Below are 57,671 nucleotides of genomic sequence, written 5' to 3' on the forward strand. Positions count from 1 at the left end.
CGTCATCACCCTCGACGCCCGACGACGCGACAGCGCCAAGAGCGCCCTCATCACCCTCGTCGAACACGCCCTCCTCGCCCGCCTGCGGTGAACGGGGCGCCCGCCGACACGACGCGGCCCACGGACCGAGGGGTCCGTGGGCCGCGGCGACACCGGGTCCGGCGCGGCGGGGCTCAGCCGGCGTAGGGCTCCAGACCGGCCCGCAGCAGGCCGTAGGTGTAGGCGTCGTCCAGGGCCAGCCAGGACGCGGCGATCACGTTGTCGGCCACGCCCACGGTGGACCAGCTGGACGTGCCGTCGGTGGACTCGATCAGCACCCGGGTCTTGGAGCCGGTGCCGTGCTGGCCCTCCAGGATGCGGACCTTGTAGTCGACCAGCTCCAGCGTGGCCAGCTGCGGGTAGATCCGCTCCAGCGCGGTGCGCAGCGCCTTGTCCAGCGCGTCGACCGGGCCGTTGCCCTCGCCGGTGGCGATCCGGCGCTCCCCCTTGGCCCAGAGCTTGACCGTCGCCTCGTTGCCCGGGCTCCCGGCCCCGGCCTCCGGTCGCGGCGACCCCCACGGCCCCTGCTCGCTGATGGTCCGCCAGGACTCCAGGGTGTAGAAGCGCTCGCGGCTGCCGCGCACCTCGTCGCGGAGCAGCAGCTCGAAGGAGGCGTCGGCGGACTCGTAGGTGTAGCCGAGGTTCTCCTGCTCCTTGACCTTGGCGACCACCCGGCCGGCGAGGTCGCGGTCGCTGGAGAGGTCGTAGCCGAGCTCCTTGCCCTTGAGCTCGACCGAGGCCCGGCCGGCCATGTCGGACACCAGCATCCGCATGGTGTTGCCGACCGTCTCCGGGTCGATGTGCTGGTACAGGTCCGGGTCGACCTTGATCGCGGAGGCGTGCAGACCGGCCTTGTGGGCGAAGGCGGAGTGGCCGACGTACGGCTGGTGGGTGGAGGGGGTCAGATTGACCACCTCGGCGACGGCGTGCGAGATCCGGGTCATCTCGGCCAGGCTGCCGGGCGGCAGCACCCGGCGGTCGTACTTGATCTCCAGTGCGCCGACCACCGGGAACAGGTTGGCGTTGCCGACCCGCTCGCCGTAGCCGTTGGCGGTGCACTGCACGTGGGTGGCGCCCGAGTCCACCGCGGCCAGGGTGTTGGCGACGGCGCAGCCGGTGTCGTCCTGGGCGTGGATGCCGATCCGGGCGTCCGGCTTGTAGGTCCGGCAGTCGGCGAGGACGTCGGCGACGATGTCGCGGACGCCGGCCGGCAGCATCCCGCCGTTGGTGTCGCAGAGCACCACCACGTCGGCGCCGGACTCGTGCGCGGCGCGGACCACCGCCAGGGCGTAGGCGCGGTTGGCCCGGTAGCCGTCGAAGAAGTGCTCGCAGTCGATGAACACCCGGCGGTCCTGGGCGCGCAGGTACGCCACGCTGTCCCGGATCATCTCCAGGTTCTCGTCCAGGGTGGTGCGCAGCGCCAGTTCGACGTGCCGGTCGTGGGCCTTGGCGACCAGGGTGACCACCGGGGCGCCGGAGGTCACCAGGGCGGCCAGCTGCGGGTCCTCGGACGCCTTTCCGCCGGCCCGCCGGGTCGCGCCGAAGGCGACCAGCTGGGCGTTGCGGAGGTCCAGTTCGGCGGCGGCCCGGGCGAAGAACTCGGTGTCCCGCGGGTTGGCCCCGGGCCAGCCGCCCTCGATGAAGCCGACCCCGAACTCGTCCAGATACCGGGCAATGGTCAGCTTGTCGGCCACCGTGAGGTTGATGCCCTCGCGCTGCGCGCCGTCGCGCAGGGTGGTGTCGAAGACGTGGAAGCTGTCGTCGGTGCGGTTACTGGCCTGGGTCATGGCCCTGGGTCTCCGTTCCGGGAGGTTTGGTACTGCTCTGCCGGTTCTGATCCGGCTCCACTGTCCAGCATCCCGCGCGCGCCCGGTGTCGCTCGGCCCCTTGTGGGGGCTCCGGCCGGTCCGGGGGTCTGCCGTTCGGGCTGGGCCCGAAAAGCAAAAGACCCCTCGCGGGTGCGAGAGGTCTGCGCGCGGGTCTGGACGCTGGTGGTCGCTCCGCGTCGGGTACTGCGGAAGCGGTCACTGCGGACCGGCGCGCCTGCTGCTAATAATCAGCGAAAGCGAGGACACGCTCGCAGTCTGGCACAGCCTCCGGAGTCCGGCCCGGCCGTCTCGCGATCCGAAACGGCGCGGGCCGGAGGCGGCTCCGAATCAGACGATCTTGTGCAGCCAGCCGTGGGTGTCGGGGCGCTGGCCGCCCTGGATGGCCAGCAGCGCCCGGCGCAGCTCCATCGTGGTCGGGCCCGGCTCGCCGGCGCCGACGGTCCAGTCCCCGCCGCGGGACTTGACCGAGCCGACCGGGGTGATGACGGCGGCGGTGCCGCACGCGAAGACCTCGGTGAGGGTGCCGTCCGCGTTGCCCTGCTTCCACTCCTCGGTGGAGATCTTCCGCTCCTCGACGGCGTAGCCGAGGTCGGCGGCGAGCTGGAGCAGCGAGTCGCGGGTGATGCCGGGAAGCAGCGCGCCGGAGAGCTCGGGGGTGACGATCTTCGCGTCCTTGCCCTCGCCGAAGACGAAGTACAGGTTCATGCCGCCCATCTCCTCGATCCACCGGTGCTCGGCGGCGTCGAGCCAGACGACCTGGTCGCAGCCCTTGGCGGCGGCCTCGGCCTGGGCGACCAGCGAGGCGGCGTAGTTGCCGGCGCACTTGGCGGCGCCGGTACCGCCCGGCGCGGCGCGGACGTAGTCCTCGGAGAGCCAGACCGAGACCGGCTTGACGCCACCGGAGAAGTAGGCGCCGGCCGGCGAGGCGATGATCATGAAGAGGTAGGAGTTCGCCGGGCGCACGCCCAGGCCGACCTCGGTGGCGAACATGAAGGGCCGCAGGTAGAGGCTCTGCTCCGGCTGGTTCGGGACCCAGCCCTGCTCCTGCTGGACCAGGTGCTCGACGGCCTCGACGAAGGTCTCGATCGGCAGCTCCGGCATCGCCAGGCGGCGGGCGGACGCCTGGAAGCGGGCGGCGTTGGCCTCCGGGCGGAAGGTCGCGATCGAGCCGTCGGCCTGGCGGTAGGCCTTGAGGCCCTCGAAGATCGACTGACCGTAGTGCAGCGTCATGTTCGCCGGGTCGATCTCCAGCGGCGCGTACGGCGCCAGCTGGGCGTCGTGCCAGCCCAGGCCCTCGGTCCACCGGATGGTGACCATGTGGTCGGTGAAGATCCGCCCGAAGCCGGGGTTGGCCAGCCGGGCCTCGCGCTCCGCGTCGGACAGCGGGTGCGCGGAGGGCTTGAGGTCGAACGTGATGGGCGCCTGGGTGGGCGTGCTCATGGCTGTGTGTCCTTCACCGTGGGGTTGGTCCGGGCCGCCACCGTCGGGTGAACGTTTCGGCGAACGAACGCACGACGGCACGGCCCACTGTCGATACTCGCATCCAGAGGGCCGTGCCGAACAGCCGCCAATCCCGTCGAGGAGTCGGCAGCCGCGGTTGTGCGCTTGTGCGCCCCGGCCCGTTCGGCCGGAACACCGCTGGTCGGATCCGGCCTCCCGGCCGGATTCCGCGTGTCGGTTCCGGCCCGTTACCCGGATACTCGGGCGGCGAGCGCGTCGCCGACCTGGGAGGTGGTCCGGGTGCCGGTGCGGCCGGTCAGGTCCGCGGCGACCGCGGCCTCGACCGCGGCGGCCTCGGCGGCGAAGCCGAGGTGGTCCAGCAGCATGGCGACCGACAGCACCGTGGCGGTCGGGTCGGCCTTGCCCTGGCCCGCGATGTCCGGAGCGGAGCCGTGCACCGGCTCGAACATCGAGGGGAAGTCGCCGCTCGGGTTGATGTTGCCGCTGGCGGCCAGGCCGATGCCACCGGTGACGGCGGCGGCCAGGTCGGTCAGGATGTCGCCGAACAGGTTGTCGGTGACGATCACGTCGAACCGCTCGGGCTGGGTGACGAAGAAGATGGTCGCCGCGTCGACGTGCAGGTAGTCGGTGGTGACCTCGGGGAACTCCCGGCCGACCTGCTCGAAGATCCGGGTCCACAGGTGACCGGCGTGCACCAGCACGTTGTTCTTGTGGACGAGGGTGAGCTTCTTGCGCGGCCGCGCCTGGGCCCGGCGGTAGGCGTCCCGGACGACCCGCTCGATGCCGTAGGCGGTGTTCAGGCTGACCTCGGTGGCCACCTCGTGCTCGGTGCCGGTGCGCAGCGAGCCGCCGTTGCCGACGTACGGGCCCTCGGTGCCCTCGCGGACGACCACGAAGTCGATCTCCGGGTCACCGGCCAGCGGCGACTTCACGCCCGGGAAGAGCCGGCCGGGGCGCAGGTTGATGTGGTGGTCGAAGGCGAACCGCAGCTTCAGCAGCAGCCCGCGCTCCAGCACGCCCGACGGGACGCTCGGGTCGCCGATGGCGCCGAGCAGGATCGCGTCGTGGGACTTCAGCTCCGCCAGCACGCTGTCCGGCAGCGTCTCGCCGGTGCGGTGGTAGCGCCGGGCGCCGAGGTCGTACTCGGTGGTCTCCAGCTTCACGTCGGCGGGCAGCGCCGCGCCAAGGACCTTGAGGCCTTCGGCCACCACTTCCTGGCCGATGCCGTCACCGGGAACTACTGCGAGACGAATGGTGCGAGACATGGTCGGACCCTACTCCGCCGTCCCAGGGAGTGACACCTCGCGTCCACTATCCGGACGGCCGATCAGGTGAGGTCGATGTCGACCGGGAATGGACGGTCGAGCTTCAGCTGCTTGTGGTGGATCCCGGTCAGGCCGTAGGACATGGTGGCCGGGTCGAGCTCGTAGGTGTGGACGATCGGACGCCCCTCGTCGTCGCCCTCCACCCGCCAGAAGTGCCGGATGCCGGCCGCGGCGTACTTGCGCGGCTTGACCTGGCGGTCGCGCTCCTGGGACTCCTCGGAGACGACCTCGATGGCGAGCAGGACGTCGCCGGCGACGGAGAAGGTCTGCCGCGGGCCGGTGTCGCCCCGCTCGTCGACCACCGCGAGGTCCGGCTCGGGGCGGTTGCGCCGGTCCAGCCTGACCGTCATCTCCCGGCAGACCTCCCAGCCCTCGGGCACGGCGGCCTCCAGCGCCCTCTCCAGCCTGCGGAGGGTGCGCATGTGGAATCGCGTCTGCGGACTCACGAAGATCAGGCTCCCGTCGAGCAGCTCGGTGTGCGGCGGGAGATCCGGCAGCCGGTCGAGGTCCTCGGCGGTGTACCCCTCCGCCGGAGGACGGAGCCAGTCCGGGTACGACTCGATGGTCATGATTCCTCCCATGCGGGCATCCTGACGGGCGCTCTCAGGCTACTCGCAGGGGTTCGCCCGCACGTCCCTCCCACGAGGGAGCGCGTGAGACACCGCTCGCGCCGGGGGCGCGCTTATGCTCACGGGCATCCGGAACGACATTCCTCGCGGAACGGGGCAGATCACCATGGGTGCGCGGTGGCGGGAGGCACGGGTCTGCGGGGCGGCCGGGGGCCTGGGCATGGCCGGGTACGCGCTCGCCGCCGGGCTGCGCGGGGCCTGGCCGCCCGGCTCCGCGCAGGCGGCGGTGCCGTTCCACGCCCAGCTGTGGGACCTCGCGCACGGGCAGGCCGCCGGGGACCTGCTGTTCAACTGGAACAGCGGGTACGGGGCGCCGTTCCTGGCCGACTTCTTCGCCTACCTGATGAACCCGTTCTCCTGGCCGACCGTGCTGCTGCCCCGTGACCAGGGGCAGCTCGCGGTCTTCCTGGTCGCGCTGTTCAGCATCGGCCTGGGCACCGGCCTGATGGCCCACGTGCTGGGCCGGCTGCACGCCGGCCCGCGGTGGCTGCGGGCGGTCGCCGCCGTCGGCTACGGGCTCTGCGCCTGGGTGGCGACCGTCGGCGGGGCGGCCCCGATGTGGCTCTGGGGGCTGGTCTCGCTGCCGCTGCTCGTCCTGGCCGGCGACTGGTGCCTGCACGAGCGCCGCTGGGTGGCCGCCACCGTCTGCGTCGCCCTCGCCTGGGCGGGCAACCTCTACACCGCCGCGATGGCCACCATCACGGCCGGCCTGGTGCTGGCGGTGCGGCTGGCGGCCGTCCGGCGACCGTTCAAGGCCGTGGTCCGGGTGACCGGGCGGGCGGTCACCGCGGCCGCCGTCGGGGTGCTGATCGCCGCGCCGGTGCTCTTCGTCGGCGTCCGGGCCGCCCAGGAGGCCCAGCCCGAGTCCCCCGTCCAGCCGATCGGGCCGTCCGGGCTGGGCGGGCACCTGGCCCAGTTGCTGCCCGGCACCCAGACCGGCCGGCCGCTGCCGGACGTCTCGATCGGCCTGCTGGGCCTGCTGCTGGTCGCCGGGCTGCCGTTCAACCGGCGGGTGCGGGCCCGGGAGCGGATCGTCTGGTGCGGGCTGCTGGCGCTGGTGGTGCTGAGCTTCGTCTGGACGCCCACCGTGCTGGTCTGGCACGGCCTGGCCATCCCGGCCGGCGGCCCGTACCGGGTGGCCTTCGTGCTCAGCGGGCTGCTGGTGCTGGCGGGCTGGGTCTCGCTGGCGCACCGGCCGGACGCGCCGACGCTGCTCGGCGGCGCCGCCGTGGTCGTCCTGGTGGCCGGGCTGGCGGCGGGGCAGCGCACGGTGCGGGTGTCCACCTGGCTGCTGCTCGCGGTGGGCGGCGCGGTGCTGATCGCCGCGCTGTGGACGCTGGAGCGGCGGCACACCGACCGGCGGGCGGGCGCCGCCGCCACCGCGGTGCTGGGCGGCGTGGTGTTCGGCGGCGCGGTCTGGTCGGTCTACGCCGCGCTGGGCACCCCGGTCGCCGGGACGGCCTCGGGCAGTGCCGTCCGGGCCGCCCACGCGGCGCTGCGGCAGGCCGCCGACTGGCCGCGCGGCCGCAGCGACCCCGGGCCGCACGCCTTCACCCCGAACGACCCGCTGCTGCTCGACGGCCAGGGCGGCGGCTACTCCACCGGCTACCTGCCGACCGTCACCGCGCTGCTGCTGCACGACCTGGGCGCCGGCTGGTCGGCCGGCGGGCGGCTGACGCGGAGCGTCACCGACCCGGTCGGCCGGGCCCTGTTCGCCGTCCGGACCCACCTCGCCGACGGGCCGCCGCCGGACGGCTTCACCGTCGCCCGCTCCGCCGCTCCCCCGCTGGTCACCGTGCTCCCGGCGGGCGCCGCCCCGGACACCTCCTCGGTCTGGTCCCGCCAGGAGTCGCTGCTCGGCAGCCGGGTGTACGACGTCCCGGAGCCCGTCCCGGCCGGCGGCCCGGCGCCGGCGGCGCACGGCAGCAGCGGCTGGTCCGTCCCCGCCACCCCGGCCGGTGCGGACGGCACCGCGTTCACGGCGGCCTGCACCCCGGGCGGCACCGCGTTCTTCCACGGGGTCTGGTTCAACGGCACGGTGAGCGGCCTCGGCACCACCTACCGGAGCGACGGCGAGCAGCCGACCACCGCGGTGCCGATCCACGAGCTCGGGCCGGTGCCCGCCGACGGGCTGGTGCGGGTGGTGCTGCGCGCGGACGCCGTCACCCAGGTCCCGGCCCGGCCGATCGGCTGCCTGCGGCCCGGCGCGCTGGAGGCCGCCGTCGCCCGGCTCACCGCGACCGGCGCCGCCTCGGTCACGGCCGGCGGGCACACCCTGACGGCGGCCCTCCCGCCCGGCAGCACGGGGACGGCGCTGCTCTCCGCCCCCGCCACCACGGGCTGGACCTGCGCGGCCGCCGGCGGCGGGTTCGCGCCACCGCGCGCCGTCCTCGGCATGATCGGCGTCCCGCTCGGCGCCGGCGCGGACCGGGTCACCTGCTCGTTCCGCCCGCCCGGCCTCACCGAGGGCCTCCTCCTCTCCCTGGCCGCGGCCGCCGTCACCGTCCTGACGGCCGTCTTCGGCCGGCTCCGCCACCGGCCCACCCGCACACCGCGCCGCGTCCGCCGGGCCGCCGCCGCCCGCCCGGCGACCGGGAACGGGTAGGGCCCGGCCGGGAACGCCGGAGGGCCGCCGCCCCGCGCGGGGCGGCGGCCCTGCGGCACGACGTTCAGGGGAGGGTGACGACCTGGCCCCGGTGGCCGTCCCGGTTGAAGTGGTGGAGCAGGAGCAGCCGGGACGTGTCGCCGTCGGCGCGGCGGACGTCGAGGACGGTGCCCGGCGGGAGCGCGGCGGCCATCGCGGTGGGCCCGCCGGGGCCGGTGCGCACGTCCACGGCCGGACGCAGCACGTCGACGGCGAGGGTGGGCCGGGTACCGCGCAGGCCGATGGCGGAGAAGGCCTCGGCCGGGTCGGGCTTCCCGCTGGTGATGATGCCGGTCCAGAGCCCGTAGCGGACGGTGCTGTGCCCGGGCCTCACCCCGGGCAGGGCGCCGAGCCGCACCGGCAGCACCAGCACGTCGCTGTCCAGCAGCGCGGTGTCGGTGTCGCCCCAGCGGGCGTTCAGCGGCTGGACGTCCAGCTCGGCGCCGCTGCGGGCGTCCACCGCCCGGGCCACCAGGACGTCGCTGCCGCGCTGCCGGTCCGCCTTGACCACGACGTCGGTGACGCCGTCCCCGTCGGTGTCCAGCGAGGCCCGGACGCCGAACAGCCCGACCGGGGTGGTGGCGGGAGCCCAGAGCTGGGCGGCGAGGTAGAGCATGCCCTCCCCGTCGCCGACGGCGGGCGCGTCGGAGGCCGCGCCGACGGCACGCAGATTGGCCGCCCGGTCGCCGGGCCGCTCGACGCAGACGTCCTGCGGGGCCTGCGGCTCGGTGCTCTCCTCCGGGACGATGCCCGCCCCCGGCCCGACGGCGGCTCCGCTGTCGGGCGGGCAGTCGGGCCAGCGGGCGCCCTCGCCGCCCAGGGCGAAGGCGCTGAGCAGTCCGGGCTGCTCGGCCGGCGCCCCGGTGCCGCCGAGGACGACCAGCGCACCGGCCCTGGTGCCGCGCACCGGCGTCGCCGCGCTCAGGTCCGAGGCCGGCCGGGGGGCGGCGAACAGCGGGACCCGCAGCTGGGGCAGGTCGGCGTCCGAGACCGGCGTGAGCAGCAGCCGGCCGGAGAGCTCGCCCCGGTAGCTGCGGGCCCGGCCGCCCTGGCTGGTGTCGATGGTCGGATCGGGCGCGCGCCCGAGCTGTCCCGGGACGGCGAGGGTGACCGTGACCCGGGCGGTGCCGCCGGCCGGCACCTCGACCCGGTCGGGGGCGATCTCGAAGCGGGCGCCGGGCAGTTCGGTGGCGGCCGCGTAGCCGGTGCGGTACACCGCCGCCGTGCCGGAGAGGTTGCGGACCTCGACCTCGCGGACGGCGGCGAGCGGGCCGCCGACGGCCACCGGGCCGAAGGAGACGCCGACGCCGCCCTGGGCCGCGCCCTCGCCCGCCGCGTAGGCGACGACGGGGGTGCGGACGGCGCGGTCCACCTGGGCCCGACCGGCGCCGGTGCGTTCGGGGCCGTAGACCGGGCCGGTGCCGCCGTCGCCGAGCCAGGTGTCCCCGGCGGTGTTCATCAGCGCGGCCTTGAGCTGCTCGACCGTCCAGTCCGGGTGGGCGGCGCGGACCAGGGCGGCCAGGCCGGCCGCGTGCGGGGTGGCCATCGAGGTGCCGTCCTCGCGCTGGCCCGCGGCGCCGCTGCCGGCCTTGGCGGACCAGATGGTCTCGCCCGGGGCGGCGAGGTCGGGCTTGACCACACCGGGGACGCCGATCCCGCGCGAGGTGAAGTCGGTGAGGGTGTCGGTGCGTTGCGGCTGGTCCTGGGCGACGACGCCGTGCAGCGGGTTGCCGGGGGCGGCCAGCCGGACGAGCACCGGGCCGGCCGCCGCGCCCTGGCGCAGCCGTTCCCCGTCGGCCCGGGCGAGCAGCGCGAGCGGGATGCGGTCGTTGCCGGAGATCTCGGCGAGGTGGTCGTCGTCGGCGGCGAGCAGGGCGCCGATCGCGCCCGCGTCGGCGGCGTGGTCGGCGCGCGGGCCGGAGCCGCAGGCCCGCTCGGACTCCCGGGTGCGCCAGGCGAGGACGGCGATCCTCCCGGCGAGCCGCTGCCGGTCGGCCTCGCCGAACGCCGTGCAGCCGTCCGACTGGTCGACGGGCAGGGCGAGTTCACCGCTGACGTCGGCGGTGGACCAGCCCTGGTAGCGGGCGCTCCAGTGGCCCGGGACGACCCCGGCGAGCGGCTCGGGGGCGAGCACGGTGAGGCCGTCGGCGTCAGTGTGCGGGTCGACCGAGGCGGCGACCGCGATGGCCCGGGCGGCGGTGCCGGGGCTGCCGCCGATGCCGTAGACGTCGCCCTCGTTCCCGGCCGCCGCGACCACCGCGGTGCCCAGTTCGGAGAGGTGGTCGACGGCGATCGAGTCGGCGTCGTCGGTGGAGCCGAAGCGGCTGCCGAGGGAGAGGTTGACTACGTCGAGCCGGTCGGCGAGGTCGCCGTCGCCGTCCGGGTCGGCGGCCACGTCGAGGGCCTGGGCGAGCTGGTCGGTGGAGCCGTCGCAGCCGAACACCCGGATCGCGTACAGCTGCGCGCCGGGGGCGACGCCGGGGCCGACCGCGAAGCCGGCCGGGTCGAGGCCGGGCCGGTAGGGGCCGGTGTAGGTGTGGCCGTCGGTGGTGACGCCGAGGCCGGCGGCGGTGCCGGCGACGTGCGTGCCGTGGCCGTTGAGCGCGCAGTCGATCGGGTTGTCGTCCGGGTGCGGGTCGGGCTGGTAGTGCGGGGAGGACGGGTCCGGGTTGTAGTCGTCGCCGACCAGGTCGCGGCCGCCGACCACCTTGGCGTTGGGGAAGAGGCCGGCGGGCGCCGGCCGGGCGCCGTCCACCGCCTTGAACGCCTCTTCGGTGCCGGGGCCGCCGAAGTCCGCGTGGGTGTAGTCGACACCGCTGTCGATGATGCCGATCCGCACGCCCCGGCCGGTGTTGCCGGCCCCGGCGTCACCGGCCGCCGCGCCCCAGACCTGCGGCGCGCCGGTCAGCGGCACGGAGTACGCGTTGTCCCGCTGCTTGCGCACGATCGGGTGGACGGCCCGGACGCCCGGCAGCACGCGCAGGGCGGGCAGCCGGTCGGCGGGCACGGTCACCGCGAGGCCGGTGAGCAGGGTGCGGGTGCGGTAGAGCTCCCGGGCGGTGGGCGCGGCCTCGTGGACGGCCCCGGCCAGCCGGTCGAGGGCGCCGGACGCCCGGGCCCGCTGGCCGGCTCCGGCCCGCGCGGCCTCCTGGCGGACGGCCTCCGGGGAGCGCCGGGCCCGTCGGGCCTCGGCGGCCGCCTGCCGCCAGGCGGGGCCGGCGGCCTCGGTGCCGAGCTCCAGCAGGACGGAGGCCTGGCGGCCGGTGCCCGGTGGCGCGGCCGTCGGCGGGCTGCCGGCCGCCGGGGCGGCGGTGAGCAGGACCGGCCCCGCCAACAGGGCCAGGGTGAGGCCGATCCGGGCGATCGGACGACGGACGGGTGGCTGACGCACTGGGCCCTCTCCCCCGGCAAGGGGAACTGATCCGCACGCCGTGCCGCTGACGCCCGCCCGCGCGGACGCCGATCACCCTTCCGGGGCCCCAAATTAGGATGATCGCGCCGGACAGTGCGAGCAACTTCCCTCCAACGGGCGCCACGTGCACTCGCCGGAGTGACACCGCGTCAGGCCGTACGGCCCATTCGGCGGATGAACGCCGGGGCCCGACCGGAGGGCCGGTCGGACCAGCGGCGAGGGGCCCGGGCGCGACCGGTCCGACCCGACCGCCCCGGGGGCAGCCGGCTCAGAGGTGGCCGGTCACGCCGCCGTTGTCACGGCGGTCCAGCGCACGCTGCAGCGCGGCGGCGGCGAACGGGGGCCGCTCGGACGCCCGGCGGCGGCGCGGCGTACGGGCGGTGGTGGCGGCGGGGGCGGGAGTGGCGTGGCGGTCTGCGGTGGGGGGCATACCGGGCTCCTTGAATCGAATGCGCCGGGGAGGGCGCAGAGGGTGGGGAGGGGGGTGCCGCGCGAAGCGCGTCGCCAGAGGGGTCACGGCAGAAGGGTCACGGCGGAGCTGGGAGCACACCGGGCGGGGATCGCCTGCCCTCGGCGTACGGGCGCACACGGGCCGCACACCCTGGCTACAGGGGCGGCGCACCGTATGGCTCTTCCACGGTACGACCAGGGCCCCGAGCTGTCTGCACGATTACTTGGATTTCCTAGTATCTGAGACGGGGCTCACCCGGAGCGCCGAACCGGCCCCGAACACGACAGGGCCCGGACCACCGCCGTGCGGTGGTCCGGGCCCTGTCGGAACGGCTGCCGGGGCTCAGGCGCCCAGGTCGACCGAGCGGGCGAAGCGGGCGCCGATCTCGGCGGCGATCGCCGAGAGCACCTCCTGCGGGATCTGGGTGTCCACGGTGAGGGAGGCGAGCGCGCCGCTGCCGTCGCGGGCCACCTGCATGCCGGCGATGTTGATGCCGGCGTCGCCGAGGTGGCGGCCGAGGACGCCGACCACGCCGGGGCGGTCCTCGTACTTGAAGAACGCCATGTGGTCGGTGAGCGCCACGTCCACGTCGAAGGCGTCCACGCCGACGATCTTCTGGGTCTGCTTCGGGCCGGCCAGGGTGCCGGAGATGGCGATCTCGCCGCCGTCGGCCAGGGTGCCGCGGACGGTGATCACGTTGCGGTGCTCGGGGCTCTCGCTGGAGGTGGTCAGGCGTACCTCGACACCGCGCTCCTGGGCGAACAGCGGGGCGTTGACGTAGGACACCGTCTCCGCCACCACGTCCTCGAACACGCCCTTGAGGGCGGACAGTTCGAGCACCTTGACGTCGTGCTGGGTGATCTCGCCGCGGACCTCGACATCGAGCCGGACGGCCACCTCGCCGGCCAGCGCGGTGAAGATCCGGCCGAGCCGCTCGGCCAGCGGCAGGCCCGGGCGGACGTCCTCGGCGATCACGCCGCCCTGGACGTTGACGGCGTCCGGGACGAGCTCGCCGGCCAGCGCCAGGCGCACCGACTTGGCGACCGCGATGCCGGCCTTCTCCTGCGCCTCGTCGGTGGAGGCGCCCAGGTGCGGGGTGGCGACCACGTTGTCGAAGCCGAACAGCGGGGAGTCGGTGCACGGCTCCTTGGCGTAGACGTCCAGGCCGGCGCCGGCCACCCGGCCGTCGCGCAGGGCGCTCGCCAGCGCGGCCTCGTCCACGATGCCGCCGCGGGCGGCGTTGACGATGCGCACGGTCGGCTTGACCTTGTGCAGCGCCTCGTCGCCGATCAGGCCGATGGTCTCCGGGGTCTTCGGGAGGTGGACGGTGATGAAGTCCGAGATCTCCAGCAGCTCTTCCAGCGAGACCAGCTTGACGCCCATCTGCGCGGCACGGGCGGCCTGGATGTAGGGGTCGTACGCGACGATCTGCATGCCGAACGCGGACATCCGCTGGGCGACCAGCACACCGATCCGGCCGAGGCCGACGACGCCGAGGACCTTCTCGCTCAGCTCGACACCGGTGTACTTGTTGCGCTTCCACTCGCCCTGCTTCAGGGCGGCGTTGGCCGGCGCGATGTTGCGGGCGACCGAGATCAGCAGGCCGCAGGCCAGCTCGGCGGCGGTGACGATGTTGGAGGTCGGCGCGTTGACGACCATCACGCCGGCCTTGGTGGCGGCGGAGACGTCCACGTTGTCCAGGCCGACGCCGGCCCGGGCGACCACCTTGAGCTTGCGGGCGGCGGCCAGCGCCTCGGCGTCCACCTTGGTGGCGGAGCGGATCAGGATGGCGTCCACGTCCGCGATCGCGGTCAGCAGCTCGGTGCGGTCCGCGCCGTTGCAGTGGCGGATCTCGAAGTCGGGCCCCAGGGCGTCGACGGTGGCGGGGGACAGCTCTTCGGCGATCAGTACAACGGCGCTCTTGGTCACAGTGCTCACGACAGTGGTCCTTAACTGTCCGGTTCTCCCCGGCACGTAGGTGGCGTGGAAGGCGGGGGGAAGGTGGCATGCCGCGTAGGTAGACGCACGACGCTGTGGGCCTGACGCGCACTCGGAAGTGTATCGACGGGCTGGGTGCCAGGCTGCTCCCGTCCGGCGAAATCACCCGGACGGGAGCAGCCTAGTTGTACAAGGGCCCTTCGGAATTGGACGCGGCCGATCCGGGGCGGGGCCCGGAGGATCAGGCGTCTTCCTTGACCCAGCTCATCAGCTTGCGGAGCTTCTTGCCGGTGGTCTCCAGCAGGTGGTCCTCGTCGGCCTTCTTGTACTCGTTGTACTTGGGCAGACCGGCCTTGTACTCGGCGATCCAGGTGTTGGCGAAGGTGCCGTCCTGGATCTCGGCGAGGACCTTCTTCATCTCGGCCTTGGTGGCGTCGGTGATGATGCGGGGGCCGGTGACGTAGTCGCCCCACTCGGCGGTCTCGGAGACCGACCAGCGCATCTTCTCCAGGCCGCCCTCGTACATCAGGTCGACGATGAGCTTCAGCTCGTGCAGGCACTCGAAGTAGGCGATCTCCGGCTGGTAGCCGGCCTCGACCAGGGTCTCGAACCCGGCCTTCACCAGGGCGGCGGTGCCACCGCAGAGGACGGCCTGCTCACCGAACAGGTCGGTCTCGGTCTCCTCGGTGAAGGTGGTCTTGATGACGCCGGCCTTGGTGGCGCCGATGCCCTTGGCGTAGGACAGCGCCAGCTCGAGGGCCTTGCCGGAGGCGTCCTGCTCGACGGCGACGATCGCGGGGACGCCGCGGCCCTCCTCGTACTGGCGGCGGACCAGGTGGCCCGGGCCCTTCGGGGCGACCATGCAGACGTCGACGTCGGCCGGCGGCTTGATGAAGCCGAAGCGGATGTTCAGGCCGTGGCCGAAGAACAGGGCGTCGCCCGCCTTCAGGTGCGGCGCGATGGACTCCTCGTAGACGTCCGACTGGATCGGGTCCGGCACCAGGATCATGATGACGTCGGCCTCGGCCGCCGCCTCGGCCGGGGTGACGACGCGCAGGCCGGCCTCCTCCGCCTTGGCACGGGACTTCGAGTCGGCCTTCAGGCCGACCCGGACGTCGGCACCCGAGTCGCGCAGGGACAGCGCGTGGGCGTGGCCCTGGCTGCCGTAGCCGATGACCGCGACCTTGCGGCCCTGGATGATGGACAGGTCGGCGTCGTCTTCGTAGAACAGCTCGGCCACGGGGGCACATCTCCTTGCGTGATGGTCTTGCCGGGTACGTCTCCACGGTACGTGGACCCGGCCGGGGTGTGGGGCAGTGCTTCAGGGGGTGAGACGACCGCGTTACGCGCTGCGGTCGAGGGCGCGCAGCGAGCGGTCGGTGATCGAACGGGCGCCGCGCCCGATGGCGACCAGGCCGGACTGGACCAGCTCCTTGACGCCGTACGGCTCCAGCATCCGGAGCATGGCCTCCAGCTTGTCCGAGCTGCCGGTGGCCTCGATGGTCACCGCGTCGGGGGACACGTCGACCGTCTTGGCGCGGAACAGCTGGACGATCTCGACGATCTGCGACCGCGTCTCGTTGTCGGCGCGGACCTTCACCAGAACCAGTTCCCGCTGGATCGCAGCGGCCTGGTCGAGTTCGACGATCTTTATCACGTTCACGAGCTTGTTGAGCTGCTTGGTGACCTGTTCCAGCGGGAGGTCCTCGACGTTGACCACGATCGTCATCCGGGAGATGTCCGGGTGCTCCGTCGGGCCGACGGCGAGGGAGTCGATGTTGAAGCCCCGACGGGAGAACAGCGAGGCGATGCGGGCGAGCACGCCGGGCTTGTTCTCGACCAGGACGGAGAGGGTGTGCTTGGACATGGGGTCTCTGTTCCCTTGGTCGTTCTGGAGTGTGGGGCTTCAGTCGAGGTCGTCGCCGAAGTCGGGCCGGACGCCCTTGGCGAACTGGATCTCGTCGTTGCTGGTACCGGCCGCGACCATCGGCCAGACCATGGCGTCCTGGTGGACGATGAAGTCGATGACGACCGGGCGGTCGTTGATCTCCATCGCCTGCTTGATCACCGCGTCCAGGTCCTCCGGGCGCTCGCAGCGCAGGCCGACGCAGCCCATCGCCTCGGAGAGCAGCACGAAGTCGGGGATCCGGGTGCCCTGGGCCGGCGGCTCGATGCCGTCGTGGTCCGGGCCGGCGTGCAGCACGGTGTTGGAGTAGCGCTGGTTGTAGAAGAGCGTCTGCCACTGGCGGACCATCCCCAGCGAGCCGTTGTTGATGACCGCGACCTTGATCGGGATGTCGTTCAGCGCGCAGGTGACCAGTTCCTGGTTGGTCATCTGGAAGCAGCCGTCACCGTCGATCGCCCAGACCGCCGTCTCCGGGCGGCCCGCCTTGGCGCCCATCGCGGCCGGCACGGCGTAGCCCATGGTGCCCGCGCCGCCCGAGTTGAGCCAGGTGGCCGGCTTCTCGAACTGGATGAACTGCGAGCTCCACATCTGGTGCTGGCCGACGCCCGCGGCGTAGATCGCCTCCGGGCCGACCAGCCGGCCGATCCGCTCGATGACCTGCTGCGGGGAGAGCTGACCGGCCGGGGCCGGCTCGTAGCCCAGCGGGTAGGTCTTCTTCCACTCGTTGAGCTTGACCCACCAGTCCGCGTAGTCGCTGCGGTGGCCGGCGTCGAACTCGGCCTGGACGGCGACGATCAGGTCGGCCAGCACCTCGCGGGCGTCGCCGACGATCGGCACGTCGGCCGGGCGGTTCTTGCCGATCTCGGCCGGGTCGATGTCGGCGTGGACGACCTTGGCGTAGGGGGCGAAGCTGTCCAGCTTGCCGGTGACGCGGTCGTCGAAGCGGGCGCCCAGGGTGAACAGCAGGTCCGACTTCTGCAGCGCGGTGACGGCCGGGACGGTGCCGTGCATGCCGGGCATGCCCAGGTGCTGCGGGTGGCTGTCGGGGAAGGCTCCGAGCGCCATCAGCGTGGTGACCACGGGGGCGCCGGTCAGCTCGGCGAGGATCCGCAGTTCGGCCGTGGCGTGCGCCTTGAGCACCCCGCCGCCGACGTACAGCACCGGGCGCTTGGCGCTCACCAGCATCTTCGCGGCCTCGCGGATCTGCTTGGCGTGCGGCTTGGTGACCGGGCGGTAGCCGGGCAGCGAGGTCTCGGCCGGCCAGCGGAAGGTGGTGGTGGCCTGCAGCGCGTCCTTGGCGATGTCGACCAGGACCGGGCCGGGGCGGCCGGTGGCGGCGATGTGGAACGCCTCGGAGATCACCCGGGGGATCTCCGCCGGGTCGGTGACCAGGAAGTTGTGCTTGGTGATCGGCATCGTGATGCCGCAGATGTCCGCCTCCTGGAAGGCGTCGGTGCCGATCGCCTTGGAGGCGACCTGCCCGGTGATCGCCACCATCGGGACGGAGTCCATGTAGGCGTCGGCGATCGGGGTCACCAGGTTGGTCGCGCCCGGCCCCGAGGTGGCCATGCAGACCCCGACCTTGCCGGTGGCCTGGGCGTAACCGGTGGCGGCGTGACCGGCACCCTGCTCGTGACGGACCAGGATGTGGCGCACCTTGGTCGAGTCCATCAGCGGGTCGTACGCGGGAAGGATGGCCCCGCCCGGGATACCGAAGACGGTGTCCGCGCCCACGGCCTCCAGCGAGCGGATGAGCGACTGGGCGCCGGTCATGGTCTCGACGACGTGCTGGGGAGCGGGAGCGTGGGCGGCCGGGGTGTCCCCGCGGCGGGGGGATGCGGCGTGCTCAGTCATCTGCCTGTCTCTTCTCGGGTTTTGCCGACCCGGGTGGTTGCGGGCCCCGGATGCCAGAGGGTGGGGTCCCACGTGTCGGGCCGATCGCCGGCTCTGCCCCAATCGTCCCTCTTCTCCCTCCGGAATCGGGGGGAATCGGGCGGCCGGGGCCAGTGGTCTTGCGGAGTGGAACAGCGTCAGTGCAACAAAAAACCCCTCGTGCCAAGGGCATGCGAGGGGTGGCGCGTCGGCCTGTCACAAGCGGGGCATGGCCCGCTCAGCCGACGCGCCCGCCAAGTACGAGAATTCGGGTGCGCATGGCAACGACCTTCCTCCCGTGCGGGGTCGACTGTCAAGCAGGTGGGATGACAGTCTCGCCATGCGGACCGTGTCCCGGACCGGCCACGGCCCGGTGTTCGGGCAGGTCGGAGGGGCTGTGGTGAGGTGCGACACGCCCTCCCGCGGGCTCGCCGCAGCCACCCGTCCGGGTGTCCGCGGCCAGATACGCGCGCCGCGCGGAGAGCGAGCCGAGCGGCCTCGGCAGCGGGTACGCCCGGCGGGCCAGCGCCCGCCGCAACCGGGTCTCGTCCAGCGGCGGGGCGAACGCCGACCCCTGGCCCTGCCGGCAGCCCAGCTCCTGCAGGACGGCGACCTGGCGCGGCAGGTCCACCCCCTCGGCGGCGGTGATCAGACCGAGGTCCCGGCCGAGCCGCAGCGCGTGCCCGGCCAGCGCCCGGCCGAGCGCCGACTCGCCGAGGTCCTGGACCAGCGTGCGGTCCAGTTTGAGGCCGTCGAACGGCAGCCGGGCCAGTGCGCCCAGCGAGCCGCTGCCGGCCCCGAAGCCGGCCAGCGCGGTCGAGACGCCGAGCCGGCGCAGCGCGGCCAGCCGGCGGCCGAGCTCGTCGGCCAGCGCGTCCGGGCCCATCCGGGCCACCTCGACCACCAGGTGGCCGGCCGGCAGCCCGGTGTCGCGCAGTGCCGCGACCACCGCCTCGTACGTGCCGGGCGAGCAGAGGCGCTGGGCCGAGAGCCGTACCGACACCGGCACCGGGGCCGGCGCCGAGCGGGTTCTGGCCGGCAGCCCGCGCCGCAGCGCGGCGGCCGTCACGGCCTCGTGGATCAGCCAGCGGGTGAAGCGGGTGGCCGCGTCGCCGTGCTCGGCCGAGCGCAGGAACTCGGCCGGGGTGAGCAGCAGGCCCTGCGCCGAGCGCCAGCGGGCCTGCGCCTCGACACCGGTGACGGCGCCGGTGCCGAGGTCCACCACCGGCTGGTGCAGCAGCGTGAAGCCGCCCTCGCGGACGGCCACCCGCAGCCGCTCCTCCAGTTCGGTGCGGCGCTCCAGGTCGGCCCGCATGGCCGGGGTGTAGAGCACCACCCGGCCCTTGCCCTCGGACTTGGCCCGGTACATCGCGAGGTCGGCGTTGCGCATCAACTCGTCGGTGGCGGCCCGGGGGTCGGCTGCCGGACCGCGCTCGGGGGTGCCGAAGGCGATGCCGATGCTGGCCGCGACGCTGAGCTCGGCGCTGCCGATCCAGTACGGCTCGGAGAGGGCGATCCGCAGCCGCTCGGCGAGCTCCTGGACCTGCAGCCGGCCGAGCGGGCCGCAGACCAGCGCCGCGAACTCGTCCCCGCCGAACCGGGCGACGGTGTCCCCGCAGCGCACCGCGCCCTGCAGCCGGCGGGCGGCCTGCACCAGCAGCTCGTCGCCGACCTGGTGGCCGGCGCTGTCGTTGACCGCCTTGAAGCCGTCCAGGTCGAGGAAGAGCACGGCCACCCCGGCGCCCGCCCCGCCCTGCTGGCCGCGGGCGGCCAGGGCGGCTCTCAGCCGCTGGGTGAACAGCGCCCGGTTGGGCAGGTCGGTGAGCGGGTCGTGGAAGGCGTTGTGCTGCAACTGGGCCTGCAGTATCACGCGTTCGGTGACGTCCCGGCTGTTCAGGATCAGGCCGTCGCGGTACCGGTTGACGGTCGACTCGACGTGCAGCCACTCGCCGGCGCCGGAGCTGATCCGGCACTCCACCCGGGCCGCGGACGGCTCGGCGGCGGCGGGCGAGCGGTGCGCGGCGAGCCGGCCCCGGGCCAGGAAGCGGCGGACCTCCGCCAGCACCCGGTCCACGTCCTCGGGGTGGACGAGGTCCAGCAGATTGCCGCCGACCAGCTCCTCCGGATCCCGCCCGTAGACGCCGAGCGCGGCCGGGGAGACGTAGGAGAGCACGCCGTTGGCGCCGGCGATCATGATGACGTCGCTGGAGCCCTGCACCAGGGAGCGGAAGTGCGCCTCCTTGTGGGCCAGCTCCTGCGCCAGCGAGAGGTTGTCCAGCAGCATCACCCCCTGCCGCAGGATCAGCGCCAGGCCGACGGTGCAGGCGGCCGAGGCCACCACCCGGTCCAGCGTGCGCCCGCCGAGGGCGTTGTAGAGGATGCCGGCGGTGCAGACCGCGGCCGCCGCGTACGGGGTGAGCGCGCTGAAGGTGGTGGCCACCCGGCGGCGCGGCAGACCGCCGACCGAGGGGTGCTCGCGCAGCGGCCGGCGCCAGCGCGGCGACCACGGCGCCCAGGCCAGCAGCAGACTGCCGGCGAACCAGCCGGCGTCCAGCAGCTCCCCCGAGTGGTAGCTGCTGCGCAGGTCCGGCGAGGTGAAGAGGGCGTCGCAGAGCACCGTCACGGCGAGGCCGATCATCGCGGTGTGCACCGCGGCCCGGTTGCCGTCGCGGCCGCCGAAGCGCAGCCCGACCACCAGGCTGACCAGCAGGATGTCCAGCACCGGGTAGGCCAGGTTGAGGGCCAGCCGCAGCGGCGAGCCGACCTCGCCGGCGGTGATCCGGCCGAGCGCCAGGCTCCAGCTGAGGGTGAACAGCGAGCCGGCCACCAGCCAGCCGTCCAGCAGCAGGCAGAGCCAGCCGGCGGCGCTGCGCGGACGCTGGGCGAGCACCAGCACACCGGTGATGGCGAGCGGGGCGAACAGCAGGAAGACGTACTCGGCGAGCGAGTCCTGCGGCAGCGGGGTGCGCTCGACCAGCTCGTACCAGCCCCAGGTGCCGTTGCCGAACGCGACCACCAGCGAGGAGAGGCCGAACAGCAACCAGGCCGGGCGGGCGTGGCCGCCGACCGTACAGCCGTACGCGAGACAGGACAGCGCGGCCGCGAGGGCGGCTGCGGCCAGGCCGAAGTCCCCCATGAAGACGGCGAGTTGGCGCGACCCCCAGCCGAGGGAGGCACCCAGCGCATAGGCCAGGCAGAGGGCACCGAGGACGGTGCCGGGCAGGCTTCGGCTGTACAGCAGCCGGCGGACCGGGCCGCGCCGGGCGACCCGGGACAGGTCGGCGTCCGGTACGCCCGACCGTCCGGCTCCGGGCAGCACCGCATCGGTGGAGCTCACTCGGCCTCTCCCCCTCCGGCCCGGGGCCTGGCGCCCCGGCCACGGGCCACCGGCCGCGCACCTGGTGGCCGTACGCGGTGACCTGGCGCCCCGTCAGGGCGGTGGCCCAGGGGGTGGGCGGCCTGCCGGCCGACGCACCGCACCGATGTTCCCACTCGGGACCCTACACCAACTCGGTCACTCAATGACACGCACACTCAACTTAGAGTAATGGTGCAGGAGTGGGGAAATGCACCCGATTCCGCCGGATCGGGCCGGTTGGCGGGGGCGCGCGGACAGGGGCTCACGCGGCGCGCACGGGAGCACGCGGTGGCGTCCGGCGACCACCGCCCGGTCCTGGCCGGTCCGGACGGTGGTCGCGGGCGAGGGGCGCGGGTCAGCGGCCGGCCGGCGCCAGATCGTCCGGGAAGAGCCGCAGCCGGTGTGCCAGCGCGCCGGCCTCGCCGCGGCCGGTCACCGCCAGCTTGCCGAGGATGTTGGAGACGTGCACGCTCGCGGTCTTCGGCGAGATGTACAGCTCCTCCGCGATCTGCCGGTTGGTGCGGCCCCGGGCGAGCAACCGGAGCACGTCCCGCTCACGGGGGGTGAGGCCGAAGGAGTCGCCGACCGGGACCGGGCCGGCGGGCGCCGCGACCCGGGCGGTGAGCGCCAGGCCGGCCCGCTCGGCCAGGCCGGTGATCTCGGCCAGCAGCGCGGTGTCCGACCGCGCCCGGGCCAGCTTCCGCGCCTCGCGGAGCAGGGCGGCCCCCGCCTCCCGGTCGCCGGCCAGCACCTCGGCCTCGCCGGCCCGCAGCAGCGCCGCCCCCAGCGGGCCGGGCAGCCCGGTCGGGCGCAGCGCCTCGACGGCGGCGGTCCACTGCGCCGGGGTGTCCAGGCCCTCGGCCCGGGCCAGTTCGGCCTCCAGCAGGCGCGCCCAGCCGTGGTGCAGCGGCGCCTTGGGGGCCAGCAGGGCGGCCACCTCGGCGATCCGGGCCAGCACCCCGGCCCGGCCCGGGACGGCCTCCGGCAGGCCCCGGCTGTCGGCCTCGGCCGCGGCCCCGTCCACCAGCAGCGGGTAGAGGGCGGCCTCGTTCCCCGGGGGCACCGGCCCCTCGATCACGGCGAGCAGTTCGGCCCGGGCGTCCAGCGGGCGCCCGCCGCGGGCGGCGATCCGCACCGCGAGCCGGGAGATCGGTACCGAGTGCTGGAACTGGCAGACCCGGTCCGTGGCCCGCGCCTGGGCCAGCATGCCGGCCGCCGAGGAGAGGTCCCCGCGCAGCAGGGCCAGCTCGCCCCGCAGCCGGTCGAGGAACTCGGCGTGGCTGCCCGGGTACTGGGTCCGCTCGGCGCCGGCCAGCAGCTCGGCCGCCTCCTCGGTGCGGCCGAGGTCGAGCAGCGCCTCGGCGAGGTTGCCGAGCAGCAGGGTGCCGATGTTGCGCAGCAGGCCGGTGCCGTCCGCCGTCTCCAGGCCCTCGCGGGCGAGCGCCACGGCCTCCTCCGCACGGCCGAGCGTCTGCAGCAGGCTGGCCAGGTTGTTGAGGCCGCGGAGCATGAGGTCCGGGACGCCGAGTTCGCGGGTGGCGGCGAGCGCCGCGGTCAGCTCGGCGATGGCGGCCTCGGGGTCGTTCCCCAGGTCGTTGCGCAGGGTGCCGAGCGTCATCCGGGCGTGCTGCTCGACGGCGTGCGCCCCGACCTGGCGGGCGATCGCCGCGGCCCGCTCGGCGAGTTCGACGCTCTCCTCGGTGGGGCTGTTGAGCATGGCGATGCCGGCGCTCAGCGCGAACACCTCGGCCTGGACGGCGGACGGCGGCAGGTGCTCGACCAGCCGCCGGGCGTAGGCCGCCTCGTCCTGGTCCTTGGAGCGGTTGAGGTGACCGAACATCCGGGCCCGGTTCATCCGGAACCAGGCGGCCCGGGCCGGGTCCCTGGCCTCGTCGACCAGCTTCAGCGCCCGCCGGGAGAGGCTCAGCCCGCGCTCGCGGTCGCCGCTGCGGCGGGCCGCGACCACCGCCTCGGCGAGGACGTCGACCAGTTGCAGCCGCTCGCAGTCCGCGTCGTGCGTCGCCACGTCGCAGGAGCAGGGCGGGTAGGTCTCGGCCCAGTCGTAGGGGCGCAGGGTGTGCGCCAGGACGTCCTCGGAGACCTCGTCCCACAGCTCCAGGGCGCGCTCCAGCATCCGCAGCTGCTCGGCGAAGGCGTTGCGCCGGCGGGCGGCCCGGGCGGCCTCCAGGGCCGTCGGCAGGGCCCGGGCCGGATCGTGCGCGTGGTACCAGTAGTTGGCCAGCCGGGCCGGCCGGACGTCGCAGCCGACCAGGTGCGGCTGCTGCTCCAGGGCGGTGGCGAAGCGGCGGTTGATCCGGTGCCGCTCGCCGGGCAGCAGGTCGTCCGAGACCGCCTCCCGGACGAGGGCGTGCCGGAACCGGTAGCCGTCGCCGTCGGTGTCCGGGCGCAGGATGTTGGCGCCGACGGCCGTGCGCAGCGACTCGATCAGCTCCTCCTCGTCGTCCAGCACCGCGGCCAGCAGCGCGTGTTCGACGTAGGAACCGCCCTCGGCCGCGATCCGCAGCACCCGCTGGGTCTCCTCGTCCAGCGCCTCGACCCGGACCAGCAGGATGTCCCGCAGCGAGTCGGTGAGGCCGGCCGAGCAGCCGGACTGGAAGGCGGTGGCGAGCTCCTCGACGAAGAACGGATTGCCCTCGGAGCGGCGGTGGATCCGGTCGACCAGCTGGTGGTCGGGGTCGGCGGTGCCGAGGATGCCGGCCAGCTGCTCGGCCACCTCCCCCGGGCCGAACCGGTCCAGCTCCATCCGCTGGACGGTGCGCAGCCGCTCCAGCTCGGCGAGGAAGGGCCGCAGCGGGTGGCGGCGGTGCAGGTCGTCGGTGCGGTAGGTGGCGACCAGCAGCACGCGGGCCCGGTGCAGGGTGCGGACCAGGTAGGCGAGGAGCTCCCGGGTCGAGCGGTCGGACCAGTGCAGGTCCTCGACGGCGAGCACGAGGGTACGGTCCGTGCCGAGTCGCTCGAACAGCCTCGCGGTGTGCTCGAACAGCCGGGCCCGGCCGTACTCGTCGTTGGGTTCGCCGTCGGCCTCGCCGAAGTCGGGCAGCAGCCGGGCCAGATGCCCCTCGCTGCCGGCGGCGGCGGCCTCCAGTTCGGCGCCCAGCCCCCGGTGCAGCCGGCGCAGCGCGGTGGCCAGCGGCGCGTACGGCAGCCCCTCGGCGCCGACCTCCAGACAGCCGCCGATCGTGGTGACCACGCCCGCGTCCGCGCAGGACTGGCCGAGGAACTCCTCCAGCAGCCGGGTCTTGCCGACGCCCGCCTCGCCGCCGACCAGGACGGTCTGCGGCTTCCCCTCCCCGGCCCGGCGCAGCGCCGCTGTCAGTTCGGTGATCTCGTTGCCGCGGCCGACGAAGACGGGACTCACCGATATCTGCTGCATGGAGGCGAGCATGCCATAACCGGCCGGGCCGGGCCGATCGGTTATCCCGCCCTCCGGACGCCCGGAAGGGGAGGCGCTGGATCGCACCTCCCCTTCCATCTCCACCCCGGCCTCGGCCGGGTGTCGGACCGTCAGCACTCGTTCAGACGCGCGGTGCGCCGCTCGAAGCGGATGGCGGGCAGCCGGCGCACGCCGCGGCGGCCGGCCTTGGCCTCGCGGACCAGGCGCTCGTGGTCGGCCTGGGCGTGGAGTTCCCGTACCTGCTGCTGGATGAGCTCGTACTCGAACACGGTGTTTCCCCTCGTGGTGGTCTCTCGTTCTGAGGTAAAGACTCCTCTCCCAGGGGGGTCCGCCACATCGGCACCTTGCCCGATGTTCCGGGCGGCCGGCGCCTTAGGAACGGCCGCCGGACACGGCAAAGGCCCGGATCCACCCCACTTAGGGGGTGAATCCGGGCCCTGACCGAACTAAGGCACCTTAGAAAGCCTTAGACGCCTTGGAATCCCTGGCCGTCTCCGGTCGGCGCCGAGCTTCTCCAGGCTGTGCCTCTGCCCTCGAAGCGCCGAGGCGCTCCAGGCTGTGCCTACTGTCCCTCCACGCCGAGGCGCTCCAGGATGAGGTCCTTCACCCGGGCCGCGTCGGCCTGGCCGCGGGTGGCCTTCATGACCGCGCCGACCAGCGCGCCCACCGCGGCGACCTTGCCGTCGCGGATCTTGGCGGCGATCGCCTCGTTGCCGGCGATGGCCTCGTCGACGGCGGCACCGAGCGCGGAGTCGTCCGAGACGACGGCCAGGCCGCGCTTCTCGACGACCTCGTCCGGCTCGCCCTCGCCGGCCAGCACGGCCTCGATGACCTGGCGGGCCAGCTTGTCGTTCAGCTTGCCCTCGGCGACCAGCGCGGTGACCCGGGCGACCTGCGCCGGGGTGATCGGCTGCTCGCTCAGCTCGGTGCCGGTCTCGTTGGCCCGGCGGGCCAGCTCGCCCATCCACCACTTGCGGGCCTGGTCGGCGGGGGCGCCGGCGGCGATGGTCTCCAGGATCGGCTCGACCGCGCCGGCGTTCAGCACCGACTGCATGTCCTTGTCGCTCAGGCCCCACTCGGCCTGCAGCCGGGCCCGGCGCACCCGCGGCAGCTCGGGCAGCCCGGCGCGCAGCTCCTCCACCCAGGCGCGGGACGGCGCGATCGGCACCAGGTCCGGCTCGGGGAAGTAGCGGTAGTCCTCGGCGTTGTCCTTGATCCGGCCGGCGGTGGTGCTGCCGTCCTCCTCGTGGAAGTGCCGGGTCTCCTGGACGATCGTGCCGCCGTCGCCCAGCACCGTGGCGTGCCGCTGGATCTCGAACCGGGCGGCCCGCTCGACGCTGCGCAGCGAGTTGACGTTCTTGGTCTCGGAGCGGGTGCCGAACTTCTCGGTGCCGTTGGGGCGCAGCGACAGGTTGACGTCGCAGCGCATCTGGCCCTTGTCCATCCGGGCCTCGGAGACGCCCAGCGCCTTGATCAGCTCGCGCAGCTCGGCGACGTACGCCTTGGCCACCTCGGGGGCGCGCTCACCGGCGCCCTCGATCGGCTTGGTGACGATCTCGATCAGCGGGATGCCGGCCCGGTTGTAGTCGAGCAGCGAGTGCGTGGCGCCGTGGATCCGGCCGGTCGCGCCGCCGACGTGGCTGGACTTGCCGGTGTCCTCCTCCATGTGGGCGCGCTCGATCTCCACGCGGAAGGTCGAGCCGTCCTCCAGCTGCACGTCGAGGTAGCCGTTGAAGGCGATCGGCTCGTCGTACTGCGAGGTCTGGAAGTTCTTCGGCATGTCCGGGTAGAAGTAGTTCTTCCGGGCGAACCGGCACCACTCGGCGATCTCGCAGTTCAGCGCCAGGCCGATCTTGATCGCCGACTCCACGCCGATGGCGTTGACCACCGGCAGCGAGCCCGGCAGGCCGAGACAGGTCGGGCAGACCTGGCTGTTCGGCTCGGCGCCCAGCTCGGTCGAGCAACCGCAGAACATCTTGGTCTTGGTGCCCAGCTCGACGTGGACCTCAAGGCCCATCACCGGGTCGTACGACGCGAGAGCGTCCTCGTAGGAGACCAGGTTCATGACGCTCACAGCGTCCCCTTCGCTAAAAGTCTGTGGAGGTACGGGCCCGGCCGCGCACGGTGGTGCGCGGCCGGGCCGAGGGCTTTCTCAGCCCAGCAGCACGTCGTCGTCGCCCAGCCGGCGCAGCTCGCGCACCAGCAGGGCGGTGCCGGTGACCAGGGCCGCGGCACCGACCAGGGCGTTGATCAGCTTGAGCGTGTCGTTATCGCCGCGGGCCTTCCTCACGTCCTTGGCGATCGAGATCGCACCGAACGCGCTGGTACCGATGGACAGCCACAGGCCGGGCTTGCTGTGCTTGAAGCCCTTGGCCTTCTCGATCTTGCTCACAGTGCCGGTGCCTCCTCCAGCAGGGTGTGCCCCCACTTGTCGTTGAGTGCGGCCTCGACGGCGCCGCCCACGCGGTACAGGCGGTCGTCCGCCATCGCGGGTGCGATGATCTGCAGGCCGACCGGGAGATTGTCCTCCGGCGCCAGCCCGCAGGGCAGCGACATGGCCGCGTTGCCCGCGAGGTTCGACGGAATCGTGCAGAGGTCGGCCAGGTACATCGCCATCGGGTCGTCGGCGCGCTCGCCGATCGGGAAGGCGGTGGTCGGGGTGGTCGGGGAGACCAGCACGTCCACGCCCGCGAAGGCGGCGTCGAAGTCGCGCGAGATGAGCGTGCGGACCTTCTGGGCCGAGCCGTAGTAGGCGTCGTAGTAGCCCGAGGAGAGGGCGTAGGTGCCGAGGATGATCCGGCGCTTCACCTCGGGGCCGAAGCCGGCCTCGCGGGTGAGGGCGGTGACGTCCTCGGCCGAGCGGGTGCCGTCGTCGCCGACCCGCAGGCCGTAGCGCATCGCGTCGAAGCGGGCCAGGTTGGACGAGGCCTCGCTGGGCGCGATCAGGTAGTACGCGGGCAGCGCCAGGGTGAACGACGGGCAGGAGACCTCGACGACCTCCGCGCCCAGCTCGCGCAGCAGCTCGACGGACTCGTTGAACCGCTGCATGACGCCGGCCTGGTAGCCCTCGCCGGCGAACTCCTTGACCACGCCGATCCGCATGCCGCGCACGTCGCGCAGCTTGGCGGCCTCGACCACGGCCGGCACGGGCGCGTCGATCGAGGTGGAGTCCAGCGGGTCGTGGCCGGCGATCGCCTCGTGCAGCAGCGCCGCGTCGAGCACGGTGCGGGCGCACGGGCCGCCCTGGTCCAGCGAGGAGGAGAAGGCGACCAGGCCGTAGCGGGAGACCGACCCGTAGGTGGGCTTCACGCCGACGGTGCCGGTGACGGCGCCGGGCTGGCGGATCGAGCCGCCGGTGTCGGTGCCGATCGCCAGCGGGGCCTCGAAGGCGGCCAGCGCGGCGGCCGAGCCACCGCCGGAGCCGCCGGGGATGCGGCTGAGGTCCCACGGGTTGCCGGTGGCGCCGTAGGCGGAGTTCTCGGTGGAGGAGCCCATCGCGAACTCGTCCATGTTGGTCTTGCCGAGGATCACCACGCCGGCGTCCTTGAGACGCGTGGTCAGGGTGGCGTCGTACGGCGGGATCCAGCCCTCGAGGATCTTGGACCCGCAGGTGGTCGGCACGCCCTTGGTGGTGAAGACGTCCTTCAGCGCGAGCGGGACGCCGGCCAGCGGGCCCAGCTCCTCGCCCTTGGCGCGCTTCTCGTCCACGGCCCTGGCGGCGCTCAGCGCGCCCTCGGTGTCGACGTGCAGGAAGGCGTTGACCTTCTTGTCGACGGCCCCGATGCGGTCCAGGTGCGCCTGGGCGACCTCGACGGCGGAGACCTCGCCCTTGGCGATGGCGCTCGCGGTCTCGGCCGCGGTGTAGCGAATCAGGTCGGTCATTGGGTCAGTCCTCCCCGAGGATCTGCGGCACACGGAAACGCTGCTCCTCGGCGGCGGGGGCGCCGGACAGCGCCTGCTCCGGGGTGAGCGACGGTCGCACCTCGTCCGCACGCATGACGTTGGTCAGCGGGAGCGGGTGGGAGGTCGGCGGGACGTCCTGTCCGGCGACCTCGGAAACGCGGGCGACCGCGCCGATGATCACGTCGAGCTGCTCGGCGAAGTGGTCCAGCTCTTCGGCCTGCAACTCAAGACGCGACAGCCGAGCGAGGTGGGCGACCTCCTCGCGCGTGATGCCAGGCATGCAGCGATCCTCAAGGGTGAGTTCTGGTGAGACCCGGCGCTGCGGTCAGGCGGTGCCGGGCCCGGGCAGGAGCAGCCGGCTCGGCGCTCCCGTCCTCTTGGTCTGTGGGCCCCATCCTATGGGGCCCGGCCCGGCCACCGGCCAACGAGTGACCCCGGGGGCCGGTTACTGCGGCCGGGCCCCGCGGCGGGACCGGGCCGGCGACGGCCTCCGACCCCCTATTGCGGGCTCGTCGGGGCCCACCTCGGCGTGCTCGGGGCCTGGATCTCCATCTGGGCCGCCTGCACCGCCTGGACCACCGGCGGCAGCACCGGCGGGATGGCCGGCGGCAGCGCCGGCTGGATGACGGGCTTGATCACCGGCTGGATCACCGGCGGCAGTTGCGCGGCCGCGGTGAGCCGCTCGACCGGCGGGGCGCCGGTGCGGTGCACCCGGAGCCAGGCGGTGGCCTGCTCGGCCGGCAGGGCCGCGGAGACCAGCCAGCCCTGGACGGCGTCCACGCCCATCCGGTGCAGCCGCTCCCAGGTCTCGTCGTCCTCCACGCCCTCGGCCACCACGGTCAGGCCCAGCGAGTGGGCGAGCTCCACCGAGCAGCGGACCACGGCCGCGTCGTGGTCGTCGGCGACCATCCGGGAGACGAAGGAGCGGTCGATCTTCAGCTCGCCGACCGGCAGGCTGCGCAGCCGCACCAGCGAGGAGTGGCCGGTGCCGAAGTCGTCCAGGGACATCCCCACGCCGTAGCCGCGCAGCTCGGCCAGGGTGTCGGCGGCCCGCCGGGAGTCGTCCAGCAGCAGCCGCTCGGTGATCTCCAGCTGGAGCGCGTGGGCCGGCACCTGGTGGCGGACCAGGTGCCCGGCGACCCGCTGGGCGAAGCCGGGGTTCAGCACGTCGCGCGGCGAGACGTTCACCGCGACCTGCACCTGGAGGCCCTGCTCGCGCCAGGAGGCGAGCTGGCCGACGGCCGCCTCCAGCACGTAGTCGGTCAGCCGGGGCATCAGGCCGCTGGACTCGGCGAGCCCGACGAACTCGTCCGGCGAGACCTTGCCCTGGCCGGGCCGCTCCCAGCGCAGCAGCGCCTCCAGCCCGACCACCCGGCCGTCGAAGGCCACCTTGGGCTGGTAGTGCAGCTGCACCTCACCGGTCTCCAGGGCCCGCCGCAGGTCGCCCAGCAGCCCGATCCGGTACGGCGTGTCGGCGTCCTGGGCCTCGTCGTACTGCTCGACGGAGGTGCAGCCGCGCTGGGCGTGGCCCATCGCCACGTCGGCGCGGCGCAGCAGCGACTCGGCGTCCTGGGCGTGCTGCGGGTAGACGCAGACGCCGGCGCTGGCCTCCAGGACGAGCAGCAGCCCGTCGAGGCGGATCGGTGCGGCCAGCTCGGCGATCAGCGCCTTGGCGACCCGCTCCAGGGTGTTGGGGCAGCCGACCCCGGGCAGCAGGACGGCGAACTCGTCGCCGCCCATCCGGGCCACCATCGGGCGGCCGCGCCGGTAGTCCCGGGGCATCCCGGCGAAGACGTCGTCGATCGACTCCCGGCCGGCGCCGCCGGACGCGCCGGAGCGCAGGGCCCGGTGCAGCCGGCGGGCGATGTGCACCAGCAGCCGGTCGCCGGCGGTGTGGCCGAGCGTGTCGTTGAGCGACCGGAACCGGTCGAGGTCGAGCAGGATGAGGCCGACGCTGTACCCCTGCTCGTGCTCGGCGATGGCCTCCTGGGCGGCCAGTAACAGGGCCTGACGGTTGGGCAGGTCCGTCAGCGGGTCGGTGAGCTGGTCGCGGGCCCGGTCCCGGGCGATCCGCCAGGCCGCGACCAGCACGGCCAACGGCACCGCGAACAGCGGCAGCAGCTCGGGCTCGTAGCGGTAGACCAGGACGGCCAGCGGGATGAGCGGTGCGGCGCCGGCCAGCAGGACGCCGAGCAGCAGGACCGCACCCGCCACCCCCTGCGGCGGGCGTGTGGGCGCACCGCCGGTCGTACGATCCATAAGCCCTGTCCTCCGTCGGGCCCGCCCCGTCAGGCCGCCTTACGGTGAGGCACCGTACCGGTGCCGGCAGCTGCCGGGCATGAGCGACCCCGCGGAGACCGGCTCAGCCGGTGCCCCCACCCCTGCTGACACTCTGTTGCGCTCCAGGGTATTCCGGGGTCCACCCGGCGGGCAGACTTTCGGACAACCGGGAGCGCGCCACCGCGTTCGGGTGCCGCACAGTGACACAATGCCCGCTTTCACCGCGCGGCACCCGGTGACGTTGCATCAGGACGATAACAAGACGGACTCAATGGCTCCGCGTTCGGGTCACCCTTCGGCCGGCGCCTGCTCGACGGCCTCGGCGGCGGCCTCCGGTTCGGGCAGGCCCAGGCGCCTGCGCGCCGCCTCCGGCCCCTGCTCCAGCAGCACCGTGAAGCCGTCGTCGTCCAGGACCGGCAGCCCGAGCTGAACGGCCTTGTCGTATTTGGACCCCGGATTGTCACCGGCGACCACGAAATCGGTCTTCTTCGACACCGATCCGGTCACCTTCGCTCCGCGCGAGGTCAGCGCCTCCTTGGCGCCGTCCCGGGTGTGCCCGGCCAGCGTGCCGGTGACCACGACGGTCAGCCCCTCCAGCGGACGCTCGCCCTCCTCCTCGGTGGCCTCCTCGGTGAAGCGGACCCCGGCCGCGCGCCACTTCTCCACGATCTCCCGGTGCCAGTCCACCTGGTACCACTCGATGATCGACCGCGCGGTGCCCGTGCCGACCCCGTCGGTCGCGGCCAGCCGCTCCTCGCTCGCCGCGAAGATCGCGTCCAGGTCGCGGAACTCCCTGGCCAGGTCCTGCGCCGCGACCGGGCCCACGTGCCGGATCGAGAGGCCGTTGAGGAAGCGCCAGAGCGGGCGGTCCTTGGCCTTCTCGATGTTGTCGAGCATCAGCCCGGTGTTCTTCTTCGGCGCCCCGGTGGTGGTGGCGAAGAAGAACACCTCCTTCTCCTCGCCGGTCTCGTCGTCGAGCTTGGGCATGCCGGTCTTCTGGTCGCGCACCAGCACCTTGATCGGCAGCAGCTGCTCCACCGTCAGGCCGAAGACGTCGCCCTCGTTCCCCACCGGCGCCGCGGCCGGAGCCAGCGGCTGGGTCAGCGCCGTCGCCGCGACGTAGCCCAGGCCCTCGATGTCCAGCGCCGAGCGGCCGCCGAGGAAGGCGATCCGCTCGCGGATCTGGGCCGGGCAGAACTGCGCGTTGGGGCAGCGCAGGTCGATGTCCCCCTCGGCCATCGGCCGCAGCTCCTCACCGCACTCCGGGCAGTGCGAGGGCATCACGAACGGCACCTCGGTACCGTCCCGCAGGTCGTAGACCGGGCCGAGGATCTCCGGGATGACGTCACCGGCCTTGCGCAGCACCACGGTGTCGCCCAGCATGACGTCCTTGGCCTTCACCACGTCCTGGTTGTGCAGCGTCGCGTACTGGACCATCGAACCGGCCACCTTGACCGGCTCGGCCAGCACCGCGTACGGCGTCGCCCGGCCGGTCCGCCCGATGCCGATCTTGATCTCGGCCAGCTTGCCGGTGACCTCCTCCGGCGGGTACTTCCAGGCGATCGCCCAGCGCGGGGACTTCGAGGTGGCGCCGAGCCGGCCCTGCAGGGCGATCTCGTCCACCTTGACGACCACGCCGTCGATCTCGTGCTCGACCGAGTGCCGCTGCTCGCCGAAGTGCTTGACGAAGGCGCGGACCTCGTCGAGGGTCCGCACCACCTTGTTGTGCCGGGCGGTGGGCAGGCCCCAGTCGTGCAGCAGCCGGTAGGCGTGCGACTGGTTGTCGATGTCGAAGCCGACCCGCGCACCGATGCCGTGCACCACCATGTGCAGCGGCCGGGAGGCGGTGACCAGCGGGTCCTTCTGGCGCAGCGAGCCGGCGGCGGCGTTGCGCGGGTTCATGAAGAGCCGGATCATCGCCCGGGGGCGCTTGCCCTCCTTGGCCCGCTCCTCGTTCTCCACCCGGCGGCGCTCGTTCTCCTCGGCGAAGGAGGCGTTGAGCGCCTCGAAGGCGTCGGTCGGGAAGTAGACCTCGCCCCGGATCTCCACCAGCTCGGGGATGTCCTCGCCCTTGAGCCGGTGCGGGATCTCCTTGATGGTGCGGACGTTGGCGGTGATGTCCTCGCCGACCCGGCCGTCGCCGCGGGTCGCCGCCTGCACCAACTGACCGTTCTCGTAGGTGAGGTTGACGGCCAGGCCGTCCACCTTGAGCTCGCAGAGGTAGTGGTAGTCGATGCCGGCCAGCTCGGCGGCGACGCGCTCGGCCCAGGCGGCCAGCTCGTCGTCGTCCATCGCGTTGTCCAGGCTGAGCAGCCGCTCCCGGTGCTCGACCGGGGCGAACAGCTCGGTGGGCGCGCCGCCGACCCGCTGGGTGGGCGACTCCGGCGTGACCAGCGCCGGGTGCTCGGCCTCCAGCCCCTCCAGCTCGCGCATCAGGGCGTCGAACTCGGCGTCGCTGACGACCGGCGCGTCCTGCCCGTAGTAACGGGCCCGGTGGTCCTCGATCTCGGCCGACAGCTCGGCGTGCCGCCTGCGCACCTCCGCCGGAACGTCCTCCCAGCCCTCGACAGCCACCACCGCAAGCCCTCCGTTACCTTCTCATTCCGGGTTGTCCACCAGGCTCTGGCCCGCCTTCACGCTGTGTGACAGCGCCGTGCGCGCATAGGACGGAGAGGCCCCGGCCAGCCCGCAGGTCGGCGTCACCAGCACACGGCGGCCCAGCAGCTCCGGGGCGAACCCGAGCCTGCGCCACAACGTCCTGACACCCTGGACACTACCGGCCGGGTCCGACACTCCCTGGTCAGTGGACGGGACGACACCGGCGAGGATCACGGTGCCCGCCTCGATCGCCTCGCCGAGCTCCTCGTCCTCACGCTCCGTCAACAGCGAGAAGTCCAGGGAGACTCCGACCACCCCGGCCCGGCGCAGCAGCGGGAGCGGCACGGCCGGCGCGCAGCAGTGCACCACCACCGGCACGTCGACACTGCGGATCACCTCGCGCAGTGCCTCCTCGGCGACCTGGCGGTCGACCGAACGCAGCCGCTGGAAGCCGCTGGCGGTCTTCACCCCACCGGTCAGCACGGCGGGCAGCGAGGGCTCGTCGAGCTGGAGCACGACCTCCGCACCCGGGATCCGGCGGCGGACGTCGTCGAGGTGGCGGCGCAGCCCCTCGGTGAGCGAGCCAGCGATGTCCCGGCAGGCGCCGCGGTCGGCGAGCGCCTTCTCGCCGTACTTCAGCTCGATCGAGGCGGCCAGCGTCCACGGCCCGACGGCCTGGACCTTGAGCGCGCCCTGGTAGCCCTGGGTGAACTCCTCCAGCGCGTCGAGGTCCTCGCCGAGCCAGGCGCGGGCCCGCCGGGTGTCGCGGCCGGGGCGGTCGGCGAAGCGCCAACCGCTGGGCTCGGTCTGTGCGAACAGCTCGACCAGCAGGCCGGCGCTGCGCCCGATCATGTCGGCGCCCGGCCCGCGGGCGGGCAGTTCGGGCAGGAACGGCAGCTGCTCCAGCGCGCCGGTGGAGGTCCTGGCGGCCTCCCGCGCGTCGGTGCCGGGCAGCGATCCGACACCGGTGGCAGCGCCACGCAGGTCGGGGAAAGAGGGTCCGTTGCTCACCCGACCGAGCCTAGTGCGCGGCGAGCGGGAAGTCGGACCGGCCGACTTCCCGCTCGGGAGCGCAGGGGCTCCGGACCTCAGGGGGCTCCGGGGACTCCGGGGGCTCAGCCGCCCGGGCGGACGGTGATGTCGGTGATCTCGGCGTCGCGCGGGACGTCGAGGGCGGTCAGGATCGCCTTCACCACGGACTCCGGGTCGATCCAGCGCTCGGCGTCGTACGCCTTGCCCTCCTGCTGGTGCACCTTCACCTGCATCGCGGTGGCGGTGCGCCCCGGGTAGACGGACGTGACCCGGACGCCGTTGGCGTGCTCCTCCTGGCGCAGCGAGTCGGCGAGCGCCTTCAGGCCGTGCTTGCTCGCCGCGTACGCCGACCACTCGGCACTGGCCCGCAGGCCCGCGCCGGAGTTCACGAAGACGACGTGGCCCTTGACCAGCCGCAGCGAGGGCAGCAGCAGGCGGGTCAGCTCGGCGGGCGCGACCAGGTTGACGTTCAGGGTGTCCTGCCAGGCCTTGACCGGCAGTTCGCCGACCTGGCCGAGTTCGACGACGCCCGCGACGTGCAGCAGCGAGTCCAGTTCGGCCGGCAGCGCCTGGTGGCCGAAGGCCCAGGAGAGCTTGGCCGGGGTGCCCAGGTCGCCGACCAGGGTCTGCGCGCCGGGGAAGCGCTCGCGCAGTTCGGCGGCGCGGCGGGCGTCGCGGGCCAGCAGCCAGAGGTCGTCCCCGCGGTCGGCGAGGCGCTCGGCGAGGACGGCGCCGATGCCGGAACCCGCGCCGGTGATCAGATGTGCAGCCATGGCCGTGATCCTCTCAGGCCTTCAGCTGTGCGAAGACCTGGGCCGGAGTGTCGGCGAAGGTGATCAGCTCGCCGAGCGGGCGCGGCAGGAAGCCCTCCGCGTCCATCCGCTCCAGCTGGGTGCGCAGGCCCGCGTAGAAGCCCTCGGTGTCCAGGACGATCACCGGCTTGTCGTGCAGCGCGTGCTTCTTCAGCTCCAGCACCTCGGTGACCTCGTCCAGCGTGCCCAGGCCGCCGACCAGCACGACGACCGCGTCCGCGCGCATCAGCAGCTGCGCCTTGCGCTCGGCCAGGTCGGCGGTGGTGATCAGCTCGTCGGCGCCCTCGTACGCCTTGTGCCGGAGCAGCTCGACGGAGATACCCACCAGCCGGCCCCCGGCCGCCTTCACCCCGTCGGCGAGCAGCCCCATCAGCCCGGCGTGCGAGCCGCCCCACACCAGGGTGTGCCCGCCCTCCCCGAGCAGTCGGGCGAAGTCGGCGGCGGGGGCGGTGTAGCGCTCGTCGAGCGAGAACGCGGAGCAGAAGACAGTGATGTTCATAGTGCTCCCCGGTCTATCACGCCGCGGGGATCCTCCTCACCGGCATTACCCGCCGCCGACCGAGCAGGCGCGGGCCGGCAAGCTCAAAGGGTCAGTCCAAGCTCCGGCCGTCCTCACGGACGACCGCTCCCGCGACGGACACCGAGTGGAGCGGCGTCGACCGGGGCGTCCCGGTGTGGTGATTCATGGGCAGGAGGATACGAGCCCAGGCCCACCTGGGCATGTCGGTCCGAGAGGACACCCAGGACGGCGACCAGACCTGCGGCGAGGCGGTCCGCAGGGGCGGCGTCGGGGGCGTTCGCCGGCCGGTGGGACGCCAGGCGGGCGGCGAGCCAACCCGGGGAGGCCCAGCCGGCCTCGACGGCCATGGCCGTGACCCGGCGCAGCAGGTCGTCCTCCGGGACGGCGCGGGCGGCCCGCTGGAGGTCGGGCGGCAGGTGCCCGGTCAGCCGCTCCCAGTGCGAGGGGCCGGGCGGCGGCGCGGGCGCTTCGCCCGCGCGCGGAGTGGTGGCTGTCACCACAACAGCAACCATCTGCCTGTCCTGGTAGGGGACTTCCTGGTTGTGTCCGCACGTGCGGAGCGTCGAGCCCGTACGTGCGGAGTCGAACGGCTCCGCACCTGCGGACTTCCGCTCACCGCAGCGCTGCTGCGGCAGCACCGCACGTGCGGACCTCACGGATTCCGCACGTGCGGGCTTGTCGGCGGCGCAGCGAAGCAGCTCCTGCTTGACGCGCCGGGCGTCGGCGCGCAGGACGGCGAGGGCGGCGTCCCAGTCGGGGACGCCGCCCAGGGGCAGGGTGACGGCGTAGCCGCGCACCCGGACGCCGGAGGGGCCGTGGACCAGGGTCATGACTCCGGCCGCCTCGGCGGCGCGGTAGAAGCCGGGAACGGAGTCCTTGGAGACCCGGCAGGCGCGGGAGAACCAGAGGTTGGACGGCGGGCAGTGGAGGTTGGTCCCGTCCGCGTCGGCCTTCTGCGCGGAGTGCAGGAGGAAGAGGACGAAGGACGGCCCGAGGGACTTCCAGGGCCCACCGGTCGGGACGCTCTGCATCCACTGCCCGACCCGGATCCGGAACTCGTTCGCGGGCGGGGTGCCGGTAGGACGGGCGAGGGCTGGAGCCTCGGTCGTGACGACGTGCACGTTCAGCCTTTCGTGGCCGATATGCGAGCCGGAAGACAGCACGGCTGGCATACTGGCCGAGGTTGGTAGACGCGTGCGCCGGAACCGCCAAGTTGTAGGCGTACGCGTGGAAATGGCCACCGCCCGACTGGGCGGTGGCCATTGCAGTTTATGCCAAGCGAGCAGCAGATTTGACAGACAGTCATGGATTCACTGCGGTGAGTGCTCGCGCGTGCGGACGGGAACCGCAGGCTCCACTGAGGATTCAGACGAGGTCGAGAACCATCACGTCGTGCCGGGCCGCCCCCTCCCAGGGGATCGCTGAGCCGACCCTCCGGTAGCCCCATGCTCGGTAGGACGCCTGAGCCGCTGCGGCCTGCGGTCGGCTGTTCAGCATCACCCGGGCATTGTCGAGACCCTCGACAAGGGTGCGGTGCATCCGGGTGGCGACACCCTGCCGGCGCCACCCGGGCCGAACCGCCAACTCGAAGAGCCCGAACGTCCGCTTCCCGTCCTCCCGCCTGAGATGGTCGGGCACGGGATCAGTCAGCGTGTTCCACCATCCGGTGCTCGCCGACAGCGGGTAGCCGTACGCCATACCCACTACGGTGTCGCCGTCGAAGGCGACAGCAGCTCGGAAGCCGCGCCGACGAACCTGCGAGCGGAACCGACGGAACGCCCGCTCCACGTCGGCCGGCCCCTCCCCGTACGGGGGCTCCGCGAACGCCTCCGCGAATACCTCCTTCAACTGCGGCTCAAGCTCGGCTGTTTGCTTGCCATGAAGAAGCCGAACAGTCACCGTCACACCGTCCTCCGCTTTCGCACCGTCACACCGAGCACCCTGAGCTCCTCGACACAGTCCCGCGCCACCGCTGTGTCCACACCTGCGGCCGAGGCTGCCACCGTACGCAGCCGGTCAGCGAGCCGAGCCGAAGCCATCCCTTGTGCGGCATTGGCGCTGGCAACCACCTGTGCACAGGCTTCCTCGACCTCGCCCACCTTCATCAGCACCTCGGCCAACCGCGCCCGGTACAGTGCCGCGTTTCGGCTGTACGTTGGACCGAGCCGGTCGACGGCAGCCCGAAGAAACGGGACCGCGTACGCCTGGTGCCCGGTCTCCACATGCCACGCGGCCGTCGCGTAGTCCACCTCGACCTGACCGGCAAACGCCGTCCACGGTGGTGCGTTGGTGTCCCTATCGGACCTGTCTTGCCACGTCAGAGCCTGCGATAGGGCCCGCCGGGCCCCCGGATGGTCACCTGCCGATGAAAGCGCCCGAGCCTGCCGCAGCGCGACCACTGATTTCACTCTCGGCCCGCCGTGCACCTGGGCGATCGCCCCGGCGGCGGCCGCCGCCGCGACCGCTTCCCAAGGGCGTTTCTGCTCAACCGCGAGCAGGGAGAGACTGTCGAGCGCCCGAACCTCCAGCAGCGGATCGTCCACCAGACGGGCCGAGGCCAGCGCCTCGACGCACGCTACACGGGCCGCCGCCGTCCTCCCCGCGTCGAACTCGATCCATCCGAGGTGAGAGTGCAACGTTCCAGCGAGGCCGTGGAGCTCACGCCCGACTGGGGCAAGGTACACCCCATCGGTCATGACCTTCTCTATGCTCCTCAGCACGCGCGTGGCAGCCTGCCGAGCAACCCGGCCGCCGCGCGAATGATCAATGGCATACAGCCCGGAAATGTCCGACTGGAAGGCCCGAACGTCGATCGAACCGATGCGCCGACCGGTCCGCGAAGCTGGGAGGGCGGAGGCGCCGAGCAGGGCACCGACATCTACGACGAACTGTCGACGGTGCAACACGCCTTCCTGATGCCCGCACTTCGGGGTGCTGTGAACCCGCTCCAACGGGACGGTGAAACCGAGTTCGGCAAGTGGGACACCCAAAAGTGCTTCCAGTACGGCCTGTTGCCCGGGTTGCGGCAGGGGCGGATCGAGCGACTCCCACCGACGGAGTTGGCGCACGCTCACTGCTGCGTCAACGCCCATGCGCCGCGCCATGTCCGAGAACGCCGTAACAAACGCCTCTTGGGTGTATCCGGCGACTCTTCGTTGATCGGCTAATGGCAGCACTGACTCAGACCCCCTCTGCAAACGTACGACCAGGACACCCTCCCACCGAGTAAGGCCCCGCATGCGCCAAACGTCCGGTGGAACGTCCGGTCCCGATCGACCCACGGGCCCTCCCGGAACGGTGAACTAGGAGTACCTCGCCAGCGCATCAACCAACAGCGAGAGATCCGCCAAACCACCCGTGGGAGTGACCTTGCCTCGACCCACCATGTTGTCGGCTCACACGGGCTGCGACCACAAGCAACTGCTCCGCCCTCCGGTGACTGCCATCACCGAGCCGCCCGTCGGCGAGCTGACCGAATCGGCAGTCTTGTGCCTGCCCTACCAGCCCGAATCGGTGGGCCGGGCTCGGCGGCTGGTCCGCGAGGTGCTGACGGGGTGGGGGCTGCTCCACCTGATCGACACCGCCGCGTTGGTCACCAGCGAGCTGGTGACCAACGCGGCGAAGACCGGGTGTCATCGGCATATGACCGTCACCGTCACCCTCATCGCCGATGCGACCGTGCGGATCTCGGTGCGGGACGGCTCGCGGTGCCTGCCCGTCCTCCTCCGCGCCGCCGACGACGACGAGTGCCACCGTGGGCTCGCGCTCGTCCATCAGCTCACCGGCGGGCGCTGGGGAGTCACGGTCGAGCCGTTCGGCAAGGTCGTCCATGCCGACGTCGCTCGATGACCAGCATGCCCGCGAGGCCCTCGAACCCCTCCGGGTCTGGACCGCCTGCGCCGTATCAGCGGCGGCCCTGTTCCACCTCGTCGCCGCCGCACTCGTGCTGACCCGTTGACCTCCTGCCCGTGCCGACGCCGGGCCGGCGTCGGCACGGGCAGGTCAACCGGGCAACGAGCGGTACCCCACCGGCTCCCGCTGCCGGGACGAGGCAGCCCGCGGTGACAGCGGAGGCATCCGCGCGGGCGGTCACGCGCCCACGCGGAGCTGCCGCCCGGCATACCTCCTGGAGGATGCGAGAGGCGGCCGGACAACACCCGGCGGGCACCCGCCCGCCGGCCCCACCAGCACGGAGGTACGGACATGGGCAAGCGCGGCGGCCGGCAGGACGACAGCAACAAGGGCGCCAGGCACGGCGGCGGTTCGGACGAGGGCGGGAACACCTCGGACGGTTCGGCCCCGGCGGGCGGCGGCGGCAAGTGACCGGCGAGACGCACAAGGAGGCGGGCCCCCTGGGGCTCGCCTCCGCGCTGGTGGCCGGCGGCGCGCTCTCCTCTGACTGGTTCCCCTCCTTCGAGGCGGTCCCCCGTGAGCTGTTCGTCCCGGACCGCATCTGGCCGGGCATCGCGGACGGCACCGGGCAGAACCCGGTGGTATCCCGGTCGCAGGACCCCGAGGCATGGCGAAGGGCGGTGTACTCGGACATCCCGCTGACCACGCAGTGGGACGACGGGGACCACGAGGGGGACGGACTCGGCACCACTCCGAGCTCGTCCAACTCCATGCCGACCATGGTGTTCTCGATGCTCCGGGACCTGGACGTGCGCCCGGGCGACAGGGTGTTGGAGATCGGCGCCGGCACCGGGTGGAACGCCGGCCTGCTGGCCCACCGCCTGGGTGATCCCAACGTCGTGACCGTCGAGTACGACCCGGACGTTGCTCGCGGTGCCCGGGAGAACCTGGCGCGGGCCGGGCTCGGGCCGACCGTGGTCGAGGGCGACGGGCGGGCGGGGTGGGCGGACGGTGCTCCGTACGATCGGGTCATCGCCACGTGCTCCCTGCTGGAGATCCCTCCGGCGTGGCTGGAGCAGACGGCCCCCGGCGGGATCGTCGTCGCCCCGTTCGGCACCGAGTACGGCGGCGAGCAGATCGTCCGGCTGACCGTGAACGACGACGGGTCCGGCGCGAGCGGCAGGTTCACCCGGAGTTCGGCATTCATGCGGCTGCGCCAGCAGCGCACGGACCGGCCGCCCTTCGGGGACTACCTGCGCGGCCGGGAGTGGCCCGCCGACGGGGTGAGGAGCGCGACCGCCCTCGCCCCTCCGGACACGGGCGGGTGGTTCGAGCAGTTCCTCATCGGGTCCGGCGTACCCGGCGCGTTCTGGAGGGCGGAGCGCTACGAGGACGGCGCCTACACGCTGTGGCTCTACAGCCGGGACACCCTGTCGTGGGCCTCCGCCGACTACGAGCGGGGGCGCACGGAGTTCGAGGTGTACCAGTCCGGCCCCCGCCGGCTGTGGGACGAGGTGGCCGCCACCTACCGATGGTGGACCGACCAGGGCCGCCCCGAGTACGAGCGGTTCGGCCTGACCGTCACCCCGGACGGTCAGCGCGTCTGGCTGGACTCCCCGGACCGTCCCGTTCCGCAGCGCGCGTGACACACACCGGGCCCGGCCGTCCGGCCCGGACGGCCGGGCCCCGAAGGCCGGAGGCTACGCGCGGACCGCCGGGCGCTCCGTGGTCGCGATGGTGGCGGAGCCGACGACGCGGGTGCCGTCGTAGAGGACCACGGCCTGGCCGGGGGCGATGCCGCGCACCGCGGTGTCCAGGGCGACGTGCAGCTCGCCGTCGACGACCGAGGCGGTGACCGGGACCTCCTCGCCGTGGGCGCGGAGCTGGGCGGTGTAGCGGCCGTCGGCGAGCGCCTCGGTGCCGCACCAGCGCGGGCGGATCGCGGTCAGGGCCGTCACGTCCAGGCCCTCGACCGGGCCGACGGTGACGGTGTTGTTCACCGGTGAGATGTCGAGGACGTAGCGCGGCTTGCCGTCGGCGGCGGGGCGGCCGATCCGCAGGCCCTTGCGCTGGCCGATGGTGAACCCGTAGGCACCGTCGTGCTCGCCGAGCTTGGTGCCGTCCGCGTCGACGATGTCGCCGGTGGCGGTGCCGAGGTGCTTGGCCAGGAAGCCCTGGGTGTCGCCGTCCGCGATGAAGCAGATGTCGTGGCTGTCCGGCTTCTTGGCGACGGCCAGGCCGCGGCGCTCGGCCTCCTCGCGGATGACGTCCTTGGTGGTGTCACCGAGCGGGAAGAGCGAGTGGGCGAGCTGGTCGGCGTCGAGCACGCCGAGCACGTAGGACTGGTCCTTGGCGGCGTCGACGGCGCGGTGCAGCTGGCGCTCGCCGGAGGGCAGGTCGACGATCCGGGCGTAGTGGCCGGTGCAGACGGCGTCGAAGCCGAGCGCGATCGCCTTGTCCAGCAGCGCGGCGAACTTGATCTTCTCGTTGCAGCGCAGGCAGGGGTTGGGGGTGCGGCCGGCCGCGTACTCGGCGACGAAGTCGTCGATGACGTCCTCGCGGAACCGCTCGGCGAGGTCCCAGACGTAGAACGGGATGCCGATCACGTCGGCCGCCCGGCGGGCGTCGCGGGAGTCCTCGATGGTGCAGCAGCCGCGGGCGCCGGTGCGGAAGGACTGCGGGTTGGCCGAGAGCGCCAGGTGCACGCCCGTCACCTCGTGGCCGGCTTCGGCGGCACGGGCGGCGGCGACGGCGGAGTCCACCCCGCCGGACATCGCCGCGAGCACACGCAGGCGGCCAGTGGACGGGGCGGTCGGGGCACCGGGGAAGTCAGTCATGATGCCAACAAGAGTACGTGGTCACGGCTGACTCACGACCGGGATATTCAGCGCCTCGCGGCCGCCGCCAGTCCCGCGTTGCGGGCGCGCTGGACCACCGGTGCGATGGCCCCGGCGAGCGCGGTGACGTCCTCCCGGGTGGAGGTGTGGCCGAGCGAGAACCGCAGCGAGGCGCGGGCCAGCAGCGGGTCGACGCCCATCGCCAGCAGGACGTGGCTGGGCTGCGGCACCCCCGCCGAGCAGGCCGAGCCGGTCGAGCACTCGATGCCCTGGGCGTCGAGCAGCATCAGCAGCGCGTCGCCCTCGCAGCCGGGGAAGGAGAAGTGCGCGTTGGCGGGCAGCCGCCCCTGCGTCGTCGGGTCGCCGTTGAGCACCGCGTCCGGGACGCCGGCCAGCACCGAGGCGACCAGTTCGTCCCGCAGCGCGCCGAGCACGGCCGCGTGCTCGTCCCGCCGCTCGACCGCGAGCGCCGCGGCGGCCGCGAAGCCCGCGGTGGCCGGAGCGTCCAGCGTGCCGGAGCGGACGTCGCGCTCCTGGCCGCCGCCGTGCAGCAGCGGCACGGGCGTGGCGCCGCGCGACAGCAGCAGTGCGCCGATGCCGTACGGGCCGCCGACCTTGTGGCCGGTGACGGTGAGTGCGGTGAGCCCGGACTCCGCGAAGGAGACCGGTACCTGACCGAGCGCCTGGACCGCGTCGGCATGCATCGGGATGCCGAACTCGGCCGCCACCGCGGCGAGTTCGGTGACCGGCTGGACGGTGCCGACCTCGTTGTTGGCCCACATCACGGTGACCAGCGCGACCGAGGCCGGGTCGCGTTCGATCGCCTCGCGCAGCGCCGCCGGGTGGACCCGGCCGTAGCCGTCCACCGGCAGGTAGTCGACCCGGGCGCCCTCGTGCTCGGAGAGCCAGTGCACCGCGTCCAGCACCGCGTGGTGCTCGACCGGACTGCACAGCACCCGCGTCCGGGCCGGGTCGGCCCCCCGTCGGGCCCAGTACAGGCCCTTGACGGCCAGGTTGTCGGACTCGGTGCCGCCGCCGGTGAGGACGATCTCACTGGGGCGGGCGCCCAGCGACTCCGCCAGCGACTCGCGGGACTCCTCGACCACGCGGCGGGCCCGGCGGCCGGACGCGTGCAGGGAGGAGGCGTTGCCGACGACCCCCAGGTGCGCGGTCATCGCGGCGATCGCCTCGGGCAGCATCGGCGTGGTCGCCGCATGGTCCAGGTATGGCATAACCATCCGATTGTAGAGGGCCACCGCACGGCGCTCGGGCCACCGGAGGGATCCGGACACCGCGCACCGCCCGCAAACGCCCCGTTCCGGCCAACCGTCCGCCATCTGCCTGCCACCCGACGGCCGCCCGCCCGCCACCCGACGTGCGGCCCGGGCGGCCGCCGAGCCCGGACGACCGGGGCTCGTTGGTCTGCCACCGGGGCGAACGGTTAGCCTGTCGGCCACTGCAATCGGCCGGACCGGACCACCCCTGGGGGCGCAATGTCGCAGTCGGTCGACCGCGCCCTCACCCTCCTCGGGTCCCTCGGCGACGGCCCGGTCACCCTCGACCAGGCCGCGACCAGCATCGGTGTGCACAAGTCCACCGCGCTGCGCCTGCTGCGCACGCTGGAGGAGCACGGCTTCGTCCACCGCCAGTCCGACCGCCGCTACCGGCTCGGCGGGCGCGTCCTCTCGCTCGCCCACCGGGCGCTGGAGGAGATCGACGTCCGTCAGATCGCCGCGCCCTACCTGGCCGCCCTCAACCGGCGCTGCGGGCTGACCGTCCAGCTGGCCGTCCTGCAGGACGGCGAGGTCCTCTACCTGGACGAGCTGGCCGGCCGCTGGCCGGGGAGCGACGCCGCCCGGCCGACCCGGATCGGGCGGCGCGCCCCGGCGGCCGGCACCGCGATCGGCCGGGTGCTGCTGGCCGGCCTGCCCGAGGACGGCACCGGCGAGGACGAGCTGCCCGCCGAGCTGGCCACCGTCCGCCGCCAGGGCTGGGCGGCCGAGTCGGCCGAGCACCGCGAGGCGGTGGCCTGCGTGGCCGCCCCGGTGGCCGGCAGCGCCGGGCGGCCGATCGCGGCCTGCGCGGTCAGCGCCCCGACCGACCGGGTGCCGCCGGTCGAGCTGGTCCGGCTGCTGCCCGAGCTGCTCTGCACCGCCGAGGCGATCTCGCTGGCGTACGGGGGCTCGCCTACTCCTCGCTGGTGCGAGAACCGTTGCGGTGCCAGGCCCGCGGTGCGCGCCAGCCGTACTTGAGGGCGAGCATCCGCAGCACGAAGGCGGTCAGCGCGGCCGCCGTCCCGGTGAGCGCGGTCAGCCGGTCGAGGCCGATCAGCACCACCACCAGCGCGGAGCCGACCAGGGCCGGGACGGCGTAGATCTCCCGGTCCCAGCGCAGCAGCGAGGGGATCTCCCCGGCGAGCATGTCGCGCATCACGCCGCCGCCGGCCGCCGTCACCATGCCGAGCGCCATCGCGGCCACCGCGCCGAGGCCGTAGTCGTGCGCCTTGGCCGTCCCGGTGACGCAGAAGAGCCCGAGGCCGAGCGCGTCCAGGGTCTGCACCGCGCGGTTGATCCGCTCGACCTCGGGGTGCAGGAAGAACACCACCAGGCCGGCCACCAGCGGTGTGCTGAAGTACCCGAGGTTGGAGAAGGCCGCCACCGGGGTGGCCCCGATGACGAGGTCGCGCATGACCCCGCCACCCAGCGCGGTCACCTCCGCCAGCACACAGATTCCGAAGATGTCCATGTTCTTGCGCACGGCCAGCAGCCCTCCGGAGAGGGCGAAGACGAAGATGCCGACCAGGTCCAGGCTCTGCTGCACGTCGGAGGGGAAGATCTGCGATGTCACCGGACAACTATGGACCCACCGGGCACCCGCCCCGGCCGAACGTCACGCGCACGCCACCGGCCGTCACGTTCCGCGACACCCGGTCACACGGCCGCCGCACGGCGAAGCACCGCCGACACGCGACGGGGCGCGGCCGCCGCCCGGGGGCAGCGGCCGCGCCCTCGCGGCACCGGCGCGGCACGCCGTGGCGAGCACCTTGTCGCCGTGGCCGCCGCTCTCCGGAGCGTTCTCCGGGCCCCTCTAGTCGTTCCCCTCGCTGCGCTCCGGGAAGTGGCAGGCCACCTGGTGCCCGGTCTTCAGGGCGACCAGCGGCGGCTCCTGGGCCGCGCAGACGTCCTGGGCCTTCCAGCAGCGGGTGCGGAACCGGCAGCCGGACGGCGGGTTGATCGGGGAGGGCACGTCGCCCTTGAGCAGGATCCGGTCGCGCCCGCCCTGCTGCCGGCGGCGCGGGTCGGGCACCGGCACCGCGGACATCAGCGCGGTGGTGTACGGGTGCATCGGGGCCGCGTAGAGCGAGTCCCGGTCGGCGATCTCGACGACCTTGCCGAGGTACATCACCGCGACCCGGTCCGAGACGTGCCGGACCACCGAGAGGTCGTGCGCGATGATCAGGTAGGTCAGGCCCAGCTCGCGCTGGAGGTCGTCCAGCAGGTTGACCACCTGCGCCTGGATGGAGACGTCGAGCGCGGAGACCGGCTCGTCGGCGACGACCATCTTGGGCCGCAGGGCGAGGGCCCGGGCGATGCCGATGCGCTGGCGCTGGCCGCCGGAGAACTCGTGCGGGTAGCGGTTGTAGTGCTCGGGGCTGAGCCCGCACAGCTCCAGCAGCTCCTGGACGGCCTTCTTGACCCCGCCCTCGGTCTGCACCTTCTGCAGCCGGAACGGCGCGCCGACGATGGTGCCGACGGTGTGCCGGGGGTTCAGCGAGGAGTACGGGTCCTGGAAGATCATCTGGATGTCGCGGCGGAGCGGCCGCATCGCACCCGCGCTCAGGTGGGTGATGTCGGTGCCCTCGAACTCGATCTTCCCGGCGGTGGGTTCGTCGAGGCGGGTGACCAGCCGGCCCATCGTCGACTTGCCGCAGCCGGACTCGCCGACGACGCCCAGGGTCTCCCCCGCATTGACCGTGAAGTCGATGCCGTCGACGGCCCGCACGGCCCCGGTGTTGCGGCGCAGCAGGCCGCCCTTGATCGGGAAGTGCCGGGTCAGACCGGTCACCCGGAGCAGCGGCTCGCGGTCGGTGGCGGGCGTGGGTGCGGGCACCTTCTTCTCGGGCTCGCGGGCCGCCGCCTGAGTGTCCGTCATCGGTTCTCTCCAGAATGGTGGTACGAAACCGGGCTCACAGCCGGGGCGCGATCTCTTCGGTGAAGATGCGGTTCCGGTCGGCGGCGGCGAGGTGGCAGGCCGCGTGGTGCCCGGGCGCTGCCTCGGTCAGGACGGGGACCTCGCCGGCCGAGCGCCCGCCGGTCAGCTCGGCGTACGGGCAGCGCGGGTGGAAGGCACAGCCGGACGGCACGTTGATCAGGCTGGGCGGGGTGCCCTTCACCGGGACGAGCCGCTCCTGGAGCTCACGGTCGAGACGCGGCATCGAGCCCAGCAGGCCCCAGGTGTAGGGGTGCTGGGGCGCGTCGAAGAGGGTGTCGGCGGGACCGCGCTCGACGCACTTGCCGCCGTACATGACCAGGATGTCGTCGGCGAGTTCGGCGACCACCCCGAGGTCGTGGGTGATGACGATGACGGCCGAGCCGAACTCCTGCTGGAGGTCGCGGATGAGGTCCAGGATCTGCGCCTGGACGGTGACGTCCAGCGCGGTGGTGGGCTCGTCGGCGATCAGCAGCGAGGGGTCGTTGACCAGGGCCATCGCGATCATGGCGCGCTGGCGCATGCCGCCCGAGAACTGGTGCGGGTAGTCGTCCACCCGGCGGTCGGGCTGCGGAATGCCGACCCGGTCGAGCATCTCGACGGCGCGGGCGCGGGCCTGCTTCTTGGTGGCCTGCGGGTGGTGCACCCGGTAGGCCTCGACGATCTGCGCCCCGACGCTGTAGTAGGGGTGCATCGCGGTGAGCGGGTCCTGGAAGATCATCGCCATCTGGCGGCCGCGCAGCTGGCGGACCCGCTCGGGGCCGGCCGCGATCAGTTCCTCGCCGTCCAGGTGGATCTCGCCGCTGATCCGGGCCCGCTTGGAGCGGTGCAGGCCCATGATGCCGAGCGAGGTGACGGACTTGCCGGAGCCGGACTCGCCGACGATCCCGAGGGTCTTCCCCTTGTGCAGGTCGAAGCTGACCCCGTCGACCGAGCGGACCAGGCCGTCGTCGGTGTCGAAGTGGATCCGCAGGTCCCGCACCGAGAGGAACGGGTCCCCGGTCGGGGAGGCCACCGGCGCCGGGGTCTTCTGGAGCTCGGTCACGACAGCCTCACTCGGGGGTCGACAGCGGCGTACAGGAGGTCAACCACGAGGTTGCAGAGGACGATGAAGAAGGCGGCGAGCAGCGTGACGCCGAGGATCTTCGGCAGGTCGTTGTCGGCGATCGCCGAGACCGCGAAGGCGCCGACGCCCTGGAGCGAGAACACCTGCTCGGTGATCAGCGCACCGCCGAGCAGCAGACCGAGGTCCATGCCGAAGATGGTGACGACCGGGGTGAGCGCGGAGCGCAGCCCGTGCTTCACGACCACCTTGCGCTCGACCAGGCCCTTGGCCCGGGCGGTGCGGATGTAGTCCTCGCTCATCGTCTCCAGCATGCCGGCGCGGGTGAGCCGGGCGTAGAGCGCGGAGTAGAGGAAGGCCAGCGAGATCCACGGGAGGATCAGGTTGCGGGCCCACATCAGCGGGTCGTCGGTGAAGTTGACGTACTGGAGGTTGTCCAGGATCGGCCACTCGTAGCTGAAGAGCGTGAGCAGCAGCGCACCGGTGAAGAAGACCGGCAGCGAGACGCCGGCCAGGGCGATGCCCATCGAGAGCCGGTCGAAGATCGACTTCGGCTTGAGCGCGGAGATGACACCGGTGGTGACGCCGGAGACCAGCCAGAGCACGGCGGCGCCGATGGCCAGCGAGAGCGTGATCGGGATGCGCTTGGTCAGCTCGGGCCACACCTCCAGGTGGTTCTTGAAGGAGTAGCCGAAGCAGGGCACGTGGCAGGTGGCCGCGTCCGGGCCGAACTTGTACTCGGCACCGGTGACCAGCGCCTTCAGGAAGCGCCCGTACTGGACGTAGATCGGCTGGTCGAAGCCGAGGTTCTTCTTGACCGCCGCGACCGCTTCGGGGGACGGGTTCTTCCCGATGTACTGGGTGGCCAGCTGATCGGTCGTCTCGCCGGCCAGGCGCGGCAGCAGGAAGAAGATCGCGAAGGTGACCGCGCTGACCACCAGCAGCAGCACCACGGCCGCGAGCGTCCTGCGGAGGATGTAGGCAAACACAGTTGGGCGGCTCCGGCGGCCCGCCGCCGTCCGGGATCTTCCGGACGGCGGCGGGCGCCGCTGCCTTCACCTGCCTTCAGGGATACGGAGCCAGGCTCTTACTTGGTCGTACCGATGTTCAGGTAGTCGTACTCACCCGAGAAGGCCGAGGTGGAGACGACGTTGGTGGCGGTGTCCGAGCGGTACAGGAACACCTTGAAGTAGGTCAGCGGGACGTAGACCGCCTGCTCCATGACCTTCTTGTCGATCTCCGCGTAGATCTTCTCGCGGGCCGCCTTGTCGGTGTTGACCGCGGCGTCGTCGATCAGCTTGTTGATCGCCGGGTCGTTCAGCGAGGCCAGGTTGCTGTTGCCGGCCTCCTTGATGGCGCGGCCGTCGACGATCTGCTGCAGGAAGCCGTAGCCGGTCGGCCAGTCGGCGCCCCACTGCATCATCATCAGGCCGATGTTCTTCTCCTTGTTCTTCGCCGGCACGCCGACGTTGTCGGAGAGGTACTTGCCCTGCGGGAACTGCTGGATCTCGGCGTTGATGCCGACCTTCTTCAGCGCGGCCTGGATCGAGGTCGCGGCGGCGATCTCGGTGGCGCGCTCGGTCCGGGCGCTCAGGACGGTCGAGAAGCCGCCCTCCTTGCCGCAGGCCTTGAGGGCTTCCTTGGCCTTGGCCTCGTCGCCCTTGTTGTCCTTGGTCTCGTACAGGTTGATGTCCTGGTGGCCCGGGATGTCCGCCGGGAGCACCGAGTTGGCGATCTGGCCGCGGATCGGGCCGCCGACCGCGGTCTGCACCGAGACCTTGTCGATCGCGTACTGGACGGCCTTGCGGCACTCGATGTTGTCGAACGGCGCGACCTTGCTGTCGATCGCGGTGTAGACCAGGCGACCGCCGTAGGCGTTGTCGGTCTTGGCCTTGAGCTTCGGGTTCTGCAGGATCTGCGCCTGGGTCTGCGGGTCGACGCCACCGCCGACGAGGTCCACCTGGGCGTTGCCGGCCAGCAGGTCCTTGTCGATGGTGGACTGCTCGATGTTCATCTTGAGCAGGATCTTGTCCGCGAGCTGCTTGCGGATCGGGTCGCTGGCCTTGTCCCAGTTGGTGTTCGGCACCAGCGTGAGCTGCTTGCCGTCCTCGTAGGACTCGAACTTGTAGGAGCCCGAGGCGAGCGGGTGCTTGACGTAGTCCGCGCCCTTGTCCTTGTCCTTCGGGACCGGCACGGTCTGCGGGGCGGAGACCAGGTAGTCGAAGTCCGCGAAGGCGTGCTTCAGGTGGAAGACGACGGTCAGGTCGTCCGGCGTCTCGATCGACTTCAGGTCGCCGGAGGTGTCCTTGTAGGGGCCCTCGTACGGCGTCGGGTTGTCGACCAGCAGGTCCTTGAAGTACGTCGGGCCGTTGGAGAACACGTCCGGGGCGAAGTTGGAGCGCTCGACCGCGTACTTCACGTCCTTGGACGTGATCGCGCTGCCGTCCTCGTACTTGAGGCCCGCACGCAGCTTGTACGTCCAGGTCAGGCCGTCCGCGCTGGGCTGGCCCATCGACTCGGCGAGGTCCGGGACCAGCTTGTTGCCCTCGTCGCCGGGGCCCGGCGCGAAGGTGGTCAGCGGACGCCCGTACAGGCGCGAGAAGTTGTAGATGTACGCGTAGTACGTGTTGCCCGGGTCCAGCGAGTCCGGCGTGCCCTTCATCTCGTAGGTGACCGTCCCGCCCTTCTTGTCCGAGGCGTTGACGATGCCCTTGGTGGCCGCGTCGGCGCCGCCGCCGGGCGCGGCGGAGGACGAGCTGCTGTCCCCGCTCTTGGAACCGGACGAACACCCGGTGACGACCAGGACCGCGGCAGCGGCCGCTGCGGTCAGCGCGACGGTACGGGACCTACGCATGGTGAGATCAACCCCTTGAGGAAGTGGTGGCGGATCGGAGGGTCCTGACGGATTGTCAGTTGCTCTTGGGATCGAGGGCGTCACGCAGCCCGTCGCCGAGCAGGTTGAAGGCGAGCACCGTGAGGAAGATCGCCATACCGGGGACCACCATGTACTGGGGGTCCACCTGGTAGTACTTGATCGCGTCGTTGAGCATCCCGCCCCAGGACGCCTGCGGGGCCTGGATGCCGACGCCGAGGAAGCTGAGGCCCGCCTCGAAGAGGATGTTGGTCGGGATCAGCAGGGTCGAGTAGACCAGGATCGGACCGACCAGGTTGGGCAGCAGCTCCTTGAACAGGATGAACGGCCCCCGGGCGCCCAGGCTGCGGGCGGCGTAGACGAACTCGCGCTCGCGCAGCGAGAGGGTCTGGCCGCGCACGATCCGGCCCATGTAGGGCCAGTTGAAGAAGCCGATCACGAAGATCAGCACGCCGATGTGCAGCGGGAGACCGTGCAGGCCGAACGCGCCGCCCTGGAGCGAGGCGGAGATCGCGATGGCGAAGAGCAGCAGCGGGAAGGCCAGGAAGACGTCCATCACCCGGCTGATCAGGGCGTCCACCCAGCCGCCGTAGTAACCGGCCATCACGCCGAGCACGGTGCCGAGGGTGTTGGAGAGCAGGGTCGCCCCGAAGGCGACGAGCAGCGAGACCCAGGAGCCCTCGATGACGCGGGAGAGCAGGTCACGGCCCTGCAGCGGGTCCACGCCGAGCGGGTGGTCGACGCTCATGCCGCCCCAGTCCCCGAACGGCAGACCGCCGAGGTTGGCGTCCAGGAGGTCCTGGTTGAGCGCGTCGGGATCCAGGCCGAACGCCGACTCGATCGGCTTGGCCAGCACGGCGAGCAGGATGAGCAGGATCACCACGACGCCGCCGGCGACGGCGGCCTTGTCCCGCTTGAAGCGGGTCCAGGCGATCTGGCCGAGCGAGCGGCCCTCGATCTTCTTGGCCGGGCTCGCGGTGGCGGCTGCCTCCGGCGTGTTCCCGGCGGTCTTGATGGGTGCGGTCATGGTCAGTTCGGTCCCCTCGCCGACGGTGGCCGGCCCACGGGTGCCGGTCGCCGGTTCGGCGGTACGGCTGGTGCGGACGTGCGGAGGTACAGGTGCGGGTGTTCAGCGGTGCGACGTGCTCGGGTACTGCGGCCGCGCGGAATGGGGCGTCGCGAGGCTCAAGCGGTCCGCCTGCGCGTTCACCTTTGTGGGGCGCCGAGTACGCGCGGCGTTGCGCAGAACTCTCTGCCATCCGAACTGGCTTGCGCCAGCCCTGACAACCGACAGATGCCCAACTGTGATCTGTTGGCATGCAGCCCCTGATCCTCGGAATTACCCTCTTCACATAGCTGTTACATGCATGTCAAGAGGCTGTGCGGAACTCGCGGAAATCCGGCCGGAAAACGCCAGGACCGACTTGACTGGTCGTCAAGTCGGTCCTGGTCGAGGGATTTGCGGTGCATGCACCCGAACTACCCGCCGGCGCGCCGGGAACACCCGAAACGCCGGACGTCGTATCCGGCGTCCGAAGTGCCCGTGGTTGTGACACGAACAACCGAACTGCCCCCGCTTGCGGCGAAGGCGCCCGAAGCGCCCCCGGTTGCGACGGACGCCCGGACTGCCCGGCTACCCCGGCGGCGTCAGCGCCCGGGGTAGCCGGGCCACGGCTGCTGCGGCGGCTGCTGCTGCCCCGGCCACGCCGGGCCGGGCGGCTGGGTCCCGTAGCCGTACGCCGGCCCCGCCTGGGAGGCGTACGGCGGCGGCGGCACCGGCGGGTACGGCGCCGCCTGCGAACGGCCGTGGCCGCCCGCCTCGCGGTCGTAGAACGGCCGCGCGTTGGCCCGCATCCAGAGCGCCACCGGGTCGTACTCGTCCCCCATGGCCACCGTGGAGACCGCCAGCCCCTCCGGGGCGACCGCGATCGCGCGCTGCATCAGCGCCCGGACGGCCTCCACCGTGGGCGGCGAACTCTCGTACAGCTCAAGACCGATCGCCAGGTACGGCTCGCCCACGGAGGGCTGCACCCAGGCCCGGCGCAGCGCCTTGACCGCCCGCACCTCGACCGCCTGCCGCTCCAGCAGCGCGAAGAACTGCTGGGCCGGCAGCTGCGGTTCGCTCAGCTTCAGCGGCCCGGCCGGCAGCCGGTCCAGACCGGCCGCGATCCGCCGCAGGTCCGCCCAGGGCACCCCGACACCGCCGCCGGGGGCGTGCGGATTCAGCCAGAGGCCCCAGCGGGTGCGATAGAGCGAGGCGGCGATCTCGCGCCCCGAGATCACCTCGTGCGCCCTCGCCCAGCCGGACGCCGCCAGCTGCTCGGGCGAGGTGACGGCCGGCGCGTAGCCGTGGCCGCTGATCTCCATGTTCCCGTACTGGGCGTCCGCACTGCCCGGCGTACCGTGCCAGAGCAGCATCCAGACCTGCCCCGCGGCCAGGGCGTGCAGCAGCGCCTCGTACGCCTCCCAGCGTTCCGGCGCGACCTCGCGCAGGGCGTGCTCCAGCGCTCTCGGATCCGCGCCGGGGCGCCCGGCGGGTGCCTGGCCCCAGGGCCCCGGTGCACCGCCCGCTACCGCTCCCGCACTCATGCGCCCACCTCGCTGCGCCTCTTCTTCTCTCACCTGCCGCCGGCCCGGCGGTCATCTGCAGGCACCCTATGGGGCGCCACCGACCACCGCCACGTCGACGTGCCTGCCTCGGACCTCCGACCCGGTACCGGGCGAGGAGGAACGCGTCACATCCGTGTGTAGAACGGCTGGACCCGGTTGAGCAACCACTCGACCACGGGATCCTCCGCGAGGTCGAGCAGCACGAGGTGGACGCCGCCGGGCAGCGGCGCGGTTCCCAGCGCGCGGCCCAGTGCCTCGTTCACCGCGGCCGGTTCGGCCGGACCCGCCGGGTCGAGCTGGACGCCGACGAACATCACCGTCGGCTCGCCCTCGACGCTGGCCAGCGCCCGCCTGGCGGTCAGTACGCCGGGCAGGGCCGACAGTTCGTACCGGCACGCGGCCAGGAAGGCCTCCGGGTCCTCGCCCGGTACCGGCTCGCGCAGCGCCACCCGGCCGCCGCTCGGCGCCTCCGGGGCGTCCCAGCGGTCCTCGCGCGGGCCGCGCCGCAGCTCGGCGACGCCCTGCGGCGGCACCGGGATGCCCACCGGCGCGTCCGGGTTCACCGCGATGCCCACGCCCAGCGGCAGCCCGCGGGCGAACTCCCAGACCGGCGCGATCGCGAACGCCGTGCCGGGCACCTGCTGCAGGAACACCTCCTGCGAGGAGAAGACCGGGACGTAGGGGTCGCCGGCCAGCTCGATGACCGGCAGGTCCAGCGCCTGGCCCTGCGGGTCGGCCCCGGCCGGCAGCGGGACCCACACCTGGCTGCGGGCCAGCACCTCGAACACCCGCGGGGTCGCGCCCGGATCGCCGAGCGCGGCGGTGAGCACCTGCTCCAGCTCGTTCGCCGGCCACCCGCCGCCCGGGGGCACCGCCTCCGGGCCGATCCACCCCTGCTGCTGCTCCACCGGGTACCCCATGTGCCGCTGTACCGTCCTCTGCTCGCCGACGCCGAGCAGCCTAGCGGGCCCGCCGCCGGGGCCGCGGGGCGCGCCGGTGCCGGCGGCCGGGGCGGGCCCGGCACGGCCGCGGGGACAGCGGCGGGCCGGCGGGGGGACGGCGGCGGGAACGGGCCCGGGAGACCCGCCGGACCGGGCCCGGGAGGCCGGTCGGAGGCCGGGCCCGGGGCCCCTCTCCCGTCTTCCGCCGGGACGTGCCATGATGTCCGCGTCTCCGCGTATTCCCGCCGAGGCCCCTAACTCCATACCGGCCGCTCGAACCCGCGCGGGAGAGTCCGGAGTGCCCCGAGAGGCGGCACAGCCGGCGCCGAAGGAGCAAGTCCTCCCCGGAATCTCTCAGGCCCCCCTACCGCACGGGTTAGGCACATCTGGAAAGCGGCGCACGGCCCTGTCGTGCGCCCACCCACGGTGCAAGCCGCCATGCTGTCCTGTTAGCTGTAAAGCGCTGCGGGCCCGCGTGCGGTGAAGCTCTCAGGTTCGACGACAGATGGGGAGACCCAGCCGCCGCATGCCCGCGCGCAGGCTCGGTCCCCGAGCGGGACCGGTCCGGCGTGCGCACACCTGAGTGCCCAGACCGAGGAGTTCCAGGCCATGTCGTCCCTCCGCCTCACCGCGCTCGACGCGCTGCACCGCGCCCTCGGCGCGACCATGACCGACTTCGCCGGCTGGGACATGCCGCTGCGCTACGGCAGCGAGCGCGAGGAGCACCTCGCCGTCCGCACCAAGGCCGGTCTCTTCGACCTCTCCCACATGGGCGAGATCACCGTGACCGGCCCGCAGGCCGGCGAGATGCTGGACCACGCGCTGGTCGGCTTCGTCTCCGCGCTCGGCGAGCTGCGCGCCCGCTACACCATGATCTGCGCCGAGGACGGCGGCATCCTGGACGACCTGATCGTCTACCGCCTGCGCGAGGACGCCTTCCTGGTCGTCGCCAACGCCTCCAACGCCCAGCTGGTGCTGGACGAGCTGATCGCCCGCGCCAAGGGCTACGACGCCGTCGTCACCGACGACCGCGACACCTACTCGCTGATCGCCGTGCAGGGCCCGGAGTCGACCGCGATCCTGGCCGACACCACCGAGGCCGACCTGCCCGGCCTGAAGTACTACGCGATCCTCCCGGCCCAGGTGGCCGGCCGCGACGTGCTGCTCGCCCGCACCGGTTACACCGGCGAGGACGGCTTCGAGATCTTCTGCAACCCGGGCGACGCCGCGCACATCTGGACCGCGCTGACCGAGGCCGGCACCGGCCGCGGGCTCGTCCCCTGCGGCCTCTCCTGCCGCGACACGCTGCGCCTGGAGGCCGGCATGCCGCTCTACGGGCACGAGCTCTCCACCGACCTGACCCCGTTCGACGCCGGTCTGGGCCGGGTGGTCCGCTTCGACAAGACCACCAACGACGGCGCGTTCGTCGGCCGCAAGGCCCTGGAGCAGGCCGCCGCCGCGGCCGAGGCCAACCCGCCGCGGGTGCTGGTCGGCCTGGTCTCCGAGGGCAAGCGCGTCCCGCGCGCCGAGTACACCGTGGTGACCACCGACGGCGAGCCGATCGGCCGGATCACCTCCGGCGCGCCCTCCCCCACCCTGGGCAAGCCGATCGCGATCGCCTACGTGGACGCGGCGCACGCCGCCCCGGGCACCACCGTCGCGGTGGACGTGCGCGGCAAGCACGAGCCGGTGCAGGTCGTGGCGCTGCCGTTCTACAAGCGCGCCCGCTGAGGCCCCGCTCTTCCCGAAGATCCACGTCGAAGCCGTCCCCGCGGCGGCCCGCTTCGTCGTACCCGCTTCCCATCCTGGAGAATGACGCCATGAGCAACCCCCAGCACCTGCAGTACACCAAGGAGCACGAGTGGCTGACCGCCGCCGAGGACGGTGTCTCCACGGTCGGCATCACCGCCCACGCGGCCGACGCCCTCGGTGACATCGTCTACGTGCAGCTGCCCGAGGTCGGCGACACCGTGACCGCGGGTGAGACCTGTGGCGAGCTCGAGTCCACCAAGTCGGTCAGCGACCTCTACTCGCCGGTCACCGGCGAGATCGTCGAGGTCAACCAGGCCGTCCTGGACGACAACGCCCTGGTCAACAGCGCCCCCTTCGAGGGCGGCTGGCTGTTCAAGGTGCGCGTCGAGTCCACCGACGAGCTGCTCAGCGCCGACGAGTACAACGCCCTCACCAACCCGGCCTGATCCAGCCCGTTCGGGGCGGCCGCAGCGCGGCGGCCGCCCCGGCCTCCTCCGCCGTCCCTCTCCTCCCCGGGAAGACCACACCATGACGGTTCTCAACCAGTCCCTGCACTCGCTCGACCCGGAGATCGCCGCCGCGGTCGACGCCGAGCTGCACCGCCAGCAGACCACCCTGGAAATGATCGCCTCCGAGAACTTCGCCCCGGTGGCGGTCATGGAGGCCCAGGGCTCGGTGCTGACCAACAAGTACGCCGAGGGCTACCCCGGCCGCCGCTACTACGGCGGCTGCGAGCACGTCGACGTGGTCGAGCAGATCGCGATCGACCGGATCAAGGCCCTGTTCGGCGCCGAGCACGCCAACGTCCAGCCGCACTCCGGCGCGCAGGCCAACGCCGCCGCGATGTTCGCGCTGATCCAGCCGGGCGACACCATCCTGGGCCTGTCGCTGGCCCACGGTGGTCACCTGACCCACGGCATGAAGATCAACTTCTCCGGCAAGCTCTACAACGTGGCCGCGTACCACGTCGACGACAAGACCGGTCAGGTCGACATGGCCGAGGTCGAGCGCCTCGCCAAGGAGCACCAGCCGAAGCTGATCATCGCCGGCTGGTCCGCCTACCCGCGCCAGCTGGACTTCGCCGCGTTCCGCCGGATCGCCGACGAGGTCGGCGCCCTGCTGATGGTCGACATGGCGCACTTCGCCGGTCTGGTCGCCGCGGGCCTGCACCCCAACCCGGTGCCGTACGCGGACGTGGTCACCACCACCACCCACAAGACCCTGGGCGGCCCGCGCGGCGGCGTCATCCTCTCCAAGGCCGAGTGGGCCAAGAAGATCAACTCCGCGGTCTTCCCCGGCCAGCAGGGCGGCCCGCTGGAGCACGTGATCGCCGGCAAGGCCGTCGCCTTCAAGGTCGCCGCCTCGGAGGAGTTCAAGGAGCGCCAGCAGCGCACCCTGGACGGCGCCCGGATCCTCGCCGAGCGTCTGCTCCGGGCCGACGTCGCCGAGGCCGGCGCCTCGGTGCTGTCCGGCGGCACCGACGTCCACCTGGTCCTGGTCGACCTGCGCAACAGCCAGCTCGACGGCCAGCAGGCCGAGGACCGCCTGCACGAGGTCGGCATCACGGTCAACCGCAACGCCATCCCGAACGACCCGCGCCCGCCGATGGTCACCTCCGGCCTGCGGATCGGCACCCCGGCCCTGGCCACCCGCGGCTTCCAGGCCGAGGACTTCCGCGAGGTCGCCGACATCATCGCCGAGGCGCTCAAGCCCGCCTTCGACGAGACCGTCGCCGCCGCGCTGAAGGCCCGGGTCACCGCCCTCGCCGAGAAGTACCCGCTCTACCCGAACCTGTGATTCGGCTGTAGGTGACCGGCCTCACCCTGCCTGGTCACCTGGGATTCCGGGGCACCGCGCACACTGGACAGTGCGCGCGGTGCCCCCTTCCGTGTCAGCACCCCGCCTGCTTGTCCTTCCACGAGACCAGACAAGGACGTCCTCCGTGGCCATCAGCGTCTTCGACCTCTTCTCCATCGGCATCGGCCCGTCGAGCTCCCACACCGTCGGCCCGATGCGCGCCGCCCGGATGTTCGCCCGCCGCCTGAAGTCCGAGGACCTGCTGACCGGGGTGGCGAGCGTCCGGGCCGAGCTCTTCGGCTCGCTGGGCGCCA

The 57,671-nt window shown here is 72.8% G+C and carries 44 protein-coding genes, 1 pseudogene and 1 riboswitch (1 of these 46 running past the window's edge); of the genes and pseudogenes, 10 read left to right on the forward strand and 35 right to left on the reverse strand.

The window, feature by feature from the left end; translation table 11 throughout:
* A pseudogene (locus ACWDRR_RS13080) lies at positions 1-91 on the forward strand (ATP-binding protein); the annotation flags it as partial.
* An 82-nt stretch (positions 92-173) separates the two neighbouring features.
* Here the strand turns inward: ACWDRR_RS13080 and cimA are convergent.
* The 4 genes from cimA to ACWDRR_RS13100 form a co-directional block, all read right to left on the reverse strand.
* Positions 174-1,826 (reverse strand): citramalate synthase, encoded by a 1,653-nt coding sequence (cimA, locus tag ACWDRR_RS13085; RefSeq protein WP_449772248.1) that lies wholly within the window; start codon positions 1,824-1,826, stop codon positions 174-176.
* A 369-nt stretch (positions 1,827-2,195) separates the two neighbouring features.
* Entirely contained in the window at positions 2,196-3,308 is a 1,113-nt protein-coding gene (locus tag ACWDRR_RS13090; RefSeq protein ID WP_449772249.1) for a branched-chain amino acid aminotransferase, read from the reverse strand.
* Between the two features lie 248 nt (positions 3,309-3,556).
* A complete protein-coding gene (locus ACWDRR_RS13095; protein ID WP_449772250.1) occupies positions 3,557-4,594 on the reverse strand; it encodes a 3-isopropylmalate dehydrogenase in 1,038 nt (345 codons plus the stop codon).
* A gap of 62 nt (positions 4,595-4,656) precedes the next feature.
* The gene (locus tag ACWDRR_RS13100; RefSeq protein ID WP_449772251.1) at positions 4,657-5,223 is read right to left on the reverse strand and encodes a Uma2 family endonuclease; all 567 of its coding nucleotides are present in this window, start codon (positions 5,221-5,223) and stop codon (positions 4,657-4,659) included.
* Positions 5,224-5,389: 166 nt separating this feature from the next.
* Here ACWDRR_RS13100 and ACWDRR_RS13105 point away from each other — a divergent pair, with 166 nt between their 5' ends.
* The gene (locus tag ACWDRR_RS13105) at positions 5,390-7,888 is read left to right on the forward strand and encodes a YfhO family protein (RefSeq protein ID WP_449772252.1); all 2,499 of its coding nucleotides are present in this window, start codon (positions 5,390-5,392) and stop codon (positions 7,886-7,888) included.
* Between the two features lie 64 nt (positions 7,889-7,952).
* Here ACWDRR_RS13105 and ACWDRR_RS13110 read toward each other — a convergent pair whose 3' ends face one another.
* The 21 genes from ACWDRR_RS13110 to ACWDRR_RS13210 all read right to left on the reverse strand — a co-directional run bounded on the left by ACWDRR_RS13110 (position 7,953) and on the right by ACWDRR_RS13210 (position 38,516).
* Positions 7,953-11,318, reverse strand: coding sequence for a S8 family serine peptidase (locus ACWDRR_RS13110; RefSeq protein ID WP_449772253.1), 3,366 nt, complete (start codon positions 11,316-11,318; stop codon positions 7,953-7,955).
* A gap of 289 nt (positions 11,319-11,607) precedes the next feature.
* Entirely contained in the window at positions 11,608-11,769 is a 162-nt protein-coding gene (locus tag ACWDRR_RS13115) for a hypothetical protein (RefSeq protein WP_449772392.1), read from the reverse strand.
* A 363-nt stretch (positions 11,770-12,132) separates the two neighbouring features.
* On the reverse strand, positions 12,133-13,719 hold the full coding sequence (gene serA, locus ACWDRR_RS13120) for a phosphoglycerate dehydrogenase (RefSeq protein ID WP_387882192.1): 1,587 nt from the start codon (positions 13,717-13,719) through the stop codon (positions 12,133-12,135).
* 250 nt (positions 13,720-13,969) lie between these two features.
* Positions 13,970-14,968, reverse strand: coding sequence for a ketol-acid reductoisomerase (gene ilvC / locus ACWDRR_RS13125; protein WP_449772254.1), 999 nt, complete (start codon positions 14,966-14,968; stop codon positions 13,970-13,972).
* A 102-nt stretch (positions 14,969-15,070) separates the two neighbouring features.
* Positions 15,071-15,595 (reverse strand): acetolactate synthase small subunit, encoded by a 525-nt coding sequence (gene ilvN / locus ACWDRR_RS13130; RefSeq protein WP_360642284.1) that lies wholly within the window; start codon positions 15,593-15,595, stop codon positions 15,071-15,073.
* A gap of 39 nt (positions 15,596-15,634) precedes the next feature.
* Entirely contained in the window at positions 15,635-17,488 is a 1,854-nt protein-coding gene (locus ACWDRR_RS13135) for an acetolactate synthase large subunit (protein WP_449772255.1), read from the reverse strand.
* Between the two features lie 331 nt (positions 17,489-17,819).
* Positions 17,820-20,747, reverse strand: a complete 2,928-nt coding sequence (locus ACWDRR_RS13140; protein ID WP_449772387.1) for a putative bifunctional diguanylate cyclase/phosphodiesterase — start codon at positions 20,745-20,747, stop codon at positions 17,820-17,822.
* Between the two features lie 472 nt (positions 20,748-21,219).
* Positions 21,220-24,258 (reverse strand): helix-turn-helix transcriptional regulator, encoded by a 3,039-nt coding sequence (locus tag ACWDRR_RS13145; protein WP_449772256.1) that lies wholly within the window; start codon positions 24,256-24,258, stop codon positions 21,220-21,222.
* A 131-nt stretch (positions 24,259-24,389) separates the two neighbouring features.
* Positions 24,390-24,548, reverse strand: coding sequence for a hypothetical protein (locus ACWDRR_RS13150; protein WP_449772257.1), 159 nt, complete (start codon positions 24,546-24,548; stop codon positions 24,390-24,392).
* Positions 24,549-24,841: 293 nt separating this feature from the next.
* A complete protein-coding gene (gatB, locus tag ACWDRR_RS13155; RefSeq protein WP_449772258.1) occupies positions 24,842-26,353 on the reverse strand; it encodes an Asp-tRNA(Asn)/Glu-tRNA(Gln) amidotransferase subunit GatB in 1,512 nt (503 codons plus the stop codon).
* A gap of 78 nt (positions 26,354-26,431) precedes the next feature.
* Positions 26,432-26,671 carry a hypothetical protein gene (locus ACWDRR_RS13160; RefSeq protein WP_449772259.1) on the reverse strand — a complete coding sequence of 80 codons (240 nt, stop codon included), beginning with the start codon at positions 26,669-26,671 and terminating at the stop codon, positions 26,432-26,434.
* On the reverse strand, positions 26,668-28,161 hold the full coding sequence (gatA, locus tag ACWDRR_RS13165; RefSeq protein ID WP_449772260.1) for an Asp-tRNA(Asn)/Glu-tRNA(Gln) amidotransferase subunit GatA: 1,494 nt from the start codon (positions 28,159-28,161) through the stop codon (positions 26,668-26,670). The genes ACWDRR_RS13160 and gatA overlap by 4 nt, the downstream gene beginning before the upstream one ends.
* A gap of 4 nt (positions 28,162-28,165) precedes the next feature.
* On the reverse strand, positions 28,166-28,462 hold the full coding sequence (gene gatC / locus ACWDRR_RS13170; RefSeq protein ID WP_035797834.1) for an Asp-tRNA(Asn)/Glu-tRNA(Gln) amidotransferase subunit GatC: 297 nt from the start codon (positions 28,460-28,462) through the stop codon (positions 28,166-28,168).
* Between the two features lie 218 nt (positions 28,463-28,680).
* A complete protein-coding gene (locus ACWDRR_RS13175) occupies positions 28,681-30,441 on the reverse strand; it encodes a putative bifunctional diguanylate cyclase/phosphodiesterase (RefSeq protein ID WP_449772261.1) in 1,761 nt (586 codons plus the stop codon).
* Between the two features lie 309 nt (positions 30,442-30,750).
* A complete protein-coding gene (ligA, locus tag ACWDRR_RS13180; RefSeq protein ID WP_449772388.1) occupies positions 30,751-33,036 on the reverse strand; it encodes an NAD-dependent DNA ligase LigA in 2,286 nt (761 codons plus the stop codon).
* A 24-nt stretch (positions 33,037-33,060) separates the two neighbouring features.
* Positions 33,061-34,071, reverse strand: a complete 1,011-nt coding sequence (locus tag ACWDRR_RS13185; protein ID WP_449772262.1) for a methionine synthase — start codon at positions 34,069-34,071, stop codon at positions 33,061-33,063.
* A gap of 104 nt (positions 34,072-34,175) precedes the next feature.
* A complete protein-coding gene (locus ACWDRR_RS13190) occupies positions 34,176-34,865 on the reverse strand; it encodes an SDR family oxidoreductase (protein WP_449772263.1) in 690 nt (229 codons plus the stop codon).
* Positions 34,866-34,878: 13 nt separating this feature from the next.
* A complete protein-coding gene (locus ACWDRR_RS13195; protein WP_449772264.1) occupies positions 34,879-35,403 on the reverse strand; it encodes an LOG family protein in 525 nt (174 codons plus the stop codon).
* A gap of 113 nt (positions 35,404-35,516) precedes the next feature.
* On the reverse strand, positions 35,517-36,545 hold the full coding sequence (locus ACWDRR_RS13200; RefSeq protein WP_449772265.1) for a hypothetical protein: 1,029 nt from the start codon (positions 36,543-36,545) through the stop codon (positions 35,517-35,519).
* A 244-nt stretch (positions 36,546-36,789) separates the two neighbouring features.
* On the reverse strand, positions 36,790-37,329 hold the full coding sequence (locus tag ACWDRR_RS13205) for a GNAT family N-acetyltransferase (RefSeq protein WP_449772266.1): 540 nt from the start codon (positions 37,327-37,329) through the stop codon (positions 36,790-36,792).
* The gene (locus ACWDRR_RS13210) at positions 37,326-38,516 is read right to left on the reverse strand and encodes a hypothetical protein (RefSeq protein WP_449772267.1); all 1,191 of its coding nucleotides are present in this window, start codon (positions 38,514-38,516) and stop codon (positions 37,326-37,328) included. The genes ACWDRR_RS13205 and ACWDRR_RS13210 overlap by 4 nt, the downstream gene beginning before the upstream one ends.
* A gap of 277 nt (positions 38,517-38,793) precedes the next feature.
* Between ACWDRR_RS13210 and ACWDRR_RS13215 the strand changes: the two genes are divergently transcribed.
* The 3 genes from ACWDRR_RS13215 (at position 38,794) to ACWDRR_RS13225 (ending at position 40,922) form a co-directional block, all read left to right on the forward strand.
* Positions 38,794-39,273 (forward strand): ATP-binding protein, encoded by a 480-nt coding sequence (locus tag ACWDRR_RS13215; protein ID WP_449772268.1) that lies wholly within the window; start codon positions 38,794-38,796, stop codon positions 39,271-39,273.
* The gene (locus ACWDRR_RS13220) at positions 39,254-39,382 is read left to right on the forward strand and encodes a hypothetical protein (RefSeq protein ID WP_449772269.1); all 129 of its coding nucleotides are present in this window, start codon (positions 39,254-39,256) and stop codon (positions 39,380-39,382) included. Before ACWDRR_RS13215 ends, ACWDRR_RS13220 begins: the two co-directional genes overlap by 20 nt.
* Positions 39,383-39,743: 361 nt before the next feature.
* On the forward strand, positions 39,744-40,922 hold the full coding sequence (locus ACWDRR_RS13225) for a methyltransferase domain-containing protein (RefSeq protein ID WP_449772270.1): 1,179 nt from the start codon (positions 39,744-39,746) through the stop codon (positions 40,920-40,922).
* Positions 40,923-40,976: 54 nt separating this feature from the next.
* Here the strand turns inward: ACWDRR_RS13225 and mnmA are convergent, their stop codons facing one another.
* Together mnmA and ACWDRR_RS13235 are read right to left on the reverse strand one after the other, a co-directional pair.
* Positions 40,977-42,113 carry a tRNA 2-thiouridine(34) synthase MnmA gene (mnmA, locus tag ACWDRR_RS13230; RefSeq protein WP_449772271.1) on the reverse strand — a complete coding sequence of 379 codons (1,137 nt, stop codon included), beginning with the start codon at positions 42,111-42,113 and terminating at the stop codon, positions 40,977-40,979.
* 47 nt (positions 42,114-42,160) lie between these two features.
* Positions 42,161-43,345 carry a cysteine desulfurase family protein gene (locus tag ACWDRR_RS13235; protein WP_449772272.1) on the reverse strand — a complete coding sequence of 395 codons (1,185 nt, stop codon included), beginning with the start codon at positions 43,343-43,345 and terminating at the stop codon, positions 42,161-42,163.
* Positions 43,346-43,606: 261 nt separating this feature from the next.
* Between ACWDRR_RS13235 and ACWDRR_RS13240 the strand changes: the two genes are divergently transcribed.
* Complete coding sequence (locus ACWDRR_RS13240) at positions 43,607-44,365, forward strand: IclR family transcriptional regulator (RefSeq protein WP_449772273.1); 759 nt, start codon at positions 43,607-43,609, stop codon at positions 44,363-44,365.
* On the opposite strand, the gene ACWDRR_RS13245 is transcribed toward ACWDRR_RS13240, so the two are convergent.
* The 8 genes from ACWDRR_RS13245 to ACWDRR_RS13280 all read right to left on the reverse strand — a co-directional run bounded on the left by ACWDRR_RS13245 (position 44,301) and on the right by ACWDRR_RS13280 (position 53,787).
* Entirely contained in the window at positions 44,301-44,960 is a 660-nt protein-coding gene (locus tag ACWDRR_RS13245; protein ID WP_449772274.1) for a trimeric intracellular cation channel family protein, read from the reverse strand. The two genes, ACWDRR_RS13240 and ACWDRR_RS13245, sit on opposite strands and share 65 nt — an antisense overlap.
* A 240-nt stretch (positions 44,961-45,200) precedes the next feature.
* Positions 45,201-46,265 (reverse strand): ABC transporter ATP-binding protein, encoded by a 1,065-nt coding sequence (locus tag ACWDRR_RS13250; RefSeq protein ID WP_449772275.1) that lies wholly within the window; start codon positions 46,263-46,265, stop codon positions 45,201-45,203.
* Between the two features lie 34 nt (positions 46,266-46,299).
* Positions 46,300-47,367 (reverse strand): ABC transporter ATP-binding protein, encoded by a 1,068-nt coding sequence (locus ACWDRR_RS13255; RefSeq protein WP_449772276.1) that lies wholly within the window; start codon positions 47,365-47,367, stop codon positions 46,300-46,302.
* Positions 47,364-48,374, reverse strand: a complete 1,011-nt coding sequence (locus ACWDRR_RS13260) for an ABC transporter permease (protein WP_449772277.1) — start codon at positions 48,372-48,374, stop codon at positions 47,364-47,366. Before ACWDRR_RS13260 ends, ACWDRR_RS13255 begins: the two co-directional genes overlap by 4 nt.
* A 98-nt stretch (positions 48,375-48,472) precedes the next feature.
* Positions 48,473-50,239 carry an ABC transporter substrate-binding protein gene (locus ACWDRR_RS13265; protein WP_449772278.1) on the reverse strand — a complete coding sequence of 589 codons (1,767 nt, stop codon included), beginning with the start codon at positions 50,237-50,239 and terminating at the stop codon, positions 48,473-48,475.
* Between the two features lie 55 nt (positions 50,240-50,294).
* Entirely contained in the window at positions 50,295-51,284 is a 990-nt protein-coding gene (locus tag ACWDRR_RS13270) for an ABC transporter permease (RefSeq protein ID WP_449772279.1), read from the reverse strand.
* Between the two features lie 620 nt (positions 51,285-51,904).
* Complete coding sequence (locus tag ACWDRR_RS13275) at positions 51,905-52,846, reverse strand: enhanced serine sensitivity protein SseB C-terminal domain-containing protein (RefSeq protein WP_449772280.1); 942 nt, start codon at positions 52,844-52,846, stop codon at positions 51,905-51,907.
* A 146-nt stretch (positions 52,847-52,992) separates the two neighbouring features.
* Positions 52,993-53,787, reverse strand: a complete 795-nt coding sequence (locus tag ACWDRR_RS13280; protein WP_449772281.1) for an enhanced serine sensitivity protein SseB — start codon at positions 53,785-53,787, stop codon at positions 52,993-52,995.
* Positions 53,788-54,082: 295 nt separating this feature from the next.
* A riboswitch (glycine riboswitch) is annotated at positions 54,083-54,188 on the forward strand.
* 229 nt (positions 54,189-54,417) lie between these two features.
* Here ACWDRR_RS13280 and gcvT point away from each other — a divergent pair.
* The 4 genes from gcvT to ACWDRR_RS13300 form a co-directional block, all read left to right on the forward strand.
* On the forward strand, positions 54,418-55,539 hold the full coding sequence (gcvT, locus tag ACWDRR_RS13285) for a glycine cleavage system aminomethyltransferase GcvT (protein WP_449772282.1): 1,122 nt from the start codon (positions 54,418-54,420) through the stop codon (positions 55,537-55,539).
* Positions 55,540-55,628: 89 nt separating this feature from the next.
* Positions 55,629-56,006 (forward strand): glycine cleavage system protein GcvH, encoded by a 378-nt coding sequence (gene gcvH / locus ACWDRR_RS13290; protein ID WP_449772283.1) that lies wholly within the window; start codon positions 55,629-55,631, stop codon positions 56,004-56,006.
* Positions 56,007-56,088: 82 nt separating this feature from the next.
* Positions 56,089-57,357, forward strand: a complete 1,269-nt coding sequence (gene glyA / locus ACWDRR_RS13295) for a serine hydroxymethyltransferase (RefSeq protein WP_449772284.1) — start codon at positions 56,089-56,091, stop codon at positions 57,355-57,357.
* Positions 57,358-57,502: 145 nt separating this feature from the next.
* Positions 57,503-57,671 carry the beginning of an L-serine ammonia-lyase gene (locus ACWDRR_RS13300; protein WP_449772285.1) on the forward strand. 1,199 nt of this gene lie beyond the right edge of the window, so the window shows 169 of its 1,368 coding nt (coding positions 1-169); the start codon lies at positions 57,503-57,505; the stop codon falls past the right edge of the window.

Source organism: Kitasatospora sp. NPDC003701, from assembly GCF_053587085.1.

Coding starts and splice junctions, on each gene's coding strand:
- cimA (WP_449772248.1), bottom strand. CDS start 1,826: ATGACCCAGGCCAGTAACCGCACCGACGACAGCTTCCACGTCTTCGAC.
- ACWDRR_RS13090 (WP_449772249.1), bottom strand. CDS start 3,308: ATGAGCACGCCCACCCAGGCGCCCATCACGTTCGACCTCAAGCCCTCC.
- ACWDRR_RS13095 (WP_449772250.1), bottom strand. CDS start 4,594: ATGTCTCGCACCATTCGTCTCGCAGTAGTTCCCGGTGACGGCATCGGC.
- ACWDRR_RS13100 (WP_449772251.1), bottom strand. CDS start 5,223: ATGACCATCGAGTCGTACCCGGACTGGCTCCGTCCTCCGGCGGAGGGG.
- ACWDRR_RS13105 (WP_449772252.1), top strand. CDS start 5,390: ATGGGTGCGCGGTGGCGGGAGGCACGGGTCTGCGGGGCGGCCGGGGGC.
- ACWDRR_RS13115 (WP_449772392.1), bottom strand. CDS start 11,769: ATGCCCCCCACCGCAGACCGCCACGCCACTCCCGCCCCCGCCGCCACC.
- ilvN (WP_360642284.1), bottom strand. CDS start 15,595: ATGTCCAAGCACACCCTCTCCGTCCTGGTCGAGAACAAGCCCGGCGTG.
- ACWDRR_RS13135 (WP_449772255.1), bottom strand. CDS start 17,488: ATGACTGAGCACGCCGCATCCCCCCGCCGCGGGGACACCCCGGCCGCC.
- ACWDRR_RS13145 (WP_449772256.1), bottom strand. CDS start 24,258: ATGCAGCAGATATCGGTGAGTCCCGTCTTCGTCGGCCGCGGCAACGAG.
- gatA (WP_449772260.1), bottom strand. CDS start 28,161: ATGACCGACCTGATTCGCTACACCGCGGCCGAGACCGCGAGCGCCATC.
- gatC (WP_035797834.1), bottom strand. CDS start 28,462: ATGCCTGGCATCACGCGCGAGGAGGTCGCCCACCTCGCTCGGCTGTCG.
- ACWDRR_RS13175 (WP_449772261.1), bottom strand. CDS start 30,441: ATGGATCGTACGACCGGCGGTGCGCCCACACGCCCGCCGCAGGGGGTG.
- ACWDRR_RS13190 (WP_449772263.1), bottom strand. CDS start 34,865: ATGGCTGCACATCTGATCACCGGCGCGGGTTCCGGCATCGGCGCCGTC.
- ACWDRR_RS13195 (WP_449772264.1), bottom strand. CDS start 35,403: ATGAACATCACTGTCTTCTGCTCCGCGTTCTCGCTCGACGAGCGCTAC.
- ACWDRR_RS13210 (WP_449772267.1), bottom strand. CDS start 38,516: ATGGGCGTTGACGCAGCAGTGAGCGTGCGCCAACTCCGTCGGTGGGAG.
- ACWDRR_RS13220 (WP_449772269.1), top strand. CDS start 39,254: ATGCCGACGTCGCTCGATGACCAGCATGCCCGCGAGGCCCTCGAACCC.
- mnmA (WP_449772271.1), bottom strand. CDS start 42,113: ATGACTGACTTCCCCGGTGCCCCGACCGCCCCGTCCACTGGCCGCCTG.
- ACWDRR_RS13235 (WP_449772272.1), bottom strand. CDS start 43,345: ATGCCATACCTGGACCATGCGGCGACCACGCCGATGCTGCCCGAGGCG.
- ACWDRR_RS13240 (WP_449772273.1), top strand. CDS start 43,607: ATGTCGCAGTCGGTCGACCGCGCCCTCACCCTCCTCGGGTCCCTCGGC.
- ACWDRR_RS13250 (WP_449772275.1), bottom strand. CDS start 46,265: ATGACGGACACTCAGGCGGCGGCCCGCGAGCCCGAGAAGAAGGTGCCC.
- ACWDRR_RS13265 (WP_449772278.1), bottom strand. CDS start 50,239: ATGCGTAGGTCCCGTACCGTCGCGCTGACCGCAGCGGCCGCTGCCGCG.
- ACWDRR_RS13270 (WP_449772279.1), bottom strand. CDS start 51,284: ATGACCGCACCCATCAAGACCGCCGGGAACACGCCGGAGGCAGCCGCC.
- ACWDRR_RS13275 (WP_449772280.1), bottom strand. CDS start 52,846: ATGAGTGCGGGAGCGGTAGCGGGCGGTGCACCGGGGCCCTGGGGCCAG.
- ACWDRR_RS13280 (WP_449772281.1), bottom strand. CDS start 53,787: ATGGGGTACCCGGTGGAGCAGCAGCAGGGGTGGATCGGCCCGGAGGCG.
- gcvT (WP_449772282.1), top strand. CDS start 54,418: ATGTCGTCCCTCCGCCTCACCGCGCTCGACGCGCTGCACCGCGCCCTC.
- gcvH (WP_449772283.1), top strand. CDS start 55,629: ATGAGCAACCCCCAGCACCTGCAGTACACCAAGGAGCACGAGTGGCTG.
- glyA (WP_449772284.1), top strand. CDS start 56,089: ATGACGGTTCTCAACCAGTCCCTGCACTCGCTCGACCCGGAGATCGCC.